The 57,671-nt window shown below is 33.0% G+C and carries 52 protein-coding genes and 1 tRNA gene (2 of these 53 running past the window's edge); 30 read left to right on the top strand and 23 right to left on the bottom strand.

The annotated features are described in order from the left end of the window. Nucleotides 1-365 carry the beginning of a gliding motility-associated ABC transporter ATP-binding subunit GldA gene (gene gldA, locus BM246_RS12115; RefSeq protein ID WP_074938194.1) on the bottom strand. 529 nt of this gene lie to the left of the window's left edge, so the window shows 365 of its 894 coding nt (coding positions 1-365); the start codon lies at nucleotides 363-365; its stop codon lies beyond the left edge, outside the window. A 389-nt stretch (nucleotides 366-754) separates the two neighbouring features. Here gldA and BM246_RS12110 point away from each other — a divergent pair, with 389 nt between their 5' ends. The 4 genes from BM246_RS12110 to BM246_RS12095 all read left to right on the top strand — a co-directional run bounded on the left by BM246_RS12110 (nucleotide 755) and on the right by BM246_RS12095 (nucleotide 4,857). Then, nucleotides 755-1,582: a prephenate dehydratase gene (locus BM246_RS12110; RefSeq protein WP_074938192.1), complete on the top strand. Its 828-nt coding sequence runs from the start codon at nucleotides 755-757 to the stop codon at nucleotides 1,580-1,582. Next, nucleotides 1,579-2,724 carry a pyridoxal phosphate-dependent aminotransferase gene (locus tag BM246_RS12105; protein WP_074938189.1) on the top strand — a complete coding sequence of 382 codons (1,146 nt, stop codon included), beginning with the start codon at nucleotides 1,579-1,581 and terminating at the stop codon, nucleotides 2,722-2,724. The genes BM246_RS12110 and BM246_RS12105 overlap by 4 nt, the downstream gene beginning before the upstream one ends. Before the next feature lie 104 nt (nucleotides 2,725-2,828). Continuing rightward, complete coding sequence (locus BM246_RS12100) at nucleotides 2,829-3,680, top strand: prephenate dehydrogenase (protein WP_074938187.1); 852 nt, start codon at nucleotides 2,829-2,831, stop codon at nucleotides 3,678-3,680. Between the two features lie 94 nt (nucleotides 3,681-3,774). After that, complete coding sequence (locus tag BM246_RS12095; protein ID WP_042497238.1) at nucleotides 3,775-4,857, top strand: bifunctional 3-deoxy-7-phosphoheptulonate synthase/chorismate mutase type II; 1,083 nt, start codon at nucleotides 3,775-3,777, stop codon at nucleotides 4,855-4,857. An 84-nt stretch (nucleotides 4,858-4,941) separates the two neighbouring features. Here the strand turns inward: BM246_RS12095 and BM246_RS12090 are convergent, their stop codons facing one another. After that, complete coding sequence (locus BM246_RS12090) at nucleotides 4,942-5,391, bottom strand: hypothetical protein (RefSeq protein WP_042497241.1); 450 nt, start codon at nucleotides 5,389-5,391, stop codon at nucleotides 4,942-4,944. A gap of 87 nt (nucleotides 5,392-5,478) precedes the next feature. Between BM246_RS12090 and rsgA the strand changes: the two genes are divergently transcribed. The 10 genes from rsgA (at nucleotide 5,479) to BM246_RS12040 (ending at nucleotide 16,627) form a co-directional block, all read left to right on the top strand. Beyond that, a complete protein-coding gene (gene rsgA, locus BM246_RS12085) occupies nucleotides 5,479-6,423 on the top strand; it encodes a ribosome small subunit-dependent GTPase A (protein ID WP_074938185.1) in 945 nt (314 codons plus the stop codon). Nucleotides 6,424-6,518: 95 nt separating this feature from the next. After that, a complete protein-coding gene (dtd, locus tag BM246_RS12080) occupies nucleotides 6,519-6,971 on the top strand; it encodes a D-aminoacyl-tRNA deacylase (protein ID WP_042497242.1) in 453 nt (150 codons plus the stop codon). Further along, the gene (locus BM246_RS12075) at nucleotides 6,971-7,498 is read left to right on the top strand and encodes a metal-dependent hydrolase (RefSeq protein ID WP_074938183.1); all 528 of its coding nucleotides are present in this window, start codon (nucleotides 6,971-6,973) and stop codon (nucleotides 7,496-7,498) included. The genes dtd and BM246_RS12075 overlap by 1 nt, the downstream gene beginning before the upstream one ends. 58 nt (nucleotides 7,499-7,556) lie before the next feature. Continuing rightward, entirely contained in the window at nucleotides 7,557-9,464 is a 1,908-nt protein-coding gene (locus BM246_RS12070; RefSeq protein ID WP_074938181.1) for a DUF3857 domain-containing transglutaminase family protein, read from the top strand. Between the two features lie 9 nt (nucleotides 9,465-9,473). Beyond that, nucleotides 9,474-11,459 carry a DUF3857 domain-containing protein gene (locus BM246_RS12065; protein WP_074938179.1) on the top strand — a complete coding sequence of 662 codons (1,986 nt, stop codon included), beginning with the start codon at nucleotides 9,474-9,476 and terminating at the stop codon, nucleotides 11,457-11,459. Then, nucleotides 11,459-11,785, top strand: coding sequence for a nucleotide pyrophosphohydrolase (locus BM246_RS12060; RefSeq protein WP_042503119.1), 327 nt, complete (start codon nucleotides 11,459-11,461; stop codon nucleotides 11,783-11,785). Before BM246_RS12065 ends, BM246_RS12060 begins: the two co-directional genes overlap by 1 nt. 32 nt (nucleotides 11,786-11,817) lie before the next feature. Further along, entirely contained in the window at nucleotides 11,818-13,044 is a 1,227-nt protein-coding gene (locus tag BM246_RS12055) for a 3-phosphoshikimate 1-carboxyvinyltransferase (RefSeq protein ID WP_074938177.1), read from the top strand. Nucleotides 13,045-13,159: 115 nt separating this feature from the next. Beyond that, a complete protein-coding gene (gene queA / locus BM246_RS12050; protein ID WP_042497250.1) occupies nucleotides 13,160-14,209 on the top strand; it encodes a tRNA preQ1(34) S-adenosylmethionine ribosyltransferase-isomerase QueA in 1,050 nt (349 codons plus the stop codon). Between the two features lie 339 nt (nucleotides 14,210-14,548). Next, nucleotides 14,549-15,589: a dual-specificity RNA methyltransferase RlmN gene (rlmN, locus tag BM246_RS12045; RefSeq protein ID WP_042497253.1), complete on the top strand. Its 1,041-nt coding sequence runs from the start codon at nucleotides 14,549-14,551 to the stop codon at nucleotides 15,587-15,589. Nucleotides 15,590-15,649: 60 nt separating this feature from the next. Further along, complete coding sequence (locus BM246_RS12040) at nucleotides 15,650-16,627, top strand: polyprenyl synthetase family protein (RefSeq protein ID WP_042503118.1); 978 nt, start codon at nucleotides 15,650-15,652, stop codon at nucleotides 16,625-16,627. Between the two features lie 9 nt (nucleotides 16,628-16,636). Here BM246_RS12040 and BM246_RS12035 read toward each other — a convergent pair whose 3' ends face one another. From BM246_RS12035 to BM246_RS12025, 3 genes are read right to left on the bottom strand one after another with little or no spacing between them, the layout of a single operon-like run. Continuing rightward, nucleotides 16,637-17,605 carry a transglutaminase family protein gene (locus BM246_RS12035; RefSeq protein WP_074938174.1) on the bottom strand — a complete coding sequence of 323 codons (969 nt, stop codon included), beginning with the start codon at nucleotides 17,603-17,605 and terminating at the stop codon, nucleotides 16,637-16,639. 12 nt (nucleotides 17,606-17,617) lie between these two features. Continuing rightward, nucleotides 17,618-18,541: an alpha-E domain-containing protein gene (locus tag BM246_RS12030; RefSeq protein ID WP_042503113.1), complete on the bottom strand. Its 924-nt coding sequence runs from the start codon at nucleotides 18,539-18,541 to the stop codon at nucleotides 17,618-17,620. Nucleotides 18,542-18,561: 20 nt separating this feature from the next. After that, nucleotides 18,562-20,004 (bottom strand): circularly permuted type 2 ATP-grasp protein, encoded by a 1,443-nt coding sequence (locus tag BM246_RS12025; RefSeq protein ID WP_074938171.1) that lies wholly within the window; start codon nucleotides 20,002-20,004, stop codon nucleotides 18,562-18,564. Between the two features lie 358 nt (nucleotides 20,005-20,362). Between BM246_RS12025 and BM246_RS12020 the strand changes: the two genes are divergently transcribed. The 3 genes from BM246_RS12020 (at nucleotide 20,363) to BM246_RS12010 (ending at nucleotide 23,592) form a co-directional block, all read left to right on the top strand. Then, complete coding sequence (locus tag BM246_RS12020) at nucleotides 20,363-20,956, top strand: SprT-like domain-containing protein (RefSeq protein WP_074938169.1); 594 nt, start codon at nucleotides 20,363-20,365, stop codon at nucleotides 20,954-20,956. 76 nt (nucleotides 20,957-21,032) lie between these two features. After that, nucleotides 21,033-22,103 carry a mannose-1-phosphate guanylyltransferase gene (locus BM246_RS12015; protein WP_042497264.1) on the top strand — a complete coding sequence of 357 codons (1,071 nt, stop codon included), beginning with the start codon at nucleotides 21,033-21,035 and terminating at the stop codon, nucleotides 22,101-22,103. A 31-nt stretch (nucleotides 22,104-22,134) separates the two neighbouring features. Then, nucleotides 22,135-23,592 carry a DUF389 domain-containing protein gene (locus tag BM246_RS12010; RefSeq protein ID WP_042503112.1) on the top strand — a complete coding sequence of 486 codons (1,458 nt, stop codon included), beginning with the start codon at nucleotides 22,135-22,137 and terminating at the stop codon, nucleotides 23,590-23,592. Between the two features lie 46 nt (nucleotides 23,593-23,638). On the opposite strand, the gene BM246_RS12005 is transcribed toward BM246_RS12010, so the two are convergent. Together BM246_RS12005 and BM246_RS12000 are read right to left on the bottom strand one after the other, a co-directional pair. Then, nucleotides 23,639-24,406 (bottom strand): ABC transporter ATP-binding protein, encoded by a 768-nt coding sequence (locus BM246_RS12005; protein WP_074938166.1) that lies wholly within the window; start codon nucleotides 24,404-24,406, stop codon nucleotides 23,639-23,641. Further along, nucleotides 24,403-25,143, bottom strand: coding sequence for an MlaE family ABC transporter permease (locus tag BM246_RS12000; protein ID WP_074938163.1), 741 nt, complete (start codon nucleotides 25,141-25,143; stop codon nucleotides 24,403-24,405). Before BM246_RS12000 ends, BM246_RS12005 begins: the two co-directional genes overlap by 4 nt. 106 nt (nucleotides 25,144-25,249) lie before the next feature. On the opposite strand from BM246_RS12000, the gene pafA reads away from it, so the two are divergent. Together pafA and BM246_RS11990 are read left to right on the top strand one after the other, a co-directional pair. Next, a complete protein-coding gene (pafA, locus tag BM246_RS11995) occupies nucleotides 25,250-26,887 on the top strand; it encodes an alkaline phosphatase PafA (RefSeq protein WP_074938160.1) in 1,638 nt (545 codons plus the stop codon). Beyond that, entirely contained in the window at nucleotides 26,888-27,697 is an 810-nt protein-coding gene (locus BM246_RS11990; protein WP_042497273.1) for a DNA/RNA non-specific endonuclease, read from the top strand. A 185-nt stretch (nucleotides 27,698-27,882) separates the two neighbouring features. Here the strand turns inward: BM246_RS11990 and BM246_RS11985 are convergent, their stop codons facing one another. Then, the gene (locus BM246_RS11985; protein ID WP_074938158.1) at nucleotides 27,883-33,963 is read right to left on the bottom strand and encodes an alpha-2-macroglobulin family protein; all 6,081 of its coding nucleotides are present in this window, start codon (nucleotides 33,961-33,963) and stop codon (nucleotides 27,883-27,885) included. Between the two features lie 140 nt (nucleotides 33,964-34,103). Between BM246_RS11985 and BM246_RS11980 the strand changes: the two genes are divergently transcribed. Next, nucleotides 34,104-35,057, top strand: coding sequence for a tetratricopeptide repeat protein (locus BM246_RS11980; protein WP_074938155.1), 954 nt, complete (start codon nucleotides 34,104-34,106; stop codon nucleotides 35,055-35,057). A gap of 10 nt (nucleotides 35,058-35,067) precedes the next feature. On the opposite strand, the gene BM246_RS11975 is transcribed toward BM246_RS11980, so the two are convergent. The 3 genes from BM246_RS11975 to BM246_RS11965 form a co-directional block, all read right to left on the bottom strand. After that, nucleotides 35,068-36,063, bottom strand: coding sequence for a DUF6695 family protein (locus tag BM246_RS11975; protein ID WP_074938152.1), 996 nt, complete (start codon nucleotides 36,061-36,063; stop codon nucleotides 35,068-35,070). After that, nucleotides 36,056-36,781 carry an NRDE family protein gene (locus BM246_RS11970; RefSeq protein ID WP_074938149.1) on the bottom strand — a complete coding sequence of 242 codons (726 nt, stop codon included), beginning with the start codon at nucleotides 36,779-36,781 and terminating at the stop codon, nucleotides 36,056-36,058. The genes BM246_RS11975 and BM246_RS11970 overlap by 8 nt, the downstream gene beginning before the upstream one ends. Before the next feature lie 123 nt (nucleotides 36,782-36,904). Continuing rightward, nucleotides 36,905-37,417: a lactoylglutathione lyase family protein gene (locus BM246_RS11965; RefSeq protein WP_042497280.1), complete on the bottom strand. Its 513-nt coding sequence runs from the start codon at nucleotides 37,415-37,417 to the stop codon at nucleotides 36,905-36,907. Between the two features lie 120 nt (nucleotides 37,418-37,537). Between BM246_RS11965 and BM246_RS11960 the strand changes: the two genes are divergently transcribed. The 3 genes from BM246_RS11960 (at nucleotide 37,538) to BM246_RS11950 (ending at nucleotide 40,896) form a co-directional block, all read left to right on the top strand. Then, entirely contained in the window at nucleotides 37,538-37,849 is a 312-nt protein-coding gene (locus BM246_RS11960; protein WP_074938147.1) for a winged helix-turn-helix transcriptional regulator, read from the top strand. A gap of 129 nt (nucleotides 37,850-37,978) precedes the next feature. Beyond that, a complete protein-coding gene (pruA, locus tag BM246_RS11955; RefSeq protein WP_042497287.1) occupies nucleotides 37,979-39,607 on the top strand; it encodes an L-glutamate gamma-semialdehyde dehydrogenase in 1,629 nt (542 codons plus the stop codon). A gap of 329 nt (nucleotides 39,608-39,936) precedes the next feature. Further along, the gene (locus tag BM246_RS11950; RefSeq protein ID WP_074938144.1) at nucleotides 39,937-40,896 is read left to right on the top strand and encodes a tetratricopeptide repeat protein; all 960 of its coding nucleotides are present in this window, start codon (nucleotides 39,937-39,939) and stop codon (nucleotides 40,894-40,896) included. A gap of 12 nt (nucleotides 40,897-40,908) precedes the next feature. Here the strand turns inward: BM246_RS11950 and yidD are convergent, their stop codons facing one another. The 5 genes from yidD to BM246_RS11925 form a co-directional block, all read right to left on the bottom strand. Beyond that, nucleotides 40,909-41,148, bottom strand: coding sequence for a membrane protein insertion efficiency factor YidD (gene yidD / locus BM246_RS11945; protein WP_042503093.1), 240 nt, complete (start codon nucleotides 41,146-41,148; stop codon nucleotides 40,909-40,911). A gap of 70 nt (nucleotides 41,149-41,218) precedes the next feature. Then, nucleotides 41,219-42,700: a cysteine--tRNA ligase gene (cysS, locus tag BM246_RS11940; protein ID WP_042497296.1), complete on the bottom strand. Its 1,482-nt coding sequence runs from the start codon at nucleotides 42,698-42,700 to the stop codon at nucleotides 41,219-41,221. A gap of 63 nt (nucleotides 42,701-42,763) precedes the next feature. Further along, entirely contained in the window at nucleotides 42,764-43,441 is a 678-nt protein-coding gene (gene folE, locus BM246_RS11935) for a GTP cyclohydrolase I FolE (RefSeq protein ID WP_042497298.1), read from the bottom strand. Between the two features lie 186 nt (nucleotides 43,442-43,627). Beyond that, complete coding sequence (locus tag BM246_RS11930) at nucleotides 43,628-45,124, bottom strand: OmpP1/FadL family transporter (protein ID WP_074938141.1); 1,497 nt, start codon at nucleotides 45,122-45,124, stop codon at nucleotides 43,628-43,630. A gap of 35 nt (nucleotides 45,125-45,159) precedes the next feature. Further along, nucleotides 45,160-46,287, bottom strand: coding sequence for a hypothetical protein (locus BM246_RS11925; protein WP_074938139.1), 1,128 nt, complete (start codon nucleotides 46,285-46,287; stop codon nucleotides 45,160-45,162). A 99-nt stretch (nucleotides 46,288-46,386) separates the two neighbouring features. Between BM246_RS11925 and proS the strand changes: the two genes are divergently transcribed. From proS to BM246_RS11905, 4 genes are all read left to right on the top strand, one after another. Further along, nucleotides 46,387-47,865, top strand: a complete 1,479-nt coding sequence (gene proS, locus BM246_RS11920) for a proline--tRNA ligase (protein WP_074938137.1) — start codon at nucleotides 46,387-46,389, stop codon at nucleotides 47,863-47,865. Nucleotides 47,866-48,039: 174 nt separating this feature from the next. Further along, nucleotides 48,040-48,111, top strand: a tRNA-Glu gene (locus tag BM246_RS11915). 28 nt (nucleotides 48,112-48,139) lie between these two features. After that, the gene (rpsT, locus tag BM246_RS11910) at nucleotides 48,140-48,391 is read left to right on the top strand and encodes a 30S ribosomal protein S20 (protein WP_042497482.1); all 252 of its coding nucleotides are present in this window, start codon (nucleotides 48,140-48,142) and stop codon (nucleotides 48,389-48,391) included. 151 nt (nucleotides 48,392-48,542) lie between these two features. Next, entirely contained in the window at nucleotides 48,543-48,911 is a 369-nt protein-coding gene (locus BM246_RS11905) for a hypothetical protein (protein ID WP_042497304.1), read from the top strand. Between the two features lie 187 nt (nucleotides 48,912-49,098). Here BM246_RS11905 and BM246_RS11900 read toward each other — a convergent pair whose 3' ends face one another. The 4 genes from BM246_RS11900 to rho all read right to left on the bottom strand — a co-directional run bounded on the left by BM246_RS11900 (nucleotide 49,099) and on the right by rho (nucleotide 52,528). Further along, entirely contained in the window at nucleotides 49,099-49,494 is a 396-nt protein-coding gene (locus tag BM246_RS11900) for a hypothetical protein (protein ID WP_042503087.1), read from the bottom strand. Further along, nucleotides 49,481-50,068, bottom strand: a complete 588-nt coding sequence (locus tag BM246_RS11895; protein WP_074938135.1) for an exosortase/archaeosortase family protein — start codon at nucleotides 50,066-50,068, stop codon at nucleotides 49,481-49,483. Before BM246_RS11895 ends, BM246_RS11900 begins: the two co-directional genes overlap by 14 nt. Then, entirely contained in the window at nucleotides 50,055-50,447 is a 393-nt protein-coding gene (locus BM246_RS11890; protein ID WP_139221889.1) for a PID-CTERM protein-sorting domain-containing protein, read from the bottom strand. The genes BM246_RS11895 and BM246_RS11890 overlap by 14 nt, the downstream gene beginning before the upstream one ends. A gap of 410 nt (nucleotides 50,448-50,857) precedes the next feature. Continuing rightward, nucleotides 50,858-52,528: a transcription termination factor Rho gene (gene rho, locus BM246_RS11885; protein ID WP_074938131.1), complete on the bottom strand. Its 1,671-nt coding sequence runs from the start codon at nucleotides 52,526-52,528 to the stop codon at nucleotides 50,858-50,860. A gap of 195 nt (nucleotides 52,529-52,723) precedes the next feature. On the opposite strand from rho, the gene BM246_RS11880 reads away from it, so the two are divergent. Continuing rightward, nucleotides 52,724-53,134 carry a DUF4293 domain-containing protein gene (locus BM246_RS11880; RefSeq protein ID WP_074938129.1) on the top strand — a complete coding sequence of 137 codons (411 nt, stop codon included), beginning with the start codon at nucleotides 52,724-52,726 and terminating at the stop codon, nucleotides 53,132-53,134. Nucleotides 53,135-53,232: 98 nt separating this feature from the next. Here BM246_RS11880 and BM246_RS11875 read toward each other — a convergent pair whose 3' ends face one another. Then, nucleotides 53,233-53,739 (bottom strand): metallophosphoesterase family protein, encoded by a 507-nt coding sequence (locus tag BM246_RS11875; RefSeq protein ID WP_074938127.1) that lies wholly within the window; start codon nucleotides 53,737-53,739, stop codon nucleotides 53,233-53,235. A 92-nt stretch (nucleotides 53,740-53,831) separates the two neighbouring features. Here BM246_RS11875 and truA point away from each other — a divergent pair, with 92 nt between their 5' ends. Beyond that, nucleotides 53,832-54,575, top strand: a complete 744-nt coding sequence (gene truA, locus BM246_RS11870) for a tRNA pseudouridine(38-40) synthase TruA (RefSeq protein WP_042503081.1) — start codon at nucleotides 53,832-53,834, stop codon at nucleotides 54,573-54,575. Beyond that, nucleotides 54,576-56,345, top strand: coding sequence for an ABC transporter ATP-binding protein (locus BM246_RS11865; protein ID WP_042503080.1), 1,770 nt, complete (start codon nucleotides 54,576-54,578; stop codon nucleotides 56,343-56,345). A 28-nt stretch (nucleotides 56,346-56,373) separates the two neighbouring features. On the opposite strand, the gene BM246_RS11860 is transcribed toward BM246_RS11865, so the two are convergent. Next, on the bottom strand, nucleotides 56,374-57,135 hold the full coding sequence (locus BM246_RS11860) for a DUF3667 domain-containing protein (RefSeq protein ID WP_042503078.1): 762 nt from the start codon (nucleotides 57,133-57,135) through the stop codon (nucleotides 56,374-56,376). After that, a protein-coding gene (locus BM246_RS11855; protein ID WP_074938125.1) for a diadenylate cyclase crosses the window boundary here: on the bottom strand, nucleotides 57,136-57,671 show its 3' portion. 250 nt of this gene lie beyond the right edge of the window; only the last 536 of its 786 coding nucleotides appear in the window; its start codon lies off the right edge, out of view; its stop codon occupies nucleotides 57,136-57,138.

Here is a 57,671-nt window from a genome sequence, read left to right as displayed (position 1 = left end):
TCTGGAGTTAAGCCCGTAAGTTCTATAACTTCGCTAATACGGTTTTTATCAACCTTATATATATCGGCATTAAATTTTAAATACTCTTTTACAAACATATCTAAATAAAGCGGGTTGTGCTCTGGTAAATACCCTACGCTTTTTTGTACCTGTTGCTTTTCTTCATCTATATCATGCCCATTTACTTTGGCTGTACCTTCAGAAGGTTGAATAAATGTGGTTAAAATTTTCATCATGGTCGATTTTCCTGCACCATTCGGACCAAGAAATCCAACAATTTCAGGTTTTTTTACGGTAAACGAAATATTGTTTAAAGCTTTCTGATTTCCGTAAAGCTTTGATATTCCTGTAACTTCTATCGACATAAATTAATTGTTTGTTCAAAAATAATGAATATGAATGTAAAAATCTTGCCGATTCCCTTTTTTAAGATGTTTTAGTGTATTCCATATATAATTTAAAATTGTGCATAATAATGGTAGGTTTTATGTGGAATCTTTATTTTTTTGAATAAAATGTAAAAAAAAGTTTTATTGTATTTTGATTTCTTAATAAAATAATTACTTTAGCCACTCAATTATCACTATGACAGTATATTTTACATATTTTAACAACTGGTTTTATTTCTTTTTTAGCGAAAAGAACGAGGCGTTGTATGTATAATTTAAAACTATAAATTTAATATGAGTCTCGATGAAAATCGAGACTTTTTTTTGTTTAACAATCTATTGAACATTAATAAAAAACAATAAAATTGATAAAAACAGTAGCTATACAAGGTATAAAAGGATCATATCATCATATTGTGTCAAAACAATTTTTTGAAACTCCTGTGGCTACTATCGATTGTTTATCATTCGATAGGGTAGTAGATTCGTTAATTACAGAAGAATGTGATGCAGGAATTATGGCACTCGAAAATTCGATTGCGGGGTCTATTATTCCTAATTATGCATTAATCGATAAGTATAATCTTCATGTCGTTGGAGAGCATTATTTAGATATTCAGCATAGTTTAATGGCGTTACCAAACCAAAGTATTTTAGATATTGAAGAGGTGTATTCACATCCTATGGCGCTATTACAATGTAAAGAGTTTTTTAGAGATTATCCACATATTAAATTAATTGAAGATAAAGATACGGCCGAAGTGGCAGAGCGTATTCAGAATAAAAAATTAAAAGGTGTTGCAGCCATTGCTAGTGAATTTGCAGCCGAAATTTTCGAGCTCAATGTTTTAGCAAAAAGTATACAAACCATTAAAAACAACGAAACTCGTTTTGCTATTGTACAACGTACAAAAACAGATCTTTTAGAGTCCGATATTAGTAAGGCCTCTATAAAGTTTGAAGCGAACCACAAACGAGGCAGTTTAGCGACTATTTTAAATGTAATGAGCGATTGCAAGTTGAATTTAACAAAAATACAGAGTCTTCCAATTATAGAAACACCATGGAAGTACGCCTTTTTTGTTGATGTTACCTTTGATGATTATGCTAATTTTCAGAAAGCAAAATCATTAATTGAAATAATGGGAGATGATTTTAAAGTTTTAGGTGAATATAAAAATGCAAAATTATGATTGAAGTAGCCGATAGATTGCATAGTGTTGAAGAATACTACTTCTCAAGAAAATTGAAAGAAGTAAACGCACTAATAGCAAGTGGGAAACCTGTAATAAATTTAGGTATTGGTAGTCCAGATTTGCAACCATCGCAAAAAGTAGTAGATGCTTTAACCGAAGGGTTGTTGAGTCCGAATGCACATAAATATCAAAGTTATCAGGGCTTGCCAGAGTTGCGCCAAGCTATTTCAGGATTTTATAAAACGCATTACAATGTTGATTTAAACCCGAATGCCGAAGTGCTTCCATTAATGGGAAGTAAAGAAGGTATTATGCATATTTCAATGGCATATTTAAATAAAGGTGATGCTGTTTTAATACCAAATCCAGGTTATCCAACCTATCAATCGGTAACTAAATTGTTAGAGGCAGAACCAATTTTTTATGAGTTAGACGCTGCTAATAACTGGCAACCAGATTTAGAAGCTTTAGAGCAACAAGATTTAAGTAAAGTAAAACTAATGTGGGTAAATTATCCGCATATGCCAACAGGAACTCAACCATCTGAAACGTTGTTTGAAGATTTAGTGGCTTTTGCTAAAAAGCATGATATTTTAATAGTAAATGATAATCCGTATAGTTTCATTTTAAATGAAAATCCTACGAGTATTTTAAATGTAGAAGGTGCTAAAGATGTATGTTTAGAACTTAACTCATTAAGTAAAACCTTCAATATGGCCGGATGGCGCGTTGGGATGGTTGTTGGTGATAATAAGTATATAAACGATATTTTAAAAGTAAAAAGTAACATGGATTCCGGAATGTTTTACGGTATTCAAAAAGGTGCGATTGAAGCTTTAAAATGTTCTAGCGAATGGTTTTCGACCTTAAATAGCGTTTATAAAGAACGTCGTGATTTAGTTTGGAAATTAGCCGAAGCATTAAATTGCACGTACGATGAAAATGCAACAGGACTTTTTGTTTGGGCAAAACTGCCTGCAGATGTAAAAGCAGAGGCGTATATCGATTTAATATTGAAAGAGAAAAGTATATTCTTAACTCCGGGAACTATTTTTGGTTCTCAAGGTGAAGGTTATATTAGGTTTTCTTTATGTGCACAAACCGAAGATTTACAAGAAGCCATAGCTCGAGTAAGTTAATAGTTAGTTGCCATTTAGAATTTAGGACATTATAAAAAAGTAAATAGTAATAAAGTAAAACCCGTAACAGTTCGTTCTCCAAGAGGAGAAGGTTAGGGAGCAAAATGAAAAATATATATTCAATAGGCATAGGGTTAATAGGTGGTAGTTTAGCTAAGGATATAAAAGCCCTTAGACCAGATGTTATTATCCATGGTATTAGCCGTAAAGACAGTACGCTTGAAGAGGCTTTGGCTTTAAATTTAATTGATAAAAAAGCAACGCTAGACGATTTAAAAAATGCCGATTTAGTTATTATTTCTATACCCGTAGATGCAACTGTAAAATTGTTGCCAACTATTTTAGATTTAATTCCAGAAACAGGCTTAGTAGTCGATGCGGGATCAACAAAAGTTGATATTTGTAAAGTGGTAGAAAACCACCCTAAACGCCGTAATTTTTTAGCAATGCATCCTATTGCAGGAACAGAGCATTCTGGACCGGCAGCTGCTATTAGCGGTTTGTTTCAAGGGAAAACAAATATTGTTTGTGAGGTTGAAAAAACAACGTTTAAGCTACAAGAAAAGGCTTTAAAATTGTTTAGTGATATTGGCATGAGAATTCGATATATGAATCCGGAAGCTCATGATAAGCATATTGCTTATGTATCGCATCTGTCGCATATTAGTTCTTTTATGTTAGGAAAAACGGTTATTGATAAAGAAAGAAACGAACGCGATATTTTTGATATGGCAGGCAGTGGATTTGCTTCAACAGTGCGTTTAGCAAAAAGTTCACCAGCTATGTGGACACCTATTTTTAAACAGAACAAAACCAATGTTATTGAAACATTAGAAGAGTATATTAACAACCTGTCTCACTTTAAAGAGCTTATGAAACAAGATGATTTCGAAGCTATTTATAAAGAGATGGAAAGCACAAATTATATAAAAGATATATTAAACGGAATACATTAAACCTGAAAAAAAAATTGAATATCCAATTTCGACACTACACTAAACAATAAAAAGCACGGAAATTGGAATTTCATTTTGAAATTTGATTAAGATTATGGAAAACACAAAAGAAATGAGAACCTGGTTAGATGATTTAAACTTAGATCATCCATTAGTAATTGCTGGACCTTGCAGTGCTGAAACAGAAGAACAAGTATTAAAAATAGCTCATGAGCTAAAAGATACCGATGTAAGCTATTTTAGAGCTGGTATTTGGAAACCAAGAACACGCCCGGGAATGTTTGAAGGTGTTGGTGCTTTAGGTTTAAAATGGTTACAAAAAGTAAAAGCTGAAACAGGTATGAAAGTTTGTACGGAAGTAGCAAATGCTGCTCACGTAAAATTAGCTTTAGAGCATGATATCGATTTATTATGGATTGGTGCACGTTCTACAGTATCTCCTTTTATTATGCAAGAAATTGCAGATGCTTTACAAGGTACAGATAAGCCTGTGTTAATTAAAAACCCAGTAAATCCAGATTTAGCTTTATGGTTAGGTGGTATCGAAAGAATTTACAAAGCGGGTGTTAAAAATATTGGAGCAATCCATAGAGGTTTTTCTACTTATGAAAAATCAAAATACAGAAATACTCCAGAATGGCAATTAGCTATTGAATTTCAAAACAAATATCCAGATATTCCATTAATAAACGATCCATCGCATATTACAGGAAAAAGAGATATGATTTTTGATGTATCTCAAACAGCTTTAGATTTAAACTTTGATGGATTAATGATTGAAACTCATTACGATCCAGAAAATGCATGGAGTGATGCTGCACAACAAGTAACACCATCTACTTTAGTGCAAATAATGAGAGATTTAAAAATTAGAAAAGAATCTAATACAGAAGAAGAATACAATAGTTCTTTAGATAATTTAAGAGCACAAATTGACGTTGTTGATAATCAAATTCTTGATTTATTAGGAAAGAGAATGAAAACTTCTGATAGTATCGGAGCGCTTAAAAAACAAAAGAACGTTGCCGTTTTACAATCTAAACGTTGGAACGAAATTTTAGGTAAAATGGTATTAGAAGGTGAGCAACATGGTTTAAGTGAAGAATTTATCTTAAAAATGTTTAAAGCAGTACACCAAGAATCTATCAATCACCAAGAAAAAGTGATTAACGGATAGTAACTGTTATTTCTTGATGAATAAAAAAAGCCTCGTTTCTTTAATTTTAGAAACGAGGCTTTTTATTTTTAGAATAAAAAGAATTTATATATTTCTTTTAAAAAGATAACGAGTAATAAAGATGCCTTTTCCATCACCTTTACCTCCTTCGCTTTCAACAGCGCTATTTACAAATGCTAATTCCCATCCTTCTTCAATCATTGTATTGATTTTAGATGTAATAATAGCATCATTAGCAGCTATGTTTTGAAAACGAATACCTCCAACGTTGTAGAAGTTTAATAATTTGGTTTCGTCATAACCTTTGACGCGTATTTCATCACGTTTAGATTTGTTTCTAGAATTATCGTCTTCGGTTTGTGTTGTAGTAAACTCTTTGTAATCTTTTTTCTCGTTCGCACTAATCATTCTAGAGCGACCTAAACCATTAGGTACAATAGATTCTATACTTGTTACAACCTTGTACTCAACTTGAGCATTTACTTCAATTAAAGAGAATAAAGAAATACTCAATACAAATAAAATTTTTTTCATGTGTTTTTGGGGTTTTTGTGTTAAGAAGCTAATATAAATATAAACTCTTAATCAATAAATAATTAATTTAGATTATTTTTGAAAACTATGACAGGACGCGTTTATAAATCTACAGGAAGTTGGTATACCGTAAAAACCGAATTGGGTGATACTTACGAATGCCGGATAAAGGGGAAATTTAGAATTAAAGGCATTAAAAGTACCAACCCAATTGCTGTGGGCGACATTGTAGATTTCGAAATAGAAACCGATAATAATCAAGAATCCGGGATTATACATAACATACACGATAGGTTTAATTACATTGTACGTAAATCTGTAAATCTATCAAAGCAAACACACATCATTTCGGCCAATATAGATCAGGTTTTTTTAATGATAACTATTAATAATCCGCCAACATTAACCAGTTTTATCGACAGGTTTTTGGTAACGGCAAATGCTTATTCAATTAAAACGATTTTATTGTTCAATAAAATTGATACTTACAATCAAGAAACACTAGACGAAGTAAAATATTTGGCGCATATTTATAGAAAAATAGGTTACGAGTGTATTGGTGTATCTGCCGTTACATGTAAAAATGTAGACAAAGTAAAGGCTTTAATGCATGGTAAGGTTAGTTTGTTTTCTGGGCATTCTGGAGTTGGGAAATCTACACTTGTAAATGCTATTGAACCAGATTTAAATATAAAAACCAAGGCAATTTCTACGCAACATATGCAAGGGCAACATACTACAACTTTTGCCGAGATGTTCGATTTAAGTTTTGGTGCTCAAATTATAGACACACCAGGAATTAAAGGTTTTGGTGTTGTTGATATGGAAAAGGAAGAAATTGGGGATTATTTTCCTGAGTTTTTCGCTTTAAAACAAGATTGTAAATTCAATAATTGCTTGCATATCAAAGAACCAAAGTGTGCTGTTAAAGATGCTTTAGATGAAGGTGATATTGAGTATTCTCGTTACCGAAGTTATATTCAACTTGTAGAGGGGGAAGATGAGCATTACAGAACAGATATTTGGGAATAGTACTAATTTTAATCAATGAGGCATTTCCCCGTAAGGGTAATTTACTTAAACATTAAAAATACATTTGTTAGGTTTTATAAAATGCAGTTAAATAGATGAAAGCAGTTATACAGCGCGTTACAAAAGCTAGCGTAACTATTGAAGGTGAAAAAGTAGCCAATATAGAAAGTGGACTTTTAATTCTTTTAGGAATTGTAAATGAGGATGAGCATGGTGATATTGTTTGGCTTTCGAATAAAATTGTGAATCTTCGAATTTTTTCTGATGATAATGATGTGATGAATCATTCCTTAAAAGATACTTGTGGTGATGTTATTGTGGTAAGTCAATTTACACTTCAAGCTTCTACTAAAAAAGGCAATCGCCCAAGCTATATAAAAGCAGCGAGGCCTGATGTTGCTATACCATTGTATGAAGCGTTTGTAAAACAAATTGAACAAGATTTAGGGAAAACCGTGCAAACCGGACAATTTGGAGCCGATATGAAGGTAGAGTTACTAAACGATGGCCCAGTTACCATAATTATAGATACAAAAAATAAAGAGTAATGGCATCCATTTTTGGGCATGGCATGGTTGGGTACACTTTAGTGAAAGTAGCCAATAAGCAAAATTTAAAGTGGTTGCTATGGGCTGCGGTGTTTTCTACAATTTTGCCCGATTTTGATGTTCTTGGTTTCAATTTAGGTATTGCTTATGGCGACCCGTTAGGGCATAGAGGCATTACGCATTCTATAGTGTTTGCTTTAATTTGGGCACTGATTTTAATGTTTACTTTAGGTCGGAATAATAAAGTAATTTGGTTTTTAGTCATTTTTATTTCAACAATGTCTCATGGTATTTTAGATGCTATGACTTCCAGAGGAAAAGGTGTGGGCTTTTTTATTCCTTTCAATAACGATCGATATTTCTTTCCTTTTCAAGATATACGCGTTTCACCTATTGGTATTGGAAATTTTATTTCTCAACGTGGAATTCAGGTGATTTTAAGCGAATTTAAATACATATTTTTACCGTGTTTTATTATATTAGCTGTCAGGTTTTTAGTTGTAAAATTTAAAAAGGGAACAAATTAGTTCGTTTTACTATAGTTTAAATAACTAGGCGCTGTAAAATAAACATAACCCCTTTTTCATGATTATAAAGCGTATTCTCAATACACTATTTTTACTCGTAACACTTTTTAGTTTTTCTCAACAAAATTTATACACTAGTTTTAGTATTCCCGATAATTTAAAGCAAAATGCTAACGCTGTTGTTAGAGATGATGCTACCACTATTATTTTGCAGTCTTCGCAAAGTATGTTGGTTACCGAAAAACGTATTGTAACTGTACTAAATAAAGAAGGGAACGATGCTGTTAATGCCTACATGCATTATGATGATAATGTAAATGTTAAAACATTAGAGGTGCTGGTTTACGATAACTTCGGTAAGGTTATTAAGAAGATAAAAGAGAAAGATTTTAGAGATGTAAGTGCTGTAGATGGCGGTACATTATACTCCGATTCTCGAGTAAAATATCTAGAATATACTCCCATAAAATATCCATATACTATTGAGTTTAATTCGGAATACGAAACTAATAATACCGCGTTTATTAATTCGTTTTTTCCAGTAACCGAATATTTTTTAAGTGTTGAAAATAGCAGTTATACCTTAAGTTTCCCCGAAGAACTTGTTATTAGGAAAAAAGAAAAGAATATTGAAGGTTATAAAATTAGTAAAGACCTTACTTCAACGAAAATACATTACAGTATAAAAAATGTTTCTGGAATTAAGCCAGAAGACTATAGTCCTAATTTTTCCGATATTGTTCCAAAAGTGATGTTTGCTTCAAAACAGTTTTCTTTAAAAGGAGTTAATTCTGAAGTTGAAAATTGGAACGAATTTGGAACTTGGATGTATCACGATTTAATAAAAAGCACACACGACCTATCGGAAGGGACTATAATTAAAATTCAGGAATTGGTTAAAAACGAACCTGATAATATAGCAAAAGCGAAAAAAATATATCAATACGTTCAAGATAAAGTACGTTATATAAGTGTGCAAGTTGGTATTGGAGGTTGGCAACCTTTTAATGCATCAGAAGTAGATAGGTTGGGCTATGGCGATTGTAAAGGTCTAACAAATTATACCATGGCTTTGCTTAATGCCGTTGGTATAGAATCTAACTATTCTGTAGTCTTCGCTGGAGATTCTCAACGTAGTTTAGAAAAAGATTTTGCAGCTATGCAAGGCAATCATGTTATTCTGAATATCCCGAATAACGATGAGGATATCTGGTTAGAGTGTACAAGTCAGAAATTGCCTTTCGGTTTTATTGGTGATTTTACAGACGATAGAGATGTTTTGGTGATTACTCCAGAAGGCGGAAAAATACAACATACCAAAAAATATATTCCAGAGGAAAGTTTACAAACCATAAAGGGAATTTGTGATATATCAAATGATGGTTCGATTAAGGCTATGGTAAATGTAAATTCAAAAGGTATTCAATACGATAATAAATATTGGTTAGAAACAGAGACAGAACGTGATTTAGATGTGTATTACAAAAGGCGTTGGAAATACATAAACAACATGTCTATAAATAGCATGAGTATTGAAAATGATAAAAACACCATAGAATTAATTGAAAATATCAATTTTCAAGCTGTTAATTACACCAAAAAAGTAGGTGAGCGTATGCTTGTTAATTTAAATGTTTTAAATAGAAATACACATATTCCTGATAGATATAGAAGTAGAAAACTTCCGTTAAAAATAAACAGAGGTTTTAAAGATGTAGATGAGGTAGAAATTAATTTACCACCAGATTATAATATAGAATCATTACCAAAGGGACAGTCGCTGGAAACCGATTTTGGTAGCTATACCACAGAAATTTCGGTTATTGATAATTCTAAAATAAAATATAAAAGAACTTTTATTATAAACGATGGTGAATTCCCTAAAGAAGATTATGCTGCGTTTAGAACCTTTTATAAAGAAGTCTCAAAACTCGATAACGCTAAAGTCGCATTAATTAAAAAGTAAAATTATACTATGAAATTAACCTCACTATTATTAACTCTTTGTTTTTCCTTAACTGTATTTGCCCAAGATTATCATTTTGGGAAAGTATCTAAAGAAGAACTACAAGAAAAATTTAATCCTTTAGATTCTTCTGCAAGTGCAACCTATTTATATAAATATAGAAAATCTTTTTATGAGTATGTTGAGCCAAGTGGCTTTAGGTTGGTGACTGAGGTACATGAGCGTATTAAGATTTACAATCAAGAAGGATTCGATTATGCAACGAAAACTAATAGATTGAGTACAAGTGGAGGTTCTGACGAGGAAATTAGGAATCTAAAAGCCTACACTTATCATTTGGTAAATGGTAAAGTTGAAGAAACTAAATTATCGAAAGATGGTATTTTTAAAACAGAATTATCAAAATATACCAACGAGTATAAATTTACCATGCCGGATATAAAACCTGGATGTATTGTAGAGTATAAGTATAGGGTAAACTCCCCATTTATATATAATGTAGATCAATTTGTATTTCAGTATGATATACCTGTTAAAAAAATACAAGCGAGATTTGAGGCTCCTGAATATTTTACTTTTAAAGAAAGTACTAGAGGTTATTTAAGTATTACGCCTAAAAAGAGTAGTCAAGCTGATAAAATAAAACTTACGAGTAGAACGAGTATAGGAAGGTCTTATTCCGAAGATTTAAATTTTAAAAAAAATATTACAGAGTTTGATTTGAATAATGTACCAGCGTTAAAAGATGAACCTTATGTTAATAATATTAATAATTATAAGTCTTCGGTTAAATATGAATTATCTTACACTAAATACCCAGATGCGCCTATAAAATCCTATACTACATCGTGGTCGGATGTGGTAAATACTATTTACGACAACTCAAATTTTGGACCAGAATTAAATAAAAAAGGCTATTTTGAAGAAGAAATAGATGCATTAATATCTACAGTATCCGACCCTATACAGCGTACTACGTTAATATTTAACTACGTGAAAAACAAAGTGAAATGGAACGGTTATTACGGTTATGGAACCAATGATGGTGTGAAGAAAGCGTATAAAGAGCAAGTAGGTAATGTAGCGGAAATTAATTTAATGCTTACTGCTATGTTACAACATGCCGGACTTAGAGCTTATCCTGTTTTGGTAAGCACAAGGCAACATGGCGTACCATTATTTCCAACCTTAGAAGGCTATAATTATGTTGTGAGTTATGTAAAGATAAATGATGGAGGTATGCTTTTAGATGGTACAAGTAGATTTAGTAGGCCTAATGTTTTACCTTTTAGAACACTAAATTGGCAAGGACGTGTTATAGCGGAAGCAGGTGGTTCTACGTTAATAGATTTATACCCAAAACAAACCTCTCAGAATTCAGTGTTTTTTATGGCTAGTTTATCGGAAAATGGAGATTTGTCTGGTGGATACAGGAGTATAAAAAAGAGTCATAAAGCATTGTCGTTCAGAGAACGTTATATTGATGTGGATCGTGATGATTTTATAGCTCGATTAGAAAATAATTATGGTGGGCTAGAAATTTCGGATTACAATGTTAAAAATGAATTAGATTTAAGTAAGCCTATTGTTGAGTCTTATAAATTTGTAAAAGAAAGTCAAGCAGATATTATTGGGGATAAAATGTATTTTTCGCCATTGTTTTTTTTGAAAACCACAGATAACCCTTTTAAATTAAGTAAAAGAGAATTTCCTGTAGATTTTGGGTATCCATCTAAAATGAATAGTAAAATAGTAGTAAAAATACCTGAAGGATATAGAATAGAAAGTCTGCCAGAATCTGGAGGTTTAGAATTACCCGATGATTTGGGGAAATTTATTTATCAAGTTAGCGGTACTGGAAATACAATACAGGTATCAGTTTTACATGAGGTTAATTCTGCTATTATTAATCCGGCCTATTACGAAGCTTTAAAGTCGTATTTTGCACAAATGATAGAAAAAGAAAACGAACAAATAGTTTTAAGTAGAATATAATGAATATAGAAAACGCACAGCAAGAAGTAGATAATTGGATAAAAGAACATGGCGTTCGTTATTTTAACGAGTTAACCAATATGGCTCAACTTACTGAAGAAGTAGGGGAGGTAGCTAGAATAATTGCCCGGAGATACGGCGAGCAAAGCGAAAAAGAAAGTGATAAAAACAAAGATTTAGGTGAAGAATTAGCCGATGTTTTATTCGTTGTACTTTGTTTAGCAAACCAAACCGGAGTCGATTTACAAAAAGCTTTCGATGAAAGAATGTATAAGAAAGGAAAACGCGACCACGATAGACACCATAATAACGAAAAATTAAAGTAAATTAGCAGGCTTTAAACGTATAGAATTTTACAATGAATATTACTCTTCATAAATCGAAACTCGAAAACCAAAAATCGGCAGTTATAATTACAGGTTCAAAAAGTGAATCTAACCGTTTGTTATTATTACAAGCACTTTATCCGGAATTTAAACTTGAAAATGTATCAAACTCCGATGATAGTAATTTAATGACGAATGCTTTAAGCTCGAAATCTAACGTGGTAGATATACACCATGCCGGAACAGCCATGCGATTTTTAACCGCGTATTTTTCAATTCAAGAAGGAAGAGAAGTAACACTTACGGGGTCTAAAAGAATGACGGAGCGTCCAATTAAAATTTTAGTTGAAGCCCTTCAAGATCTTGGAGCCGAAATAAGTTATGTAGATAACGATGGTTTTCCACCAATAAAAATTACAGGAAAAAAACTATCAAATCATAAAGTGTCTCTAAAAGCAAATGTAAGTAGTCAATATATTTCAGCTTTATTATTAATAGCTTCAAAACTAGAAAATGGTTTGGAGTTAACGTTAGAAGGCGAAATTACATCGGTACCATATATAAACATGACGTTAAGCTTACTCGACGAAATAGGTGTAGAGTCGTCGTTTGTTGGTAATGTTATTACCGTAAAACCAAATACAAAAGCATTAACACCAAAAACATTAGTTGTTGAGTCCGATTGGTCTTCGGCATCATATTATTTCAGTATTGCAGCTATTAGTGATATTGGTACAGAAATCACTTTATCATCATACAAAGAGAATTCTTTACAAGGCGATTCTGTGTTAGTTGAGATTTACAAACACTTTGGAGTAACTAGTACATTTAACGGTAATTCTATCACATTAAAAAAAGAAAAAGCTAGCGAATCAACAATAAGTTTAGATTTAAAAAACGCGCCGGATATTGCTCAAACCATAGCAGTAACATGCTTTGCATTAGGTATGCCTTGCGATTTAATAGGTTTGCACACTCTAAAAATTAAAGAAACAGATAGATTAGTTGCTTTAAAAACCGAAATTGAAAAACTAGGTGGCGAAGTAAAAATCACAGATAAGTCTTTACACTTGGCACCATCAACTAAAATAAAGGAATTAGTACCAATAGCAACCTATAACGATCACCGTATGGCTATGGCATTCGCGCCTTTAGCCCTAAAAACATCATTAATTATAGAACATGCTGCCGTGGTATCTAAGTCATACCCAACGTTTTGGGACGACTTAAAAGCTATCGGTTTTAAAATAACCGAATAATAACCACGCATTTACTTGACAACCCCTATGCTCAGATTGTATATTTGCAGCGGTTAGAATTTTTTCTAGGGAAGCTCAGAATAAATTAAAACACATTAACTTAAAACCTTTTTGAATGAAATTATCACATTTTGGTTTCAATTTACCAGATGAATTATTAGCGGAATATCCAGCTGAAAACAGAGATGAGTCACGTTTAATGGTGCTTAACAGAAAAGAGCAGACTATTGAACATAAGATGTTTAAAGACATTATTGATTATTTTCAGGAAGACGATGTTTTAATTTTAAATGATACCAAAGTTTTTCCAGCCCGTTTATACGGAAACAAAGAAAAAACAGGTGCTAGAATCGAAGTTTTTTTATTAAGAGAATTAAATGAAGAACAACGCCTTTGGGACGTTTTAGTAGATCCAGCACGTAAAATAAGAATAGGAAATAAATTATACTTTGGAGACGACGAAACGTTAGTAGCTGAAGTTATTGATAACACAACATCTAGAGGGCGTACTTTACGTTTTTTATATGATGGATCGTACACCGAGTTCCGTAAAAAATTAAACGAGCTAGGCGAAACACCTCTTCCTAAATACATCAAACGAGATGTAGAACCAGAAGATCAAGATCGTTACCAAACTATATACGCAAAAACAGAAGGAGCTGTAGCGGCACCAACTGCCGGACTTCACTTTTCTAGACACCTATTAAAACGTTTAGAAATTAAAGGTGTTAAATTTGCAGAGGTTACGTTACACGTAGGTTTAGGTACTTTTAACCCTGTAGAAGTAGAAGATTTGTCTAAGCATAAAATGGATAGCGAAGAGCTTAAAATTGAAGCTAAAGCAGTCGAGATTGTAAACACAGCACTTAGTGAAAAACGTCGTATTTGCGCCGTAGGAACTACAGCTATGCGTGCCATAGAGAGTGCCGTTTCAACAAGCGGAAAACTTAACGAAGTAGAAGGTTGGACAAATAAATTTATTTTCCCTCCATACGATTTTAGTATCGCAAACTGCATGATTACTAACTTCCATACACCAAAATCTACATTGTTAATGATGATTTCGGCATTTGCAGGTCACGATTTTGCTAAAAAAGCATACGAAGAAGCTGTAAAAGAAAAATATAAATTCTACAGTTATGGTGATGCGATGTTAATCATCTAATCCCTTCTAAATAAAACTTAAGCTTCATCCAATAAAAACGATGAAGCTTTTTTTTTGTTTCATATTTAATAAAAATAATGCGTTTTAAAATTTGGGCATTCCCTTTCAGGTCGGGCTTTTCGCTATATCTTTTTGCAAAATAGCCTATGTTTGTTTTTAATTTAGGTTTTTGTGAGGAAGCAGACTTATCAAAAAACTAATTTATAAATTCAGCAAAAAGGATGCCGCTGCAATCCCTAATGCAGCCATGTGCTAAATTTAAGGTTTACACTAAATTTAGTACGACTTTATAAAAACAAGTGCTATAAAAGAAAAAGCTTTCACTATTTTTGCAACCAAATGAAAGATAATAAAAAAGACATACGCGCCTTAACTAAAGAACAACTTCGGGATTTCTTTGTGGAAAATGGCGATAAAGCTTTTCGAGGCAATCAAGTTTACGAATGGCTTTGGCAAAAATCGGCTTACACTTTTGAGGATATGACGAACGTATCTAAAGAAACACGCCAAATGCTCGAAGACAATTTTGTAATCAATCACATTAAAGTAGATACCATGCAACGTAGTAGTGATGGTACGGTAAAAAATGCGGTGCGTTTGCACGATGGGTTAATTGTAGAGTCGGTTTTAATACCAACAAAAACAAGAACCACAGCATGTGTTTCGAGTCAAGTAGGCTGTAGTTTAGATTGTAAGTTTTGTGCAACCTCACGTTTAAAACGTATGCGAAACTTAAATCCAGACGAAATTTACGATCAAGTAGTAGCTATCGATAACGAAAGTCGTTTATATCACGATCGTCCCTTAAGTAACATTGTGTTTATGGGTATGGGCGAGCCGCTAATGAACTATAATAACGTTATTAAGGCTATCGATAAAATAACATCTACCGATGGATTAGGCATGTCTCCAAAACGAATTACGGTTTCAACATCTGGAGTGCCAAAAATGATCAAGAAAATGGCCGATGATGAAGTGAAATTTAACTTAGCTGTATCGTTACACTCGGCAATAGATGAGGTTCGAACTAGAATAATGCCTTTCAACGAAACATTTCCTTTAAAAGATTTAAGAGAATCTTTGGAGTATTGGTATTTAAAAACTAATCGTAAAATTAGTTATGAATATGTGGTTTGGAAAGATATTAACGATAGCCAAGCAGATATTGATGCCTTTGTTCAGTTTTGTAAATATGTGCCATGTAAAGTTAATATTATTGAATACAATCCTATTGACGATGGTGAATTTCAGCAAGCCTCAAACGAAGCCTTAGAAAATTACATCAGCGCATTAGAAAAAAATAGAATTGTAGTTAATGTACGTCGCAGTCGCGGAAAAGATATTGATGCTGCTTGTGGGCAATTGGCTAACAAAAGTTAAGCACTCGGTATTTTGTGTAAAATCATAAATCTTATATTTAATTTCTTTTAATATCTCACCTTGAAAATAGTAGAACAAATAAAGCAACCCATAGCTTACGAAATGGATCTTTTTGAACAAAAGTTCCTGCTTTCTATGTCGAGTAAAGTGGCATTGCTTAATCGTATTACACATTATATCGTGAATCGCAAAGGGAAGCAAATGCGCCCTATGTTTGTGTTTTTGGTCTCTAAAATGGTCTCTAACGGCGAAGTTTGCGAGCGTACGTATCGTGGAGCTTCTGTTATAGAACTTATTCATACGGCAACACTAGTGCATGATGATGTGGTGGATGATAGTAACAGACGTCGTGGTTTCTTTTCTGTAAACGCGCTTTGGAAAAATAAAATCGCCGTTTTAATTGGCGATTTTTTACTTTCTAAAGGTTTATTATTATCGATCGATAATAATGATTTCGATTTGCTTAAAATTATTTCGGTTGCTGTTCGAGAAATGAGTGAAGGTGAATTACTTCAAATAGAAAAAGCAAGAAAATTAGATATTACTGAAGCGGTTTATTACGAGATTATTCGACAGAAAACAGCAACTCTTATTGCTGCGTGTTGTAGTTTAGGTGCTGCATCTGTAAAACCCGATTCGGAACATGTAGAAACCATGCGTAAATTTGGAGAACTCATTGGTATGGCGTTTCAAATTAAGGACGATTTGTTCGATTATGGCGATACACAAATAGGGAAACCAACAGGTATTGACATAAAGGAACAAAAAATGACTTTGCCTTTAATTCATGTACTTAATGGGGCTTCTAAAAAGGATAAAAAATGGCTCATTAATTCCATTAAAAACCATAATAAAGACACCAAACGCGTTAAAGAAGTTATCGCTTTTGTTAAGGATAATGGTGGTTTAGATTATGCTATTTCAAAGATGACGCAGTTTCAAACGGAAGCTTTAGAATTACTTAAAAAGTATCCAGATTCGGAATATAAGCAATCATTAGAGCTTATGGTTAACTACGTTATCGATAGAAAAAAATAAAGTAAAATTTTATTGTTGCTGTTGCTGCTGTTGTTGGCTGCCACCGTTTTCTTTTTCAGCTAAACTACGTTTGTAACTATTTGATGGATATACGGTAGAAACTTCAGGAGCTACCTGCTTTGTGTTTTCGGTTTTATTTGTTTTAACAGAAACGGTAACTTGCATTTCGGCTTCAACACTACCTTTAAATACTCCTTTTACTGGTGAGCAATCACCATAATCTCTTCCTATAGCTAATCTTACGTGGTTTTCGTTCGCTATAGCGTGATTTGTAGGGTCGAAACCTAACCATCCATAAAATGGAATGTAAGCCTCTATCCAGGCGTGTGTAGCTCCAGTTCCACGTGTTATTTCGTCATTAGGACAAATATAACCACTTACATATCTAGCTGGTATACCAAGCATTTTAACCATGCGCAGCATAACATTTGTAAAATCTTGACAAACGCCTGCCTTGAGTTCCCAAGCTTCTTCTAAAGATGTTTTTACGTTAGTAACTCCTGTTTTATATTCAAAATTATCATAAACATATTCGCATATGGCAAGTACAGCCTGAAATGGCGACTTGGTTTTTAACATTAAATCTAGAATTACATCAGTGATTTCTTGGCTTCCTTTAAAAGGTTTGTGTGCTGTAAAATCTATAAAGTCAATGGTATTTTTAATACGTTTAAGTTCTTCCCACTGTACAGCTTTTTCAATACTATCATCCGGAATTAATTTTGGAGAGGTTACCACTTCAACTTCAGAAATAATGTTTAATTCGTCGTGTGGCTCTATTACCATAAACGTACCAACTCTATTGTTATAAAAATCGATAAAACTTTCTATAAAAGGGTTATTTGTTATAGATATTAAATGCGAAATCACTTTTTGATTATCATCATTAATAGGGTGTAACCTAGTTAATGTTGCCCCATCGATTACGGGTGCATTGTAGTTATACTTTGTTGTATGTTTAATGAAAAATGTAGCCATGATAGTTATAAATCAATTATTAGAGTTGTAAACCGCATTAATATTTGTTGAAATATTACTGATGTCTTCCTTTATACTATGTATAAAGTTATTTAAACCTTGCTCATTAATGTTTTCAATGGTGGTGTATTTTATAGAGCTTTCTAATTTACCAATTAAGAATTCTAAATTCTTTTTTTCTAGTTCGTTGGTTTCGATTAAACGTGTAATATGTCTACTTAGTTTATTTACACAATAATATACCGATCTAGGGAATAATTTATCCTGAAAAACCATAGTAATTACGTGGTCTTGATTGAAGGTTGATTTATGAGTTTTAAGATAAAACTGGTAACCACCTATAGAAAGTAGTAAATTTTTCCAATAGAAACTTTTTTCTAAACTATCCGATGTTTTTCCTATTTCTTGAAGCTTAAGCGATGTAAAATCTGCAATAAGGTTAACACGTTCTAAGAATTTACCAACATTCATGAAATAATAGGATGTACCACGTTCTTGAGTAATATCGGTTGTACCATTATAAATTAAATGATGTTTCCGTAAATCTTCTAAAAACTGAACAGGATCTTCTTCTTTTAAGCGTTTTCGTAAATTTTTATCTGTTAGATATAGATAGTAATTATTTACACACAGCCAAAGTTCTCGAGATATATGCTCTTGTACACTACGTGCGTTTTCTCTAGCTTTTGTAACAATATTGAGAATTGAATTAGAGTTATTGGTGTTAAACACCATAAAATCAATACACTCCAAAGCGTCTTCTGTATAGTATTCATTATCGAATGCTGTGAAATTTTTAATAACGGGTGTCCAGGAAAATAATTCTGGAGAATCTTGATTGGCATAATAATTTACTTTTAGTAAACTAAGAATACCACTACCACGTTCCATATATCGATCTAACCAAATAAGATTATTTGCTACTCTACTTAACATACATATTTATTTTTGTAAAATTATTCTAAAATCCAAGTGTCTTTACTGCCACCCCCTTGCGAACTGTTAACTACTAAGGATCCTTTTTTCAGTGCAACACGGGTTAATCCGCCAGGGCAAATATCAATACCATCTCGGCCAGAAAGGGCAAATGGTCTTAAATCGATACATCTTGGAGATAATTTACCATCTATGTAACACGGCGCGGTTGATAGTCTTAAAATAGGCTGTGCAATAAAGTTTTCTGGCTTTTTGCTAACGGTATTTAAGTAGTCTTTAATTTCTTCATCTGTAGCTTCATGTCCCATAAGCATACCATAACCACCACTACCATCGGTTTTTTTAATAACCATGTCTTTAATGTTTTTGGTAACATATTCCAGCTCATCTGGTCGACCCAATTGGTAGGTTTCAATATTTTTCAGAAGAGGTTCTTCATCTAAATAATACTTTATCATGTCTGGTACATAGATGTAAATTGCTTTATCATCGGCAATTCCGGTTCCGGGAGCATTTACAATATTTACATTCCCTTTTCGGTAAGCTGCCATAATTCCGGCAACGCCTAAAACACTCTTCTCATTAAATTCTAGTGGGTCTAAATAATCGTCGTCTACACGTCTGTAGATAATATCAACCTGTTTTAATCCGTTGGTTGTTTTCATGTAAACAAAATGGTTTTTAACAACCAAATCGCTACCTTCTACTAACTCAATGCCCATTAAGCGGGCTAGGGTAGTATGCTCGTAATAGGCCGAATTGTAAATGCCTGGTGTTAGCAATACTATATTGGGTTTGGATAGATTTGAGAGTTCTTTAAGTTTCTTGTATAGCAAATTAGGATAGTCTGAAACGGAGCGAACATTGTTTTTAGGTAGAATACCTGGGAATAAACGTTTAGAGATTTCTCTGTTTTCGAGCATGTAACTTACTCCAGATGGTGTTCTTAAATTATCTTCAAGAACGTAAAATTCACCATCGTTGTTTCTTATTAAATCGACACCAGAAATATGTACATAAACATCGTAAGGAACCTTAACCCCTTTCATTTCTCTTAAAAAATTAGGGCAAGAGTAAATTAATTCACCTGGAATAATACCGTCTTTAATAATAAACTGTTCATTATAAATATCTTTAATGAATAAGTTTAGTGCTTTTAGACGCTGTTTAATACCTGCTTCAATTTTCTGCCATTCAGCGGCTGTTATAACTCTAGGGACAATATCGAAAGGAAATATTTTTTCGATACCTTCATTATCATTGTAAACTGTAAACGTAACACCTTGACTCATAAATAATTGTTTTGCAAGGTCTTCTTTTTTAGAAAGCTTTTCTGGCGATGTGTTTTCTAAGTATTTAATAAAACCATCATACTGCGATCTAAATTCTGCATTGTCATTATACATTTCATCCCAAGTACTAGCAAGTTTCTCGTAATTAGAGAATAGGTTGTTGTCTTTCATAAGCTACAAAGTGTTATGCTCAAATATAAGTTTTTGTTGTAAAATATTTAGTGTTTTATGACTTTAAGTAAATAAAGTTTACGGTTTATTGATATTTGTTAAAATAAATATAGTTTTTTAACTGTAATTGTTTTTTTAATATGATTTATTTGCGACATAAATAATAAAAAAAATAAAAGTTATCTATTCTCGACGAGCTATCACTGGCATTTTTGTAAAATTAAAGCAGAATTAATATATAGGAAACCTTAAAAAAACATATCTAAACTTTTAGGTTGTTTGATATTAGATTGTTAAGTTTTATTTTTTTCTTGTAATTAATAAGTGTGTTGTTTTAACAATTATTATTTTTGTCGTAATGCAAAACCTACTAAAAAGTTATATACCAGAGCATGCTGTTAATCGAGTTTTAAAACTTTTAGAGCATGATCACTTGTTGGTGAAAATAAAAAACGAACGTAAAACACGCCACGGTGATTATAGACAAATGCCGCATGGTAAGCATCAAATCACAATAAATTCTAACCTAAATGAATATCGATTTTTAATTACCCTTATTCATGAAATAGCCCATTTTGAAACATACAAAAGTTACGGAAAATTTATTAAACCACATGGGAAAGAATGGAAATATACGTTTAAAAATTTAATGTTACCTTTTTTAAACCCCGATGTTTTTCCGGATAGTTTGTTACCACTTTTAGCAGCACATTTTAAAAATCCAAAAGCATCTAGCGACACAGATACGGTATTAGCCCTAGCTTTAAAGGAATTCGACGAGCCAAACGATAAAACTTATGTTTTTGAAATACCTTTGGGACAATCGTTTGAGTTATATAATGGTCGGGTTTTTAAAATGGGACAAAAAAGGGTAAAACGATTTGAGTGTGTGGAAATTAAAACAGGAAGGTTATATTTGTTTAATCCAAATGCGGAGGTTAAACTTATTTAATTTTTGAAAATAGAAGTAAAACAAAATAATAATAAGCTAGAATATTTTACGATTTTCTAGAAAAACAAATTAAGAAATGAAGAATAATTATTATGCCATATTGATGGCAGGCGGAGTAGGATCTAGATTTTGGCCAGTAAGTACAAGTGATTTTCCAAAACAATTTCATGATATGCTTGGAACGGGCGATACGCTTATTCAGAAAACATTTCAACGTTTATCAAGGTTAATTCCAAAGGAAAATATATACATATTAACAAACGAGCGTTATAATGATTTGGTTTTAGAGCAACTTCCAGAAGTTACTCAAAAACAAGTGGTTTTAGAGCCTGCAATGAGAAATACAGCACCTTGTATTTTATATGCATCTTTAAAAATTCAGAAAGAAAACCCAGATGCTTTAATGATTGTGGCACCAAGTGATCACTGGATTGAAGATGAGCAAACTTTTTCTAAAAATGTAGAAGAAGCATTTAATTATTGCTCAGAAAATGATGCTTTAATGACGCTTGGTATTCAGCCAACATTTCCAAACACAGGTTTTGGATATATTGAGTTCGATAAAAATTCTGAAAACGTTATTAAACCTGTTAGTCAATTTAGAGAAAAACCAGATTACGAAACAGCTAAAGCCTTTATAAGTCAAGGTAATTTTCTATGGAATGCGGGTATTTTTATGTGGAGTGCAAAAAGCGTTGTAGATGCTTTTAAAAATAATCAACCGGAATTATACCAATTGTTTGAGTCTGGAATATCTGTTTATAACACCGATGGTGAAGATGATTTTATAAAAGAAAATTACTCTAAAGCCGAAAACATATCTGTAGATTACGCCATTATGGAAAAATCTAAAAATGTTTTTGTGATAGGTGCAGAGTTTGACTGGAACGATTTAGGAACTTGGGGAAGTCTTTACGATAAACTAGATAAGGATAGTAATAATAATGCTATTTTAAATGCTAATAGTTTAGTTGAGAATGCTGAAGGTAATATGATAAGAACAAAACTTGGAAAACAAGTTATTGTAGATGGTTTAAATGACTACATTATTGTTGATAATGATGAAGCTTTGCTTATTTACCCTAAGAGTAAAGAGCAAGATATCAAGCTTGTTTTAAAGCGTCTTAACGATAAATATAGCAACTAAATTTTAAGCGGTTTTGCTAATTAATATATAAATGGAAGAAAATAAATTCAATTTTTCTGAAGACGAGGTTCAGGCAAAGAAAAATCAAAATGTAGAGGAATCAAAAAAGGCCGTTAAGAAAGACGCCGAAGGATTGTTTAAAAGCATTTATGTGTTTTTTAAAGAATTATTAGATTTTAGGGATGATACCGATCGCGATGCTACTATTGAGGCTATAAAAGCAGATATTCCTTTTAAAGGAGCTACAGCATGGATTTTAATTTGTTCTATTTTTGTCGCTTCCATTGGGTTAAATGCCGATTCAACAGCTGTTGTAATTGGTGCCATGTTAATTTCTCCGCTTATGGGGCCAATATTAGGTATTGGCATGTCCATCGCTATAAACGATATTGATACACTTAGAAAATCGTTGATAAACTTAGCAACTATGCTTGTTTTGAGTTTGTTAACGGCTTTTTTATTCTTTAAATTTTTTCCTTTAGGAAATCAAGAAACCTCAGAGTTATTAGGTCGTGTAAAACCAGATATTCGAGATGTGCTTATTGCTTTCTTTGGTGGTTTAGCATTAATAATTGCACGTACTAAAAGAGGGACTATTGCATCGGTTATTTTTGGTGTGGCTATTGCTACGGCGTTAATGCCACCTTTATGTACGGCGGGTTATGGTTTAGCACACGGAAATTGGACCTACTTTTTAGGTGCCATGAACTTGTTTACCATTAATACTATTTTTATTGCGTTGGCAACATTTATAGTGCTTAAGCTTCTTAGATTTCCTATGCTTAAGTATGCTAATTCGGCTAAAAGAAGACGCACAGCGCGTTTTGCAGCGTTGGTTGCTGTGGTTGTTATGATTTATCCAACAATTACTTTCTTAAGAGTTTTAAAAAGCAGTGGTTTTGAGAATGATTACAATAATTTTATTTCAAATGAAATTAAACTAAATCAGGAGCTTTGGTTTCAAAACGGAACCTTAAATTCAGATGAGAAAAAAATCACACTTTATTTTAATGGTGAAATATCTGAAGCTACAGAATCCGATTTGTTAAACGAAATTAAAGGATACGATAAAATCAGTGATTTTAAATTAGAGATTTTTGGGAATAAAAACAGAAGTTTTGATAAAATTTCCGACGCTTATGATAGAGCTATTAGAGATTTAGATGAAAAAGATCATATTATTTCTGGTTTACGAAATGAAATTGAAGTTTTACAAGAAGAACTTCGCCTAGTGAATGGCGGAAGTAGCGTAATATCTTTCACCAATTTATCGCGTGATGCCAAAGTTAGGTTTAACGATTTAACATATTTTAGTTATGCTAAAACATTAGAGTCTAAAGATTTTATAAACACAGATACATTGCAAGTTGCCACTGTAAAATGGAACGAATCTTTAAGTGATAGTTTGATTGTGATAAAAGAAAAGCAACTTACCGATTGGTTAAAAGAAGAGCTTAAAGCCAAGCGTGTTATTTTAAAACGAAATTAATTCGATAGAATAACAACTTTAAAATAAAAATAATGGGTTACTGATTTTAGCTATTTTCTTCCAAGTACATTTTACGTACTTTTTTAAATAAGTTAGATGAATATACAAAGTCGGTAACCACTTCATTATCTGTTCTAAAAATAGTTTCCTTAGAACCTTCCCAAGCTTTTAGTCCATCTTTTAAGAACACAATTTTTTCACCAATTTCCATCACAGAATTCATATCATGAGAATTAATTACGGTTGTAATTTGATATTCTTCTGTAATCTCTTTAATTAAATTATCAATTACAATAGCTGTTTTTGGATCTAAACCAGAGTTGGGTTCATCACAAAACAAATATCTAGGTTTGTTTACAATTGCGCGAGCAATAGCAACACGTTTTTGCATACCTCCTGAAGCTTCACTTGGCATTTTGTTATGTGCATCTGGTAGATTCACTCTTTTTAAAACAAAGTCTACACGATCTTGCATTTCGCTTTTACTTTGTTTGGTAAACATTTGTAGCGGGAACATTACGTTTTCTGCAATAGTCATAGAATCAAACAAGGCACTTCCTTGAAAAACCATACCTATTTTTGCACGCATGTTTCGTTTTTCATCTTCTGTAAGTTTAGAAAATATATGCCCATCGTAAGCAATGCTTCCCTCTTCGTAATCGAATAGCCCTAATAAGCATTTTAAAAATACTGTTTTACCAGAACCACTTTGCCCAATAATTAAGTTTGTTTTTCCTTTTTCAAAAGTGGTTGTAATCCCTTTTAAAATATGTGCTTCTCCAAACGATTTCTGTAAATCTTTAACTTCTATCATGCGCTTAACAACATTTGGGTTAGTAAATAATTTAAAAGAATAATAACAACGCTAGTCCAAACAAATGCGGTTGTACTGGCTTTACCAACTTCCAAAGCGCCACCTTTCATGTAATATCCATGAAAAGATGGAATTGTTGCTAATATAAAGGCGAAAGCAAAAGTTTTTATAAAGGCGTAAGTAATATGAAACGGAATAAAATCCATTTGTATACCAACAATATAATCGTCTAATGAGCTAAAACCACCGTAAACACAGGCAGCCATGCCTCCAAGAATTCCTAAAAACATAGCGATAGAAATTACAAACGGATATAACATTAAAGAAATAAATTTTGGAAATACTAAATAGTTTAATGAGTTTATTCCCATAACTTCCAAAGCATCAATTTGTTCGGTAACTCGCATAGTACCAATACTCGATGTAATAAATGAGCCCACTTTACCAGCCATTACAATAGAAATAAAAGTGGGGGCGAATTCTAATATAATAGATTGTCTGGTAGCAAAACCAACCAAATATTTTGGAATTAAAGGATTGTCAATATTTAATGCGGTTTGTATGGTAACTACACCACCCACAAAAAAAGCAATAAAGGCAACAATGCCTAAAGATCCAATGATTAAATCGTCTATATCTTTTAATATTAGTTGCTTCATAACGCTCCATTTGGTTGGCTTGCGAAACATCTCAACAATCATTAAAAAATAAGCTCCTATATTATGTAGGTACGTCATATATAAATTTGAACTGCTAAAGTAAAAAAAAGTTAGTGGGATTTAACGATTATTTTAAATTATCATGTTTTTAAAATATGTATTTTTGAAGCTTAAACCCATTATAATGAATAAAAATATTTTCTTTTTAGTTGTAGTTTTTGTGTTAAGTTTATCTTCTAAAGCACAAAATAAATCTGATGAAACTAACCCGAGATTGGTGGTTGGTATTGTTGTAGATCAAATGCGCTACGATTATTTAACAAGATTTGCAGACCGTTATGGAGAAGGCGGCTTTAAGCGTATGATGAATGAAGGTTTTAACTGTAAAAACAATCATTTTAATTATATTCCAACTTATACAGGGCCTGGTCACGCATCTATTTTTACGGGTACAAGTCCTAAATATCACGGCATTATCGCTAATAACTGGTACGATAAAGAATTAAAAACCATGGTGTATTGTGCACAAGACGATGCTGTTTCTTCTATAGGAACAAAAACAGATGCAGGAAAAATGTCTACACAACGCATGAAAACCACAACATTTGCTGATGAGAATAGGTTATTCACACAAATGCGTGGTAAAACTATAGGAATATCAGTAAAAGACCGTGGAGCTATTTTACCAGCAGGGCACACTGCAAATGCAGCATATTGGTTTCAAGGAAAAAATGAAGGAAACTTTATTTCTAGTTCTTTTTATATGAATGAATTACCTAAATGGGTAAGTAAATTTAATAAATCTGGTATTGTAAAATCATATCTTAAGCCATGGAATACATTATATAATATTGAGACATATTTAGAAAGTGGTAGTGATTTAAACGATTTTGAAGGTGGTTTTAAGGGACAAGCTACAGCAACATTTCCTTACGATTTAGATGCCTTAAAAGGAAAAAATGGTGGTTATGATATTTTGAAAGCAACGGCTTATGGTAATAGTTTAGTAGCCGATTTTGCTTTAGCAGCTTTAGTTGGTGAAGATTTAGGTAAAGATGAATTTACCGATGTTTTAACGGTTAGTTTTTCTAGTACTGATTATGTTGGTCATAATTTTGGAGTTAATTCTAAAGAAATTGAAGATACGTATTTACGTTTAGATAAAGATTTAGAGCGTTTCTTTAAAGGATTAGATGCTGAAGTTGGTAAAGGAAATTACACCGTATTTTTAACTGCAGATCACGGGGCTATTAACGTGCCTGCTTACATGAGGTCTAAAAAAATTCCAGCAGGATATTTAAATAATAAAGCTATGAGAACCGAGTTAGAAGCGTTTATGAAAACAACGTTTAAAGCCGATGATTTAATTGAAAACATAAGTAATAATCAAATATTTTTAAATCGTGAAAAGATTAAAACGTTAGGTTTAGATTTAGAAAACGTGCAAGATGCTATTGTTAACGAAATAATTAATTATACCAATGTTTACAAAGCTTACACAGCAACAACAATGGGGAAAGCTTCTTTTACAATAGGTATTGAAAAATTACTTCAAAACGGATACAACCAAAAACGCTCTGGTGATGTTTTAGTAATTCAAGATCCAGCTTACATATCTTACGGAAAAACAGGTTCTACACACGGTAGTGGTTTAAATTATGATACGCACGTGCCGCTTTTGTTCTTCGGAAAAGGAATTAAACATGGTAAAACAGTTAAGAGAACAGAAATTACAGATATTGCTCCAACAATTTCAGCGTTGTTAGATATTAATGCACCTAATTTTAAACTTGGAGAGCCTTTAGAATTCATTTTAGAATAAATGACGAAAAGAAAATTATTATCGGTTATTGCCGTCGTTATTCTGGTTGCTATTTATGGATATGAGCATTTTTTAGATGAAGAAGAAAAAAATGAAATTGTAACTGAAGGTAGAACATCTAAGAGTGATACAAACGAATACTTTTTGCCAACCAGTACAACAGGGCAAATTGTGCATCACGATGGATATTCGCTGTCTTACAGTGAGCCTTATGAACAAGCTGAATGGGTAGCTTATGAGTTGAAGAAATCTCATTTATCTAAAAATGATTTTAAACGTCCGTATTTTGAAATAGATAAAGCGGTAAAAACAGGCGCAGCAGATTGGCGTAATTATAAGAAATCGGGTTACGATCGCGGGCATCTTTGTCCTGCTGGAGACCGACGTTATAGCAAAGAAGCGCACGATGAAACGTTTTTAACAAGTAATATTAGTCCGCAAAAGCATGATTTTAATGCGGGTATATGGAATACGCTAGAACAGAAAGTTAGATATTGGGCAAGTAAATATAATGGCGTTTTTGTCGTAACAGGAGGAGTGTTAAAGGGAAACATGAAAACCATTGGTGACGAGCAAGTAGCAGTGCCAAATCAATTTTATAAAGTTTTGATCGATAATAATTCGGGTAAAACTAAAATGATTGCTTTTTTAATGCCTAGCGTAGAGTCTAAACAACCCTTATATAAGTTTGTTGTATCTGTAGATGAAGTTGAAAAACTTACGGGAATCGACTTCTTTCCAGAGTTAGAAGATAGTTTAGAAAACAAATTAGAAGCTTCTAGTAGTTACAAAAACTGGAGTTTTAATTAATAATTCTATTTATAATATAAAAGCCGCTTTAAGTGTTAAACTTGAAGCGGCTTTTTTTGTTTTATAAGTTACTTGGAGTTTCCGTTGTCATGTCGACGAATGGAGACATCACATAATTTAGGATTATATGCATTATATGATTTCTCCTAACATCGAAATGACCTAACTTACTTTTTTTATTACTTCTAGTCAACTAAAACACGTACACCTTCACTATGGCTACTAAATTCTGGAGCATACATACTTTGTATCGTGGTTATGCCGTTGCTCATATTTCCGGAGTTATTTACACGTAAATCGTATTCAAAAACATAAACGCCTTTAGGTAAATAATCAAAAAAGAAATTGGTGCTTGCGTCTTTAGTGCTTTCATAATAGCCTAAACCATCTTGCCACTTATAAGCAGATATTACATTCACGGGCTCAAAACCTGCTGCTCGCATATCTTTCATATGTATAAACTCCATAGCTCTGTCGCTTTTAAGTTCTATACGCACACGTACTAAGTCTCCAACATTTAAAGCGGTTTGCTTTGTTATTTCCGTTATTTTTTCACCGGTGTCCGTATTCGTTTTTAAGAATAATTTCTTTTTCAATTGTAAAGGTGTTTCTGCTGAAGTAATTTTATCTAAATCTTCAAAATACTGCCAATACAAACTACCCCAAGCAATACCTGCTCCTTTTTTAGAAATACTAACGTCTCCCATTTCTGGTTTAATTTCAGCAGTATTCCACGATGTTTTATAGTAACCTGTTCCGGCTTCAACTTTTACATTTTCAAGTTTCGATGGTTCAATCTTTTGTCCGCCTAAAACAATTTCAACAGCATCGGTTACACTTAACCAATCGCTACCTTGCAGTAATAATGCATACACGGCATCGGTTGTAGATTTTGTGGTTTTCCAACGGTTGGTTTGTTTGTTTTTAAGTAACCAGATTTTTAAATTATCAATTGTTTCTGTATCATTTTCTATTTCCGAAAAGGCTTCAATTAATAAAGCTTGAGTTTCAATTGGTGCCTGATACCAGAACCAAGAGTTGGTATTAGCTTTCCAGTACATCCCTAATTCTTCCGAAGTAATACTTGTTTCTTTGAGTGATTTTAAAATTTTGGTAGCCATAATAGGCGCATCATTTCTATGTGAAATTAAGGACATTAGACCTTTTGCATAAAGCGAACGACTTAACCAATATTTCTCAATTTGTGTTTGATAATAGCTAATGATTTCTTCAACTTCTTTAGATTTTTTAATATTAGGGAAGAAGCTTCGCATGTATAAATAATGCAATTGTGTATAGCTTAAATGGTCTAAATCTAAGTCCATATTCTTATCATACTTTCTAATGTCTTTGTATTCTTGAATAAATTCAGCATCCAAAAACTGAATGGCTTTAGAAACCATTTCGGCAGTTTTTTCATTAGCATCTGCAACAGAAAGTTGTTTTAAATGGCCAAAACCTGTAATTATATGTTGTGTAATGTATCGGTTTTTGCGTCCACCTTTAAACCAAGACCAAGCACCATTCGGCATTTGGTTAGCATCTAGTTTATTAACGGCAGATTGTAATTCGTTATTCATTTTGTTTAAATCGAATAATAAAGCAATACGTTTTTTCTGCTCCGTTTCGCTTTGTGCATCACGTAACCAAGGTGTTTCTTGAATTAAAATAGATTTTAAATCTTCATTTTTTTCTAAGTTAGAAAGCAACGCATCGCTATTTTTCCATTGGTTAAAAACCTCCTGAATTCTTGGGTTCGAGTTTGCAATATGGCTCGCCAGGGCATTGGCATAATAACGACTAAAAGTTTGCTCGTTACACTCGTATGGATATTCCATAAGGTATGGCAAGGCCTGAACCGCATACCAAGCAGGATTAGAGGTTACTTCTAGAGTAAGTTTATGGTTTTTTAAAGTTGAAGAGTTATTGTTTTTCAGCTTATCTAAAACAAATGTTTTAGTTTCATTGCTACGTACCCACATTGGTAAAGTTTCGGTTACCAACATGCGATTGCTTAAAACAGGTAAAGCATTTTGCTCGCCATCGCTATAATCGCCCGCTTTAGCAACAATTTTGTATTGCACAGCCTGTATGTTATCAGGAACGTTTAGTTGCCATGATACTTGTGTGTTACCGGCAGCATTTACATTGAAGGTTTTATCAGCTTCAGTAATACCTAATGCTCCGTTAATTTCTTTTCCGGTTAAGGCATCGGTTAAAATTAGCTTAGCCTGACCAGAAAGTACTTGGTCTGTAAGGTTTGAAATTTTAGTACTGATAGAAATAACATCGCCTTGGCGTAAAAAACGTGGTGCATTTGGCGAAACCATCAATTCCTTTTGGGTAACTGTTGTTAATGTTCTAGTGCTGCTTTCTAAGGTTTTGGTGTGCGCTAATAATTGTAATTTCCATTTTGTTAAAGCTTCTGGTGTATTGAAATTAAAGCTAATATTTCCGTCTTTATCTGTTTTTAACTGTGGAAAGAAAAAGGCTGTTTCTTGAAGGTTTTTACGAATTTGAACATCATCAAAATCGATTTCTTTAGGTTTCTCGGTAGAGGCTTCAGTATTATTAACTTCTTTTTGAGTGCCGTACCCAACAACAACGGTATCATCTAAACTAGACATTTCACTTTCCTCCATCATCATTTCAGGAGCTTCAATACGATCTTCAACGACGTGAACTCCAGAGACACTACCACTTCGTTTTTTAGCCATGCTAGACATACCTCTAATAGATATATTACGGTGTTGTCTTCCAAAATTAAAGCCAAACCAATCTAATTGATCATAATATTGTACAGGATATCTAACATTGGTATAGCTGTTATAAACTCTAAATTGGCTATTCCCAAAGCTTGAATTTGCTTGACTGTAAGTTCGTGTTCGGTATGTAGAATTCTGAATTGGGCTAAAGTACCAACTATGGTAGTTAAATTGATCTAAAGAGGCATCATACATACTTGCCAAAATTTCGGCACTTACTTTTTCGCCTTTTGGACCTTTAATTTTAAACTGCCAATTTTCTTCTGTGCCAGGTTGTAGTTTATCTCTAAACGTAATGGTTTCAATGTCTAGATTTGTTTTTGGGAAGGGAACTGAAATAAATACAGAACCAGATTGGTAGCTATTATAAACCGCAAAGCTGTAGTTTACCGTAAAGCCTCCTAAATCATTTTCCGTTACCGGAATTGTGATGCTTTTTTTGTTGTTATTAAGCTGTATAATTTCAGTTTTAATAATTTTCTCATCCTTTTCAATAGAGACGGTAAGGTTGATGTTTTTAGCTGAAGAAGCAAAGGTTATCACGGCCTTGTCTCCAATGTCATATCGATTTTTATTGGCTGAAACGCTCAATAATTGATTATCGGCTAATGTTTTATCAGTATCACTAAATAAGGTTGTTCTAGCTTCATCTTTAACGGTTTGTCCAAATTTATCTTCACTTTCTAGAACGATAATATATTGACCAGATTTCCATTTTTTTATGTTTCCTAGTTCTAAAGTTTTGGCTGTTTTTGTATTGAAGTCCTTTTGAAAAACTAAATCTCCTTTTTTCCAGTTTTTAGAATCATCTTCATCTTGAAAAGCATCGTGAGGAAAAAGTGTTTTAAAATTTTCGAAAGTAAAATTCTGATAATCTGGAGCATTCCAAGGCCTTGTTCTTAATACAAAGTCTGGAGCATTCAATTTATAAATTTTAATATAACCTTTGGCGTCAACAAAGGAGCCATTTAGGTTTTGTGTGTTTATAGAAATTTGGTTGTTTTTTTTAGTTTTATCTAAAATAGGATTTACCATAATATTAGCTATTAAAGCATGGTAACCTACGTTAACAACTGTTTTTGCGCTTCTTGTTTCTCCATTTAAATCGGTAACATCGGCCGTAATTTCATAATTAAAAATTGGTAAGCTCGATTTATCAATACTTTGATCTGGCTGTGCTTTAAAAGAAATTTCAAACTCACCTTTATCATTAGTTTTTGTTTCTCCATGTGTTATTTCTTGAGCTTCGCTGCTAAAATAAGGGCGATACCAATAATACCAACTTGGGTATCTCACTTTGCGTTTAACGGTGTAAACTACTTTGGCATCGGTAATATTACTGCCCGCATAAGCTAAGGCTTTACCGGTTATTTTAACCAAATCGTTTACTTTATAAGTATCTGTAACGGGAGTGAATTGAGTTTCAAATTTTGGGCGCTTGTATTCTTCAACCGAAAAATCTACTGTGTTTCTAAAGTTGATGCCGTTAGAAGTGGCATTAATTTCAATATAATAAGCACCATTTAGACCTGAGTTAGGTAAAATAAAATCACCAGCAACCGAGCCAAAATCGTTTGTTTTTAGTTGTAATTCTTTTACTTTTTCACCATTAACGTTATAGAGATAAACCAAGACGTTTTGGTTTTCTAAAACTTCAGATTTATTGTTTTCTCTTTTTATAGCAATAGCTTTGAAGTATACGGTTTGCGATGGTCTGTAAATACTTCTGTCTGTAAATAAAAAAGATTTATAGGTTGTTTTTTCTTCGTTTTGGGTATTACTTCTATTAATATAATAATCGCCAAAGTATGCCAAGTCATTATTACTTTCAACCTTAAGTTTTACATTTCTGTACCAATGCTCTCTTTTTTTATTAATTTTAAATTGGCCTAAACTATTTGTTTTATGTTGCTCGGTTTTTATTTTGTTTGTATAGTTTTCTGTGTATGTTAATTCTACCGAAGCATTGGCTATTGGCGCTCCATCTGTTCTATCGATACATTGAAAAATTTTAAAATCAGGCGATTCGGTTTCGATTAAAGCCGTGTTTGTTATTTGAATGTTGGAAAATGAAAAATTTTTATCACTAGCGTTTTTAGTAGTTGCAACCAGAAGATATCTGCCATTATCTAGTTTAGGAAGTAAAACTTCGGTGCTGTGGCTTTGGTAATCGTTTTCATTTTTTAATGTGCTTTCCCAAGTTTTAGTAGATTTTAATGGCTTAATAAAATCCCATTGATCGTCACTATTATAAAGTGTCAGAAATTTTTCAAATTGTTTTTCGGTTATTTTATAGGCATTAAATTCAAGATGGTTTAAGTTTTTGTATTGCACAAAAATACGTCCGTTTTGCTGAACCGGTAAAAACGCTTCACTAGTTAGCTGAAGTTGCGTACGGTTAATGATAGCTTTTAAAACTTCACACTTTTCTGCCCCATTACTTTTTGGGAATTTAGCGATAACTGCATCGCAGATTTCTAATGCTTCTTTAGCTTTCCATTTATATGTATTGCTTGTTTTTGGATTATAGGTATTACTTTGTTGGTAGTAAATTTGTGCAATTTCAAAATCATAAAGGCCAGAAACTTCGTGTTTTTTATGTTCTTTATTTTCTGCTTTTAAAGCATCGAGTAGTAAGGTTTCTTTGTTATTAAAAGTGGCATGTTCGTTTACAAATTTTAAGCGCTCAATATTAACATCGGCTAAGGCAAAAGGAGATTTGTCTTTTAAATGAAAACGAGTTAAGTTTTGATAAATTTTTAAAGCCTGTAATTGTAGCGAGCTAGAATCTTTCGATGTTATTGTTAATTCAGTGAAAGTCTTAGCATCACTTAGAAGTTTTTCGTTATCAACTTCAAATTTATATGCAGGTTTGGTGATTTGAGTTTCATTAGTTTTATAAAACTCTAGAGCGGTATGGTTTAAAAAATCAAACAGTGTTGGTCTGTAAATTTTAGAATCTTTTTGTTCCGTTAAAATAGCTGCAAATTGTTTTAAATCTTCTTGCTGAAGCATTAAACCGTTTGCTAGCGAATTTTGAAAATGTAGGTGTGTTTCATCAAACAGCGTTTGTAAATCCCAAGTTCTAAAATCTGTAGCATCAACCTTTTCAGTGGTTTGTGTTCTGTTATAGAATTTCCATCGGTTTTGCTTGTAATATTGCCAATATAAATTGGCTAAAACATTCTCTAGGATGTTTTTAGTAGGAAATTCACTAGTTGCTATGTTTGATTTAAAATCGTTAATAATATCAAGTTGAGCATCTTCTTCTAATACTATAGCAAACTTGCTTTTAAAAAGCATAGTTTTTATAGTTTGGGCTTGGTTTTTATTGGTTTTGGCAATTTTTTCGATGTTTTCAACCACTTTTAAAGCCGATTTGGGTAAACCTTCAGCTTCAAACTTTGCTACATCTTGCCATAATTTGTCGTAATTAGGGCTTTGAGCAGGAGAAAAGTGTGAAAATAATATAACCATTAATATAGATAGTGTGTTTTTCATTGCATTAAATTTGTCTCTAAAATATGAACAAAAGCCGTTCCAAAATATACCAATGCGTGAACGGTTTCGTTTATTGAGTGAAGTTAACCATTTTTAGAGTAAGGCAGAAAGTTTAACTTTGCATTTTCGAACTAAAATCTATGAATAAATTTTTGATATTTCTGTTATTACCAATTATGGCCTTTTCTCAATCGCCTATTACCGATTTTGAAGAGCTCGTTCGTAAGAAGCACTATCAAAAAGTCGAGCCTTTACTTATTCAATATTTAGAAAATACGCCTAACGATTTGCAAGCGATTGAATTATTAGGAGATGTTTATGGACATCAAAAACAATGGGATCATGCTATTGATAATTATAAAAAACTTGTTGAAAGTAAACCTAACACAGCCAATTATCATTATAAATATGGAGGTGCTTTAGGTATGAAGGCTCTATCGGTAAGTAAGTTTACCGCATTAGGATTAATAGGCGATATTAAAGGAGCATTTTTAAAGGCCGCGGAATTAGATGCAACCCATATTGATACGCGTTGGGCTTTAGTAGAACTCTACATGCAATTACCCGGAGTTTTAGGTGGAAGTAGAAGTAAGTCTTTGCAATATGCTGAGGAACTTGAAGTGCTTTCTAAAGTAGATGGCTATTTGGCTAAAGGTTATATTTATGAATATGACGACGAACCTAAACTTGCCGAAAAATTTTATAAAATGGCTATAGCCGAAGGTGGATCGCTAAACTGTTTTGATAAGTTAACTGCTTTTTATGAAAATGAAAAAAGACCTGAAGATGCCATAAAAAATATAGAACAAGCCGAAGCTAAGCATAAGCGTAATGCATTACACTACCAAATAGGAAAAGTTGCTGCGGAATATAACGTTGAACTGGAGAAAGGAGAAGCTTGTTTAAATCAATATATTCAACATTATTCTGCGAAAGATGGTGTGCCAAAAGCTTGGGCTTATTACCGATTGGCTCAAATAGAAACCCATCAAAAAAATAAAGAAAAAGCTTTAAAGTATATTGATTTAGCAATTGCTGAGTTGCCAAAAATTAAGGTGTTCCAAAAGCAAAAAGAAGCTGTTTTAAAGCTTTAGATGTATCTGTTTAGTCGTCTATTCTGTTAAATCTATAAATAGTTTCATTTTGTTTTATATGAAAGAATTTGCAGTTAGAATAAGGCACAAATTCAAAAGTTTGATTAAAATTAAACCCTTCATTTTCAATTTTGAAAAAGGTATCTACATCTATATTTCCGTAAGGAGAAACACGCCTAAATCTATAGTTTAAAGCATTTTTCGTTTCATGCAGTTCAAACCATGCTCCAGCAGCAATGCCAGATAACCATTGCGCCTTTTGATGCGTGCCGTTAACTGGTTTGGGGGTTAAAGTACCAATGAGGTTTACTTTATGATCTTTAAGTTTATCTAAAAAACAACGTAAATTTTCACTCTTTTGCGAACCTTTAAATTTTGAAATTTTACCAGTTTCCGATACTTTAAAAACATGCGGTCCTGTATTAGCTAGTAGCACATTGCCAACCGTACTTGGTGTAAACCACTTCGAGTTTTCTATATTTTTTTGCATTTTTGGTTCTGTAACAGAGGCAATTAAAGCATCGCAAACAAAACGAGCGCAATTACTAGCATTTTTAATAAAGGCGGCATAACGAATAAAATGTTCGTTTTGCATGTTGGTAATAAACGTTCTTGCTTTTTTGTAGTCTATAACATTACAAACCGAGGCAATCAAATTACCCTCTCCATGAGTTAATTTAGGGTGTGTGGCTAAAAACTTTAAAATTTCGTCTAAATTCAATATTTTATCATCTTTAATCTCTGCTTTTAGCGGGAAATGTAATTCGTTATCAGTATCTCTACCTCGAACACGTCCGTTGGGTTCTGGGGTTATGTAACGTCCAAAATCGTGATATTCTAGAACACCTGTTTCTTTTTCAATTAAAACTAAAGCAGCATGACCAGCACGCAAATAATTCTTTTTTCCAACCCCTACAAATCTTAAAAATGGAGAAAACCATTCATCGGAAACCATAACAATGGTGTCAGGGTAGGCGAGTGTTAAAATAATTCCGGTATTATCCATTAACTATTTGAGGTGTTTTTAATGTTTTGGTAGAAATAGTTTGGTTTTGTAAACTTTCGTAACGCATACTTACGTTGCTATTTGTTTTTTTAACTTGTGTAATACTTGTGGTTTTTACTGTGCCTCGGTCCATTACGGTACCATAATCCATATTGTTTTTACCCGCCGTTTTATGAAACGTTAAAATAGATTCCGAAGTTAATACGTTTTCTTTTTTATAGTCGTTAAACCATTGTAAACGTTCGGTTTTCATGGAGGGATTGTATAACGTGGCCGACGACCAAATTTTTGGCTCTAAAGGTAGTTGTGTAAAATGTTTAGTGTTACCATCCCAAACGAGTTCGTAAAATTTTAAATTAGAATTCCAATCGGAAATTGCAATAGTAAAAGGTTCAATATCCTCGAAGTTGTAGTTTTCAATACAAATTTCAATATTGTCGGCAACTAAAAAATCTTTAGCAACTACACCGCGACTTATTCTGTATTCCGTTTTTCTTTCATGAATAACAAAACCGCCATTGAGTACGCAAATAAGTCGGTTTTTTTCACTTACGCCAATCCATGTTCCGCCAGCCAATTTATCTTTGGGGAATAAAAGGGTGGTGTTTTCAACGCTATAAAAATCGGGTTGAAGAGAAATACGATTTGGAGCTTCATCTCTATTAGAGGTTAGAACAAAGTCGTTATTCTCAGTTGGGAAAATAGTTACTGTACACATAAATTTATAGTCTGAAAACCGATTGGCAACTTACGAAAAAATGTTTCAAAATTTAAAATTTAGAAAGTCAAAAATCGGTTTTAGAGACTAAAGTAGACTTTTACGCCCTTGTATAACTAGAAATTATTTGGAGTAAGCTCCCGAAGAATAAGTTAATTCGTAGCTATGTGTGTATATTTCAAAAACAATTCCGAAAGGATCTTCTACATAGCACATTTTATAAGGTTTATCATCTGGATAATATTCGCGAATAGGCATTCTTTGTTTACCGCCGTTTTTTACAATTTTATCTATTAGTGTTTCAATGTCAGGGTCTTGTATGCAGAAATGAAACAATCCTGTATTGAAAGGATTAAATTCTGGAGCTTCTTTTACGCCATGCGGAAAGCAAAAAAGTTCGATGCCAATACCATCAGATGTAGATAAATGTGCAATTTCAAAGCTTTCCCAATCTTCACCAAAAACATCAATACACATTTGCCCGATGGCAGTATCGCTTTCTTTTTTTACTTCAGAAGGTTCCATGATAATGTACCAACCCATAACTTCTGAGTAGAATTGTACTGCTTTTTTTATATCCGGAACCGTGATTCCGATGTGTGAAAACGATTTTGGATAATTTTTATTTAAAGTCATAATTCAAAGTTTTATTATGCAAACTAAGGTTATATTTGCTAATCTGGCAATAACTTACTAAAAAGTAGTATAGTTACTAAAAGAAGTAAAATAATGATTTATAATTGATTATGTTTTAAAATGAATAAAAATAATTATTGCCCTCTTAATTATACCATGACTTTAATTGGTACAAAATGGAAACCATTAATATTATTTCATCTTTTAGAAGGTGCATTGCGTTCTGGGGTTTTACAGAAACAGATTATTGGTATTTCTAATAAAATGTTTACACAAACGGTTCGCGAATTAGAGAAAGATGGCCTCGTTATTAGAAAAGTATATCCTGTAGTGCCACCCAAAGTGGAATATACATTAAGTGAGCGCGGAAAATCTTTAGAAAATATTTTGAGAAGTTTAGATGAATGGGGAGCAAACGATTTGGATAATTAGTTAAAGCAGTTATAATAATTTATTATAAATTAACGATGTTTTATGAGTCTTTGTATCTTGAAAATCATTTTAAAATTATTAGATTTGTCGTGTATTTACTGAATATTCAATAACGAAAAATAGAAAATCATGGGAAAAGGCTTTTTTAACGTGCCAGTTGCTGTTAACGAACCTGTAAAATCTTACGCACCAGGAAGTCCTGAAAGAGCGGAAGTTTTAGAGGCTTATAAAACAATGTTTAATAGTAAAGTGGACGTTCCTTTGTACATAAACGGTGAGGACGTTGAAACGGGTAACACCAGAACAATGTCTCCTCCGCACGATCACAAACATGTGGTTGGAACTTATCACGTAGCAGAGCAAAAACATATTGATGATGCTATTGCTACTGCCCTAGAAGCTAGAAAAACATGGAGTTTACTACCTTGGGAGCAACGTGCAGGAATCTTTTTAAAGGCTGCCGAATTAATAGCAGGTCCATACCGAGCTAAAATTAATGCAGCAACCATGATTGCGCAATCTAAAAACATATACCAAGCAGAAATTGATGCAGCTTGTGAGCTTATCGACTTTTTACGTTTTAACGTACAGTTTATGTCGGATATTTACATGGAGCAACCAGAAAGCACAAGTGATGCCTGGAACCGTGTTGAGTATCGCCCACTAGAAGGTTTTACATATGCTGTAACACCATTTAACTTTACTGCTATTGCTGGAAATTTACCAGCTTGTATGGCATTAATGGGGAACGTTGTAGTTTGGAAACCTAGTGATAGCCAAGTGTATTCTGCAAAAGTTATTATGGATGTGTTTAAAGAAGCAGGTGTTCCTGCTGGCGTTATTAACGTTGTTTTTGGAGATCCAGTAATGATTACAGATACGGTATTGGCTAGTCCAGATTTTTCTGGATTACACTTTACAGGTTCTACTTATGTATTTAAAGAACTTTGGAAACAAATAGGGAATAACATCCATACTTATAAAACGTACCCAAAAATTGTTGGAGAAACAGGAGGGAAAGATTTTATTGTAGCTCACAAATCGGCAAATGCTAAGCAAGTTGCAACGGCAATTGTTCGTGGAGCATTTGAATTTCAAGGTCAAAAATGTAGTGCGGCATCTCGTGCTTACATTCCAAAAAGTTTATGGAGTGATGTAAAGAATTTTGTGATAGAAGATGTAAACTCTTTTAAAATGGGTTCTCCAGAAGATATGAGTAACTTTATTACTGCTGTTATTCACGAGGGTTCTTTTGATAAATTAGCTAAATATATTGATCAGGCTAAAGCAGATGCTGATGCAGAAATTATTGTTGGTGGAGGTTATGATAAAAGCAAAGGTTACTTTATAGAGCCAACTGTTATACTTACAACAAACCCTAAATATACAACTATGAGTACAGAGCTATTTGGCCCTGTAATTACTATTTACGTGTATGAGGATAACGCTTACGCGGAAACATTAAAGTTAGTTGATGAAACAAGTGATTATGCATTAACTGGAGCTATTTTATCTACCGATAGATATGCAGTAACTCAGGCAACTGAAGCTTTACAAAATGCGGCAGGAAACTTCTATATTAATGATAAACCAACCGGTGCCGTTGTAGGACAGCAACCATTTGGAGGCGCAAGAGCATCTGGAACTAATGATAAAGCTGGAAGTGCACAAAACTTATTACGTTGGGTGTCACCAAGAATGATAAAAGAAACGTTTGTAACACCTAAAGATTACCGTTACCCATTTTTAGGAGAATAAATCTTAAAACATATATTTTTAAAAGACCATCTAAAATTTTTAGATGGTCTTTTTTGGTTTATGAAATTTTAGTGTGAATGACATAAACTTTGTTTGAAATTGATAAATAAATCAATAAAAAGCCCCGCGTTAAGGATTGAACGGCTTGTTTGAGCTCCCCGACCATAGGAGGGAGCGAGTAGTGAAAGCCTGCCCCGAAGGGAAACGCCCGAAAAAATGAATGCCTTTGCCGAATAGAAAATGTATAGTATTATCTAAAAAATAATTACCTTTCATAAAAAATTGCAGAAGCCATATAAATGGCATATTAATTGTTGAATTAATATAATATGAAAAAATATTTTACTTTAATTTTAGTTGTTGTACCAATATTGATATTTGGTCAGGCAAATAAATTGTTTCGTCAAGCCTTAAAAACTGAAGATTTAAGCGAGCGCATTGAGCTTTTAACTCAGGTAATTAGTTTAGACTCGGATAAGTTAGATGCTTATTTTTATCGTGCAATTGCAAAAAATGACTTGGGTGATTACTCGGGAGCTATAATCGATTATTCTAAAATAATAATTACAGAGCCTGATGCCGATAGTTACTTTAATCGTGGTAATGCTCGATATAGCTTAGAAGATTTTGAAGGTGCTAGGCAGGATTATAGAGATGCTGTAAAAATAGATCCTAATTTCTTGGATGCGCTTTATAGTTTGGCTTGTGCTAATTTCGATTTAAGCGATTATACAGGAACTATTGAGGTGCTTAATGATTTGCTAAGTAAGGAGCCATATTATCCAAAAGGGTATACGTTGCGTGGTTTGGTTTTTGAGAAATTAGAGAATTACAAACAAGCCTTAAAAGATTATACAGTGGCGGTACTCATGGATCCGTCGGCAGATACGTACTACAATCGTGGTGTGTTTTTGTTGAGTATTAATTACTATAAGAAAGCAAAAAATGATTTTTCGACAGTATTACGATTGAATGAAAATAACGGGTTTGCTTATTTCTATAGAGGGACAACTCATTTGCTTTTAGGGAAATATAAAAATGCTGTTTCGGATTTTGAAACGGCGTTAAAATTTGATTCGTTAGACTTTGATGCTATGCTTGGACTTGCTATGACTTACTATAAGTTGAAAGATTTACCAAATACCAAATTATACTACAACAAGGCTAAAGATATTTTACAAAGAAATGGAAACACTGCTTCTGGAATTACGTTGTTTGAAAATACATATTGGCACAAAAATCAGTTCTATTTCTTTAATGAAAACGTAAAAGAGCTGGAAGAGCTTTAGTTTGTAAGCTGTTTATTTCTTGTCTTTTTCAGGAACAGGATCGTATCCTGAACCTCCCCAAGGATGACAGCTAAAAACACGTTTTATAGCTAACCAACCGCCTTTAAGGATGCCATGTTTTTCTAAGGCTTCTTTAGAGTATTGCGAGCAAGTAGGGTGGAACCTACAGGTTGCAGGTGTGAGTGGCGATATCAGTTTTTGATAAACCTTTATTAAGAATAGAAATGGTGCTACTAATATTTTTTTCAGCATAAGATCTAAATAAGATTATAAAACCTTAAGTTATAAAGTAGCTTTCTGAATTTCTACAAAAAAGAAAGTGTTAGTTAACCGAATAGGTTGTACCGTCTTTACCATCTTTTAGCAAGATACCGGCTTCGGCTAGTTCGTCACGAATTTTATCAGATAAAGCAAAATCTTTATTAGCTCGAGCTTCTTGTCTTAGTTTTATTAAAACATTTACAGCACCAGTTAATTTATCGGTTCCAGAATCGTTTTTAACTACGTTTTCTAAGCCTAAAACATCAAAAACGAAGATGTTCATGGTATTTGTTAAAGTTGCTAAATCTTCGGCAGAAATAGTTTCTTTACCTTCTTTTATTTGGTTAATATATTTTGCTGCTTCAAATAAATTAGCAATTAAAATCGGCGAGTTAAAATCATCGTTCATAGCATCATAGCAAGATTGTCTCCAAGCATTGATATTTATAGTTGATGCTTTTGATACTTCTAATTTTTCTAATAAATTAACAGCATCCATTAGTCTGTAAAAACCTTTTTCACTGGCTAATAAACCATCATTAGTTAAATCTAAAACACTTCTGTATGACGATTGTGCTATAAAAAATCTAATAACACTAGGCGCATATGCTTTACTGAAAAAATCGTTATTACCCGAAAGTAACTCGTCTGGATTTACCGTGTTTCCGGTAGATTTAGACATACGTTGTCCGTTTAATTCGAGCATATTGGCGTGCATCCAATAGTTTACAGGCGATTTTCCTTTGGCTGCTTCATTTTGTGCAATTTCACATTCGTGATGTGGAAATTTTAAATCCATTCCACCACCATGAATATCAAATTGCTCTCCTAAATACTTTGTACTCATGGCAGTACATTCTAAATGCCATCCAGGAAAACCATCGCTCCAAGGCGAAGGCCAACGCATAATGTGTTGAGGTTCTGCTCTTTTCCAAAGGGCAAAATCTTGTGGATTTCTCTTATCACTTTGTCCGTCGAGTTCTCTTGTATTGTGAATTAAATCTTCAAGTTTACGTTTACTTAATTTTCCGTATTCATGAGTTTCATTAAATTTATGAACATCAAAATATACAGATCCGTTTACTTCGTAACCAAAACCATTTTCGATAATGGTAGAAATTAATTCAATTTGTTCAATAATATGTCCTGTTGCCGTAGGTTCTATACTTGGCGGTAAAAAATTGAACGTGTTTAATATATTATGAAAATCTACAGTGTAGCGTTGTACTACTTCCATAGGTTCTATTTGCTCTAAGCGTGCTTTTTTAGTAATTTTATCTTCACCAGCATCTGCATCGTTTTCTAAATGTCCAGCATCTGTGATGTTCCGTACGTAGCGTACTTTATAGCCTAAATGTTTTAAATAACGAAACACCATATCGAAAGACATAAATGTTCTAACATTACCTAAGTGCACATTGCTGTAAACTGTAGGTCCACAAACATACATACCAACATAGCCAGTTTCAATAGGTGTAAAGGTTTCTTTTTTTCCTGAAAGAGAATTGTATATTTTGATAGGGTTATGCTCGAAAAGTTGCATGCGTTAAATGTTGTTAGGTTGAGATGTTGTTGATTGAAAATCGAGAGTGAATAAATTAAAAACTTAAAATTTAGTTTCTAATTTAATGTAATCTAAAAACTCTCTTCTAGTAGATTCTTCTTTAAATTTACCACCAAATTCTGAAGTTACAGTACTGCTCTCAATATCACGAATACCTCTAGAGTTTACGCATAAGTGCTTAGCATCTATAACGCAAGCAACATCGTCTGTGTTTAATACTTCTTGTAATGCTTTTACAACTTGAATTGTTAAACGCTCTTGAACTTGTGGGCGCTTTGCATAATAATCTACAACACGGTTCATTTTAGATAAACCAACTACCGTTCCGTTAGAGATATAAGCAATGTGTGCTCTTCCAACAATTGGTAATAAATGGTGTTCGCATGTTGAGTATACTGTTATGTTTTTTTCAACAAGCATTTCTCCATACTTGTATTTGTTGTCAAAAGTAGATGCTTTTGGTTTTTTCTTAGGGTCTAAGCCACCAAAAATTTCGTTTACAAACATTTTTGCAACACGATTAGGTGTACCACTCAAACTATCGTCGGTTAAATCTAACCCTAATGTTTCTAAAATGTGACGTACATCGTCTTTAATAATGTCTATTTTCTCTGAGTCAGAAAGGGTAAAAGCATCATTCCTTAAAGGCGTATCTGCTGATGTTCCAATATGGTCTTCGCCCAAAGTATCGTGTTCTTCTATATTATTATCCATTTTCATTTGCGAAAAATATCTTATTTTTAAGTCTGCAAAGATAAGTAATTCCGTTTTGTTATGTTTTATCTTAACATATAATTGTTGTTTCTACTTGGTCTGTTTTCTCTTTTAAATATTACAATTAAAATGAAAAAAGCTCGAACATTTTAAAGTTCAAGCTTTTTAAGTGTTTTAAAATTGAAATATTTACTAGATATTGAAGCTTAAAGATAGTGTAACATTAGAGTTTACTCTATCGATATCGACGGTATCAATTAGTCCAACATTGTATAATGAAGTTTGGTATGAGCGTTTAGCCTGATCGAAGGTTAAATCTAATTTTGTGTTACCAAAATTATATCCCAAACCTAAAGAGAATCCATTTAAATCTCCAACAGTAACACCATCGGTATATGGGCTTTCTTCAAATCTATAACCACCTCTAAAACTTAATTGTTTCACTTTGTACTCACCACCAAAACGGTAAGTAGAAGCAGAGGTTAATACGTTTGTAATATCTGCGTTTAAATCTGTATAATCTACTTCTGGTTTAAATGTAGTGTTGGCATAGTTTTTATTCGAATAATCGAAACTAATTAAACCTTGTTGTCCAAAAATATAAGCTATACTCCCTGTAAATTCCCCTGGTGTTTGTAGTTTGTATTCTGGGTAAATGTTAATAATGTTAGAGATAAAACCAATCTCGTCGTCTGCTTCAAGTGAATAAATCGACTGACTTGCTTCTTCTTGAATTGTATACCAAGTAGGTGAATCGTAAGCTAACCCCATACGGAGTTCTGGTGTAATTTTTAAAATAGCTCCTAATTGAAATGAAAACCCATTTCCGGTAGTAGCTAAATTGTTTTCAAATTCGACGTCGTTATTTTCAGTAAAAAAATTAGATTGTTGGTAGTCTATAAAATGAGAGTTCAAATTTATACCTAAGTATAAATTATCTTCATATTGGGTTGCAAAGTTGAAACTAATCTTTCCATTATAACCTGTAGATATTTTAGAATAAGTTTGGTTGTATGGAGATCCGCTCAAGATACTTACATAATCTATATTATCATTATTTGTAGTGTCGTCAGTATTTAATGGGTCTATGATTCCTCCCCAATATCCTAAAAAAGCTTGTTGGTATTTAAAACCAACTTCTGGAATTGCACCTATATCAGCATAAGCATTTTCTATGAATTCATCACCTTGTAGTTTTAAAACACCAAAAGGAATTACTGTATTTCTAGTATAGTCTAAAAAATATTGATCTATAGAGGTGTTGCCAATTCCTTCAGCATACCAACTATTATTATGGTCATTCGTTCTGTCGTAAGCTATGGCTAAAGTAAATTTTCTCCATGGCGAATTATTATTACTTTTAAAAACAAAAGCGGCTCCACCTTGGTTTAAATCTAATTTAGAATCGTTTGTTTTTTCAATGTTTCCAAAATAGTTTGCAGTGTTGTTTTTATCTGCACTTATTAATGAAAACGATGCGTGACTTTGACTGAATACAGCCGAGCCAGCAGGGTTTATACTTACTGCACTCAAATCACCTCCAAGAGCACCAAAGGCACCGCTTAACGCTCTAAATCTGGCGCTTCCTTGAATTTCATCTTGCGAGTAGCGTAAGGCGTCACTAATATCTTGAGCGTATATATTAGACATAGAGAATACACCTATGAATAGTAAACTTAACTTTTTCATATATAAATAGTTTTCTTTTTTTTTCTTAGAATGAATTAACGACGTCTTCCTCCGCTAGATGAGGATCTTGTGCTACCTGAACTTCGGCTACTACTGCTACTTGATGATCTTGTGGTTGATCCATTAGAACTTGATGAGCTTCTTGTGCTTGGTGTGTAAGTAGAGCTTCTTGAGCTAGATGAAGATCTTGTGCTTGAAGGTGAAGAGCTTCTACTGCTTGTTGATGGCGTGTATGTAGAACTACGTCTTGTTGTAGTTGATGTTGATCTCGATGTTGAATTTGTAGACGGCGTTCTAGTTACAGTAGATGTTCTTCTTGAAGTTGTTGAGCTAGGTGTTGAGCTTCTTCTAACTGTGTTGCCGTTGATTGTAGAACTAGATGTGCTACTTCTTCTCGTTGTAGTATTGTATTTTGAAGTAGAGCTACTACGTCCTGAAGTAGTTGAAGCACTAGTACGACGATTTGTGTTTACTGCAGTTCCATAGCTAGTTCTTCTACTAGCATTGTATGCTACTCGGTTATTCTTGTAATTTCTATTATTGTAGTTGTAGTAACCACCTCTGTTACCCCAGTATCCGTTAAAACCATTGTAGCTCCAGTTGTTGTAATAACCCCAGCCGCCATAACCGCCATAAAAAATATTGTTGTAACCTCCATAACGGTATGGATTATAGTAGCCCCAGTTGTTAAATCTGTTCCAACCCCAATTGTTATATCTATTCCATTCCCAACTGTTGTAACCCCAATTATTCCATCCGTAGTTATTCCATCCATTGTCTATATAGTTAATAGTAACGTTGTTGGTGGCTTGTCCCCAGCCTGCATAACCTTGGTATGTATTATCTGTTATAATAGCTTCTTCATCAGTATAATTGTCACTTTCATAACTATCAATATCTGTGAAAATCTCGCTATTCACTATCATTTGTTCGGTTTCTAAAGCACCTGTTTTAAAATAGTTTTCGTAATATTTACTATTTGAGCTGCTTGGAGTTGCAACTTCTGTTTCTTCGTTTTGAACAACGCGAACAGTTTCCTCGCCATAAATTCCATCATTGTCAACACCTACGTATTGATATGAGCCACAAGATGACACACCAATTAGCAAAGCAAGCAGTGCTAAGTTTGGCATTTTTTGTTTTAAGTAGCTATTTAATTGCATATCTGTATAATTTTATTGTTGGACACTACAAAAATAGTTAGTTTTGCTGAACTATTTTATTATTTAACATAATCACAATTTTTGTGCCAAAACATCAATATGAGCAAAAAACTTACTAGTAGAGCAGAAGATTATTCTAAGTGGTATAACGAACTCGTTGTAAAAGCCGACCTAGCGGAGAACTCTGCTGTTAGAGGTTGCATGGTAATCAAGCCTTACGGCTATGCTATTTGGGAGAAAATGCAAGCGGAATTAGATAAAATGTTTAAAGAAACAGGACATCAAAACGCTTATTTCCCTCTTTTTGTACCGAAAAGTTTATTTGAAGCTGAAGAAAAGAATGCTGAAGGTTTTGCTAAAGAATGTGCTATTGTTACACATTATAGATTACAGAACGATCCTGATAGACCAGGTAAGTTACGTGTAGATCCGGAAGCTAAGTTAGAAGAAGAGCTTATTGTTAGGCCAACGTCTGAAGCTATTATATGGAATACATTTCGTGGTTGGGTACAATCTTACCGTGATTTACCTTTATTAATAAACCAATGGGCTAATGTAGTGCGCTGGGAAATGCGTACACGTTTGTTTTTACGTACCGCTGAGTTTTTATGGCAAGAAGGGCATACCGCTCATGAAACTAAAGCAGAAGCGCTAACAGAAGCGGAAACAATGAATAATGTATATGCAACATTTGCTGAAAAGTTTATGGCTATACCAGTTATTCAAGGATTAAAAACAGAAAGTGAGCGTTTTGCAGGTGCCGATGAAACTTATTGTATTGAAGCCTTAATGCAAGACGGAAAAGCATTGCAAGCAGGAACCTCTCACTTTTTAGGGCAAAACTTTGCAAAAGCATTTGATGTTAAGTTTGCTAATAAAGAAGGGAAGCAAGATTATGTTTGGGCAACTTCATGGGGAGTTTCAACACGATTAATGGGCGCTTTAATAATGACGCATAGTGATGATCTTGGATTAGTTCTGCCTCCAAGTTTAGCCCCAAACCAAGTTGTAATTGTTCCTATATATAAAACGGAAGAAGATTTAAACGCTATTACGGAAGTCGCAAATACTATAATGGGCGATCTACGAAGTAAAAACATGACGGTTAAATTTGATAATAGAACCACGCATAGGCCAGGAGCTAAATTTGCACAACACGAGTTGCAAGGTGTGCCATTACGCATAGCAATTGGAGCAAGAGACCTCGCAAACGGAACTGTTGAGATAGCAAGACGGGATACTTTAACAAAACAAGTTGTTGCTTTAAGCGATTTAACAGAAATTATTGAGGGTTTATTAAAAGAAATGCAAGATGGTTTGTTTAAAAAAGCATTAGATTTTAGAGATTCTCACATTACGGAAGTGAATTCTTTTGAAGAATTTAAAAATATTTTAGAAAACAAAACAGGATTTATTTCTGCGCATTGGGATGGTACAATTGAGACAGAAGATAAGATAAAAGAGATAACAAAAGCCACTATTAGATGTATTCCTTTGGAATTCAAGGAAGAAGATGGAGTGTGTGTCTATTCAGGGAAACCATCGAAAGGAAGAGTGTTATTTGCAAAGGCATATTAATTAAAAAAAAATGCAAAAAACTTTTAAAAAAACTTGCAGAACTTAAATTAAGATGTATCTTTGCACCCGCAATGGAAAACATTGTTAAGTTATTTGAAAAGAAAATATTTTATTTGAAAAAATAAATTTGCAAGTTAAAATAAAAGTTTTATATTTGCACACTCAAAAAATAATGGCCCGTTCGTCTATCGGCTAGGACGCCAGGTTTTCATCCTGGTAAGAGGGGTTCGATTCCCCTACGGGCTACAATTTTAAAAAATTAAGAAAAAACAAAATGGCAAATCATAAGTCAGCATTAAAAAGAATTAGAAGTAACGAAGCAAAGCGTTTAACTAACAAATATCAGCATAAAACAACTCGTAATGCTATCAAGAAATTACGTGAGTTAACTGATAAGAGCGAAGCTGAAACTTTATATCCTTCAGTTGTATCTATGTTAGATAGATTAGCTAAGAAGAACGTAATTCACGCAAACAAAGCTGCAAACCTTAAATCTGGTTTAGCGAAATTTGTTGCTGCACTTTAAGAGTGATTTAAAATTTATGATACTAAAAGCTTCTCAGAAATGAGAAGCTTTTTTTTTGGATTTTTTTAATGCGCTTTATAGTGCGAAAAGTAATTTAAAAATATAAATTTGCAAATAGAATAAGTTTATTAACCACATAATAATAGCACCGTTGGAAAATCAAAAAGCAAATAAATTAGTCGATAAAATTCTTAAGGATCTTGATGAGTCAGGTATTAATAAAGAAGCGCTAATCGACGATATTAAGGAATTAAGAACTTATGCTTTAGAAGAGCAAATACCTTTAGTGGTAAAAGTATTAAGGCTAACTTACGAGCATTTAGAAGAGAATAGTACATTCCTTATTCCTATACTTGATGATGAGCCTTTAGAAGATGAGGAAGAAGGCGCAGAAGCGGTAAATGATTTAGATACGCCGGTAGAGAGTTTAAAATACTTAATAGCGTTAACTAAAAATCTTAACAACAAAGGTAATATAGCCGATTTAAGAGAGTACAAAGAGCTTTTTGCACGCTATTAAATTTTACGCTGTAGAAGAACTTAGGTAATAGGTTGTAGAACATAAAAAAAAGCCCTTGACATTTTTTAATGTCAAGGGCTTTTTTTTATGTTATTAATTATACCGTCTATAAAACAAAATAGTATTTATTGAGTATAGTTAGGGTAGTTGTGTTAGTTTAGAATAAAATAATACAAAGACCTTTTATTTATTTGTTGAAGGTTCTGTTAAGTAAACCCATTGCAAAATATAAAACAGGAGAAATAAGCATTTCTTGAATGCCTCCAGCGAAGTGTCTTGCGTTTAGTGATATTTCATGAATAAACCAATCGAAAAGCCCCATGACTCCAATTATAAATAAACCAGAGATATGAATAAAATGCCAAAGCGACGACATCCAGGTGTCTTTTAGTTTTCCTAAATGAAAAGTACCTATAAAATAAACAGCTAGAGTTGTAGCAAAGGTGATAATGTGCCTAATTTTCGATGGAATAGAGGCTGTGTTCTTGTTTTCTGCAAAATAGATGTAATACCAAGAGTAAACAATAATAATTAATATAAGCCCAACAATGAAGCGAACTTTATCTGATTTATACAGTTTCATTTTTTAAATGAATTTTACGGGCAAAGTAACCCCAAATTATTAATGTCGCTGTGTATACTACAGCTTTAAAAAGGTAATGGTGAGCAAAATCAAAGTAAACGTCGAAATATTCTTTTAAATAGATAAGGCCTACACATCTTAAAATGTTTATAACATCTAAAAGTAGAATACCAAGAATGATATATTTTGTTTTCCTCCAAAATGATGAAGGCATACAAATAATAAATCCAATATAAAGTACAAACACTTCTAAACCGTTACAGGCATTAGCAATGTATAGTGAAATGTAATCGTAGTGATAAATAGCAGATATTTCGCTTACGGTTTCTCCGCCTTCGAAAATAAAACTTGTGTTTTCCCTTTCTGTAGAAAAATCACTCATACCTCCTAAGTTATTTAAGAGATAAGTAGAGGCTTTAGCAACGTGTGTAGTTAATGGGTGATCTAGGTATTGAGAGTCATATAGAAAGCCAGAATATATAACCTTCCATATTATAAAAAGCAATAAGGCTTTTCCGAGAAAAAGCCTTATTGGTAATGGTATGTCTTTTTGTAAAGATTTAAGATTTAGCATCTTTCTTTCCACGTAATTTTTTAACACCTAAAGCAGCAGCTCCTAACATAAGGAAACCAAGACCACCATCTAAAGGTACTGAGTCTGGAGGAGTTGGAGTTGATCCACCACCACTGCAACCACCACTGTGACTGTTATGACCACATGATCCACATTTAGGAGAACCATAATGTCTAGTATAGCATCGTTTATGTCCCCAGTTACATGTTCTAGAACGACCACCACCTACAACCATAAAGTGTGTAGTTGCTAAAGTTACATTTGTAGTTGAAACAGCACTAACTGAAGTCGCGTTTGCGTTAGTAGAGAAAGTGAATGCTAATATAATAGCGAGAGCACCAATTATATTAACAAGAGATTTTTTGTTGTTGTTCATCATTTTTCAGATTTGAATTAATTAATAGCTTAATAGCGTGTCAAAAATAGTAACTATTTCAATAACAAAATATGTATTATAAGTATTTTCGATAAAACATGAAATAAAGTCTACTAAATACCGCTTTACATTTGATTTAGACTGAAAATTGTTAGCTTTTGTTCTGTTTTAGTGTTAATTAGAAAGAAGAACAGAACCTAAAAGTTAATGCTTTAAGTGTTTGTTGTTTTATAATAATTAAACATAATTAAGGCCTAAACTTGCGTTAGCGATTGTAGTGGTTAGCTTTTGGCGAGGCGAGCATCGAGCCAAAACTAGTAACGGAAAGCGTGACCCTTGTGGTAACGCCAAAATTATGGTAAAAAAAAAAGCCTTAACTTTTACATTAAGGCTTTGTGTATATTTTGAAGGCTTTATCCGTTCATTGAGATTAAAAACTCTTCGTTATTTCGGGTTTGTTTAAAACGCTCGTTTATAAATTCCATGGCTTCTACCGGATTCATATCTGCAAGGTATTTACGCATTACCCACATACGTTGTATGGTGTTAGCATCGAGTAAAATATCGTCGCGACGTGTGCTTGAAGAGGTAAGATCGATGGCAGGGAAAATTCTACGGTTAGATATTTTTCTATCTAATTGTAACTCCATATTACCAGTTCCTTTAAATTCCTCGAAAATTACTTCGTCCATTTTAGAACCTGTTTCTGTAAGCGCTGTAGCAATAATGGTAAGCGAACCTCCATTTTCTATGTTACGAGCCGCTCCAAAGAAACGTTTTGGTTTGTGTAAAGCGTTAGCGTCTACACCACCACTTAATATTTTACCAGAGGCAGGTTGTACACTATTGTATGCACGTGCTAAACGGGTAATAGAATCTAAAAGAATAACAACATCGTGTCCACATTCTACCAAACGTTTGGCTTTTTCAAGAACAATATTAGCGATTTTTACGTGTTCGTGCGCTTCTTTATCGAAGGTTGAGGCGATAACCTCTCCGCGAACGTTACGTTGCATGTCTGTTACTTCTTCAGGTCGCTCATCAATTAATAAAATCATTTGATAAACTTCAGGATGGTTTGCTGCAATAGCATTTGCAACATCCTTAAGTAACATGGTTTTACCAGTTTTTGGTTGCGATACAATCATACCACGTTGTCCTTTACCTATTGGAGCGAATAAATCCATTATTCTAGTAGAAATCGTACTTTGACGACCTGCTAAGTTGAATTTTTCCTGAGGAAATAAAGGTGTTAAGTGTTCGAAAGCTACACGATCTCTAACCACATTTGGGTTCTGGCCGTTAATTTTACTAACTTTTATTAAAGGGAAGTATTTTTCGCCTTCTTTTGGTGGACGTACTTGTCCTAAAACAGTATCACCAACTTTTAAACCAAATAATCTAATTTGCGATTGTGATACATATATATCATCTGGAGATGATAAGTAATTGTAATCTGATGAGCGTAAAAATCCATACCCATCTTGCATAATATCTAAAACTCCTTCACTTTCAATAATAGCGTCGAATTCAAAATCTGGTTCACGGTAGCGGTTACGGCTATCTTTATTACCATTGTTTCCAGCATGCACGTTACCGTTTTTCTGGTTTTTGTTTTGATCGCGTTTTTGTTGCGGCTTTGGTCTTGGATTTGGTTGATTATCGTTTTTGCGTTCCTTTTGAGGGCGCGGTCTTGGTTTAGGTTTGTTTTCTACTTTAGCCTCAACTTTTTCAGTTTGTTGGGCTGGTTTATTTTCTACCTTAGCTTTTTCTTGTTTAGGTTCGGCTACTGGTTTTGTTTCTGTTACTTGTTCGGCAGGCGTATTTGTTGCGTTTGGAGTAGGCTTTTGTACACGTTGCCTAGGTTTTCTAGGTTTTGGTTTAGCTGCAGGTGCTTTTTCTGCTACTGGTTTGGCAGGAGTAACTACTGCATCTACCGCTTTTGGGTCTGCGGCTTGAGTATCTAATATTTGATAAACTAAATCTAGTTTTTTTAAAGAACGGTACTTAGGAACGTTCAGTTTTTTAGCAATCTCCTGTAGGTCAGTGAGTTTCTTTTCTTTTAATTGTGAAATTTCAAACATTGATATATTTTGAATATTATATATTGAATATAAAATTGAGTTTTTTGAAAAAAATGAATTTTTATTCTGAAGAATTAACCGCCTGTTATTGCGGTTGTTGAGAATTAATACTGCAATTATACAACTTTATTTTAATTTTTTATGCTATTTTTTTAAAGAAACCGTTATTTTTGCTGCCTAGTTAGTTAAAATAATATGTTACAACGCATTCAAACAGTTTATTTATTAGTGGCAGCAGGAATCTCTGCTGGGTTAATTTTTGTGTTCAATTTATGGACTACAAATACTAATGAAATAGTGTTTGCTAAAGATGATATGTTGTACTTTGGTCTCTTTTTAGGATCGGCCGTATTATCTTTAATTTCTATATTTATGTTCAAAAATAGGCAACTTCAATTTGTTTTGGGGAGGCTTAACATCATATTAAACTTTATTTTATTAGGATTTTTTGTGTATCAATCTCTAAATTTATCTGGAGAGACGGCGGTTTCTGAGAAAGGTATTGGGATGCTTCTTCCACTTGTTTCTATCGTGTTGTTAGCTTTAGCTAATAAGGCCATCAAGAAGGATGAAGACCTCGTAAAATCTGTAGATCGATTACGATAGACCTAACATCTTAGTAGTATTAGTGCGTTAAAACTCCGAAGTAAAAACTTCGGAGTTTTTTATTTTTATTCTGTTTTTAGTTGAAGGCATAAAACTAATTAGTTTTTTGGATGCCTATCAGGAAACTCTACAACTTCAAGGTTATCAATTTTTTTACCGTCAATTGTAAAGCGAAGCATGGTTCTTACTTTATGAAAGCCGTGTTTTCCAACAGCACCAGGATTCATATGTAGGACATTTAGTTTTTTATCGGGCATGACTTTTAAAATATGAGAATGCCCAGAAATAAAAATTTTTGGAGGATTTTTTCTAATTTCTTCAATCACTCTTAAATTATATTTAGGTGGGTAACCTCCAATATGTGTAATCCAAACATCTACATCTTCACACATAAAACGATTGTGTTCCGGAAATTCACCACGCGTTTTAGCATCATCAATATTGCCGTAAACTCCTCTTAATGGTTTAAGTTCTTTTATAGCATCTGTTACTTTTAAATCGCCAATATCTCCGGCATGCCAAACTTCATCTGCTTGTTTTACATATTTTAAAACATCATCATCTATATAACTATGGGTGTCCGAAAGGAGTAATATTTTTTTCATTAAAATCTTTTAATATATAATTAAGATTTGAGTATTCACAAGAACCTTAAAACTGACTATATTTGTTCTTTCAACAAAAGTATTAAAACAAATTGCGATATTTTATAGAACTTTCATATAACGGTGCAGCATATCATGGTTGGCAAATACAACCCGATGCCATTTCGGTACAAGAAGTTTTAGAAAAAGCTTTATCGATTTTATTAAATATGCCAATTTCTATAATGGGTGCAGGCCGTACTGATACTGGTGTGCATGCCAAGCAAATGTTTGCTCATTTTGATTTTGAAGGCGAAATAGATCGTGTGGATTTAATGTTTAAGCTTAATTCGTTTTTACCTAAAGATGTTGCTATTCACGATATATTTAAAGTAAAGGAAGATGTGCATACACGTTTTCATGCCGTGAGTAGAACATATTTGTATCGTGTTTCTTTACAGAAAAATGTTTTTAATGTCGATGCTGCTTACTATGTAAAGCAAAAATTAGATATTGAAAAAATGAAGGAGGCTACTAAAATATTGTTGGAATACAACGATTTTGAGTGTTTTTCTAAGAGTAAAACAAATGTAAACACCTTTTTGTGTAATATAATGAAGGCCGAATGGCAAGTGGTAGAAGACGAATTGCATTTTACTATTAAAGCCGATCGTTTTTTACGTAATATGGTGCGCGCCATTGTTGGTACTTTAATAAATATTGGTTTAGGTAAAAATCCGGTAGCACATTTACACAATATTATTGAATCTAAAAATAGGAGTGAAGCTGGATTTTCTGTTCCGGCTCGTGGTCTGTATTTAATAGAAGTAGAATATCCAGAAGATATAAAAATATAAATGAGTAAACCCAAAGAGAAAATATTTGACGTTAACCTTTTTAAAAGGTTATTCACTTACATAAAACCTTATAATTTGGTTTTTATAGGCTTATTAATTATGGTGGTTCTATCTGCTGCTTTCAGTGCAGCAACGCCTTATTTAACGAAATATGCCATAGATAATAGTATAGCCGTAAAATTGAAAGAAGATTTTCTATTTTACATTATTATTATGTTGGTGGTTTTAATTCTACAAACGGTTATACAGCTTTGTTTTATTTATTACGCGGCATGGTTAGGACAGAATTTAGTGAAAGATGTAAGAACTAAATTGTTCAATCATTTACTACGTTTTAAAATGAAGTATTACGATAATTCATCGGTTGGAGTGCTTATTACAAGATCGGTTACCGATATGGAACGTATTGCCGATATTTTTGGTCAAGGTTTGTTCATGATTGTAAAAGATTTACTGACCATGATTGTTGTTTTCGCTGTTATGGTTTATATCAATGTGAAGCTTAGTATTATTGTATTTATCATGCTTCCTTTATTATTATACGCTACAAGAATTTTTCAGAAAGTAATGAAAAAGGCTTTTGAAGAAGTGAGAACGGAAGTATCAAACCTGAATTCTTTTGTGCAAGAACGATTAACAGGAATGAAAATTCTACAACTTTTTACAAGAGAAGATACCGAGTTTAAAAAGTTTAAAGCCATAAACGAGCGTCATAAAAAAGGATGGTTAAAAACCGTTTGGTACAACTCTATTTTCTTTCCATTGGCAGATTTATCGGGTTCTATAGCTATGGGTTTAGTGGCTTGGTATGGTGGTTTACATGTGGTTTTGGAAGGAAGCGATGTGTCTCAAGGGGATTTAATTGCCTTTATAATGTTTATTCCTATGCTATTTAGGCCTCTACGACAAATTGCAGATAAATTTAATACGCTACAAATGGGAATGGTTGCAGCAAACCGCGTATTTAAAGTTCTAGATACTACTTCGCAAATTGATGATCACGGAACGCATATTGCAGAAACTTTTAAAGGAGACATTGATTTTAAAAATGTGTTTTTTAATTATGTTGAAGATGAAGCTGTACTAAAAGGAATTTCTTTTAATGTGAAATCTGGAGATACCGTTGCAATAGTTGGGGCTACAGGAGCAGGGAAATCGACTATAATTAATTTACTTAACCGTTTTTATGAAATTAAAGACGGAGTTATTTCAGTAGACGGAATTAATATAAAAGATGTCACCTTAGAATCTCTTAGAACTCAAATAGCTGTAGTTTTACAAGATGTATTTTTGTTTGCCGATACTATTTTAAACAATATCACTTTAAATCATCCAGAAATTACAGAAGAGCAAGTTTACCAAGCGGCAAAAGATATCGGGATTCACGATTTTATTATGTCGTTACCAAACGGATATCATTATAATGTAAAAGAACGTGGGGTGATGCTATCTTCTGGTCAGCGTCAGCTTATTTCCTTTTTACGGGCTTATGTTACTAACCCTAGTATTTTGGTTTTAGATGAAGCGACTTCGTCTGTAGATTCTTATTCAGAACAACTTATTCAAAATGCCACCGATAAAATTACAAAAGGCAGAACCTCCATAGTTATTGCGCATCGATTAGCAACTATTAAAAAGGCTGATAAAATTATTGTTATGGATTCTGGTAAAATTGTTGAGCAAGGCACGCATAATGAACTTCTTAAAAGAGAAAATGGTTATTATAGAAATTTATATGAAGTTCAGTTTTTAAAGGAAGATGTTGCCTAACCTTTATTAGTTGATATTGTTTAGCTCACTAATTTTTTAGATAAAAAGCTGCGTAAAGTATGCCGAAAATTAATGCTATAATCATCGGAAAAAGGAAGCTCATTACGACGTATAAAATAGTTCTCAATATAGTTGATTTCCACGAAAACTCATATAGCTTTTTGTAAACATGAGCCATATAAAACAAGGCTGGAATAGAAATTAATTGCGATGCGTTGTAGAAGTTTAATCCAAAAGGTAAAGTTATTAAAATCATGAAAAATGATATAATAAACCAGTGTGCCGAAGTATAAGTTATAATCACGAAATGTTCCGCAACATTATACTTTTTCGACTTTTTAAATACAAATCTTGAGATTACGGAATATACAGGAATAGATACCAAAGTAATAACACTTTGATATTCTGTAATGAAATCCATAACACTATTAATATCGAAACCTTCTGGTTGTTCAAGTCCTGAGCCATATTGTAATAATTCTGGGAAGAATTTCTTCAGAATAAAAAACTGAAGTCCCATAAGAGTTATCGATAACCCTAAATAAGAAATGACATTTACATATGTTTTTCTAAAGCCCTTGATATAACTATCAATAACCAAATCAGGCTGTGTAAATAAATCTATAAAAGTTTTTAAGAGCTTATTATCAATACTTAAAAACTGATTGATAAAATGAGCAAAAAAAGATTTCACCGTCAGGCGTTTGTAAGCTGTTTTTTCGCCACATAAATTACAGAAATTACTTTTTTCAAGCAGTAAGTTTTCGCAATTTTTACAGGCTAATTTCATTTAAGCTAAATCTGTTTTTATAATTTCGGTAAGAGCATTAGTATCATCAAAAACAACAAACTCCCCATCTTTAAAATACGAAATATGTCCTGTTTCTTCACTTACAACGAGTGCTAAGGCATCCGTTTTTTCGGTAACACCAATAGCCGCTCTGTGACGAAGTCCAAAACGTTTGGGTATGCTTTTATCATTATTAACAGGAAGAATTACACGAGTGGCCTTAACGATATTGTCGTTTATAATAATCGCTCCATCATGCAACGGACTATTTTTAAAGAAGATACTTTCTATAATTGGTTGAGTCACTTTTATATTCATTTCATCACCCGAAGCTGCAATAAAATCTAAGTTGTTATTACGTTCAAAAACAATAAGAGCACCAGTTTTAGACATGGCCATTTTGTTACAAGCCGAAACAATAACGTCTACATCCGTAGCATCGCTAGTTTCTGTTTTTAAGAATTTAAACTGTTGTAAAAATTTGCGTCGTCCGTTAAAGTTCGTTGAACCCACCATTAATAAAAACTTTCTTATTT

It is taken from the genome of Algibacter lectus (genome assembly GCF_900112395.1).
Taxonomy (GTDB): domain Bacteria; phylum Bacteroidota; class Bacteroidia; order Flavobacteriales; family Flavobacteriaceae; genus Algibacter; species Algibacter lectus.
The sequence above is the reverse complement of the archived record's forward strand: the minus strand, read 5'-3'. Positions and strand labels throughout refer to the sequence as shown.

Coding starts and splice junctions, on each gene's coding strand:
- BM246_RS12105 (WP_074938189.1), top strand. CDS start 1,579: ATGATTGAAGTAGCCGATAGATTGCATAGTGTTGAAGAATACTACTTC.
- BM246_RS12100 (WP_074938187.1), top strand. CDS start 2,829: ATGAAAAATATATATTCAATAGGCATAGGGTTAATAGGTGGTAGTTTA.
- BM246_RS12095 (WP_042497238.1), top strand. CDS start 3,775: ATGGAAAACACAAAAGAAATGAGAACCTGGTTAGATGATTTAAACTTA.
- BM246_RS12090 (WP_042497241.1), bottom strand. CDS start 5,391: ATGAAAAAAATTTTATTTGTATTGAGTATTTCTTTATTCTCTTTAATT.
- rsgA (WP_074938185.1), top strand. CDS start 5,479: ATGACAGGACGCGTTTATAAATCTACAGGAAGTTGGTATACCGTAAAA.
- dtd (WP_042497242.1), top strand. CDS start 6,519: ATGAAAGCAGTTATACAGCGCGTTACAAAAGCTAGCGTAACTATTGAA.
- BM246_RS12075 (WP_074938183.1), top strand. CDS start 6,971: ATGGCATCCATTTTTGGGCATGGCATGGTTGGGTACACTTTAGTGAAA.
- BM246_RS12070 (WP_074938181.1), top strand. CDS start 7,557: ATGATTATAAAGCGTATTCTCAATACACTATTTTTACTCGTAACACTT.
- BM246_RS12065 (WP_074938179.1), top strand. CDS start 9,474: ATGAAATTAACCTCACTATTATTAACTCTTTGTTTTTCCTTAACTGTA.
- BM246_RS12060 (WP_042503119.1), top strand. CDS start 11,459: ATGAATATAGAAAACGCACAGCAAGAAGTAGATAATTGGATAAAAGAA.
- BM246_RS12055 (WP_074938177.1), top strand. CDS start 11,818: ATGAATATTACTCTTCATAAATCGAAACTCGAAAACCAAAAATCGGCA.
- queA (WP_042497250.1), top strand. CDS start 13,160: ATGAAATTATCACATTTTGGTTTCAATTTACCAGATGAATTATTAGCG.
- rlmN (WP_042497253.1), top strand. CDS start 14,549: ATGAAAGATAATAAAAAAGACATACGCGCCTTAACTAAAGAACAACTT.
- BM246_RS12035 (WP_074938174.1), bottom strand. CDS start 17,605: ATGGCTACATTTTTCATTAAACATACAACAAAGTATAACTACAATGCA.
- BM246_RS12030 (WP_042503113.1), bottom strand. CDS start 18,541: ATGTTAAGTAGAGTAGCAAATAATCTTATTTGGTTAGATCGATATATG.
- BM246_RS12025 (WP_074938171.1), bottom strand. CDS start 20,004: ATGAAAGACAACAACCTATTCTCTAATTACGAGAAACTTGCTAGTACT.
- BM246_RS12020 (WP_074938169.1), top strand. CDS start 20,363: ATGCAAAACCTACTAAAAAGTTATATACCAGAGCATGCTGTTAATCGA.
- BM246_RS12015 (WP_042497264.1), top strand. CDS start 21,033: ATGAAGAATAATTATTATGCCATATTGATGGCAGGCGGAGTAGGATCT.
- BM246_RS12010 (WP_042503112.1), top strand. CDS start 22,135: ATGGAAGAAAATAAATTCAATTTTTCTGAAGACGAGGTTCAGGCAAAG.
- BM246_RS12005 (WP_074938166.1), bottom strand. CDS start 24,406: ATGATAGAAGTTAAAGATTTACAGAAATCGTTTGGAGAAGCACATATT.
- BM246_RS12000 (WP_074938163.1), bottom strand. CDS start 25,143: ATGACGTACCTACATAATATAGGAGCTTATTTTTTAATGATTGTTGAG.
- pafA (WP_074938160.1), top strand. CDS start 25,250: ATGAATAAAAATATTTTCTTTTTAGTTGTAGTTTTTGTGTTAAGTTTA.
- BM246_RS11990 (WP_042497273.1), top strand. CDS start 26,888: ATGACGAAAAGAAAATTATTATCGGTTATTGCCGTCGTTATTCTGGTT.
- BM246_RS11985 (WP_074938158.1), bottom strand. CDS start 33,963: ATGAAAAACACACTATCTATATTAATGGTTATATTATTTTCACACTTT.
- BM246_RS11980 (WP_074938155.1), top strand. CDS start 34,104: ATGAATAAATTTTTGATATTTCTGTTATTACCAATTATGGCCTTTTCT.
- BM246_RS11975 (WP_074938152.1), bottom strand. CDS start 36,063: ATGGATAATACCGGAATTATTTTAACACTCGCCTACCCTGACACCATT.
- BM246_RS11970 (WP_074938149.1), bottom strand. CDS start 36,781: ATGTGTACAGTAACTATTTTCCCAACTGAGAATAACGACTTTGTTCTA.
- BM246_RS11965 (WP_042497280.1), bottom strand. CDS start 37,417: ATGACTTTAAATAAAAATTATCCAAAATCGTTTTCACACATCGGAATC.
- BM246_RS11960 (WP_074938147.1), top strand. CDS start 37,538: ATGAATAAAAATAATTATTGCCCTCTTAATTATACCATGACTTTAATT.
- pruA (WP_042497287.1), top strand. CDS start 37,979: ATGGGAAAAGGCTTTTTTAACGTGCCAGTTGCTGTTAACGAACCTGTA.
- BM246_RS11950 (WP_074938144.1), top strand. CDS start 39,937: ATGAAAAAATATTTTACTTTAATTTTAGTTGTTGTACCAATATTGATA.
- yidD (WP_042503093.1), bottom strand. CDS start 41,148: ATGCTGAAAAAAATATTAGTAGCACCATTTCTATTCTTAATAAAGGTT.
- cysS (WP_042497296.1), bottom strand. CDS start 42,700: ATGCAACTTTTCGAGCATAACCCTATCAAAATATACAATTCTCTTTCA.
- folE (WP_042497298.1), bottom strand. CDS start 43,441: ATGAAAATGGATAATAATATAGAAGAACACGATACTTTGGGCGAAGAC.
- BM246_RS11930 (WP_074938141.1), bottom strand. CDS start 45,124: ATGAAAAAGTTAAGTTTACTATTCATAGGTGTATTCTCTATGTCTAAT.
- BM246_RS11925 (WP_074938139.1), bottom strand. CDS start 46,287: ATGCAATTAAATAGCTACTTAAAACAAAAAATGCCAAACTTAGCACTG.
- proS (WP_074938137.1), top strand. CDS start 46,387: ATGAGCAAAAAACTTACTAGTAGAGCAGAAGATTATTCTAAGTGGTAT.
- rpsT (WP_042497482.1), top strand. CDS start 48,140: ATGGCAAATCATAAGTCAGCATTAAAAAGAATTAGAAGTAACGAAGCA.
- BM246_RS11900 (WP_042503087.1), bottom strand. CDS start 49,494: ATGAAACTGTATAAATCAGATAAAGTTCGCTTCATTGTTGGGCTTATA.
- BM246_RS11895 (WP_074938135.1), bottom strand. CDS start 50,068: ATGCTAAATCTTAAATCTTTACAAAAAGACATACCATTACCAATAAGG.
- BM246_RS11890 (WP_139221889.1), bottom strand. CDS start 50,447: ATGATGAACAACAACAAAAAATCTCTTGTTAATATAATTGGTGCTCTC.
- rho (WP_074938131.1), bottom strand. CDS start 52,528: ATGTTTGAAATTTCACAATTAAAAGAAAAGAAACTCACTGACCTACAG.
- BM246_RS11880 (WP_074938129.1), top strand. CDS start 52,724: ATGTTACAACGCATTCAAACAGTTTATTTATTAGTGGCAGCAGGAATC.
- BM246_RS11875 (WP_074938127.1), bottom strand. CDS start 53,739: ATGAAAAAAATATTACTCCTTTCGGACACCCATAGTTATATAGATGAT.
- BM246_RS11865 (WP_042503080.1), top strand. CDS start 54,576: ATGAGTAAACCCAAAGAGAAAATATTTGACGTTAACCTTTTTAAAAGG.
- BM246_RS11860 (WP_042503078.1), bottom strand. CDS start 57,135: ATGAAATTAGCCTGTAAAAATTGCGAAAACTTACTGCTTGAAAAAAGT.